The sequence below is a fragment of the Streptomyces sp. NBC_00873 genome, from assembly GCF_045207415.1.
GTDB lineage: Bacteria > Actinomycetota > Actinomycetes > Streptomycetales > Streptomycetaceae > Streptomyces.
Genome location: NZ_CP108803.1, coordinates 7,216,244 through 7,271,359, shown reverse-complemented (window position 1 = coordinate 7,271,359; position 55,116 = coordinate 7,216,244). Strand labels below are relative to the sequence as shown.

Sequence of the window (55,116 nt, the reverse complement as noted above, 5' to 3'; positions counted from 1 at the left end):
GGGGATCGCGGGCCACCCGCCACTCGGCCCCGGGTGCCGCCCCGTCATCCGCAGCGCCTCCACCCGCCCCCGCAACGCATCGATCTCCGCCGCAGTGATCAGCTCCGCCAGCCGGGTGACCAGCGCCGTCCCCGGGGCCAGCTCTTCCGCCAGCCGGTCCAGCGCATCGACGGCCTCGGCCGTCAGCGGTTCCCCCGCCCACCCCCACAGCAGCGTCCGCAGCTTGCCGTCCGCATTGAACGTCACTCCGTGGTCGATCCCGTACAGCCGGCCGTCCGGCGCCGGCAGCAGGTGCCCGCCCTTCCGGTCGGCGTTGTTGATCACCGCGTCGAGGACCGCCAGCCGCCGCAGCCGCGGATCGTCCGCGTGCACCAGCAGCGCCGTCCTCCCCTCGCCCACCTCGGCCTGGGCGACGGCTTTCCACCCGTCCGCCGGCTCCTCGTCCTCGACGAGCGCCAGCAGCGGAGGCTCACCGTCCGCGGATGCCTCCGAGGGCGCCTCGATCCACAGCTGGCACATCCCCTCCCCGTACGGTCCGTCCCGCAGCACAGTCGGCGGCACCAGCCCCCACCCCGTCACCTCGGAGATCTCGTACGCGGCGACCTCACGCCCGGCGAGCGTGCCGTCGGGGAAGTCCCACAGCGGCTGTTCCCCGGCGACGGGCTTGTACACGCAGGTGCGCTCCTCGCCCTCGTACGCGACCGTGCAGTAGAGCACCGCATTGGACGCGTCACGGATCTGACCGCGGACGGTGAGCTGTCCCTCGGTGAGCAGGGTGATCAGCCGGGTGTCCGTCAGGCTCCCCGTCGGTATCCGTTCTGGCGCGGGCATACGTGTCCTTCCGGGTCGAGCGGCAGGCTGCACAGCGGGCACGGCGGACGGCCGGCGTTCACGACGTCCAGGGCGCGCTTGGCGAACGCGCGCGCCTGCCCGCCGCTGAGCCGGACCCGGAGCATCGGCGGACCGTTCTCCTCGTCCTGCAGCATCCGTTCCTCGGCCTCCGCGAGATCGTCGTCGGAGTCCGCGTCCAGCTCGACCAGGGCCTGCGCCTCGACGATCATGCGCTGTTCCTCGCCGTCCCAGGCGAGAGCCATCGTCCCGACCCGGAACTCCTCCTCGACGGGCACGTCGAGCGGCGCGGTGTCGGTGACGTCCATCGGGGCCACTGCGGGCACCGGCGAGTTCCCACCGGTCCTCCGCACGACCTCGTCGAGCAGTTCGTCCATCCGCTCGGCGAGCGCGGCGACCTGGGTCTTCTCCAGGGCCACGCTGGTGACACGTCCGCCTGAGGAAGCCTGCAGGAAGAACGTACGGCGTCCAGGCAGCCCGACCGTACCGGCCACGAAACGGTCCGGGGGGTCGTAGAGGAACACCTGACGGGACACGTCCTGTCTCCCTTGAGAATTGACGGCAAATGAGGGGCGGCCGGGTTCCGGGAGAGTCCCGGAGGGAAGGGCGCCTACGGCGCGTCCACCCTACTGCGCGGAGCGATCACGGCGCCCCAGCGCCGCCGCCGACCACCGCATCCGTACCTGCTTCCGTATCCGTGGGTGCGCCGGCGCTCTCCTCGCGCGGCTCCAGCGACGCGAAGTCCCCGGTGTCGCCGAGCCGCAGCAGGAAGGGCCGCAGCCGCGTGTAGCGGATCGCGGTGACCGAGCAGGGTTCGGCCTGGATCCGCTGGAAGAGGTCGAGATGCATCCCGAGCGCGTCGGCGACGACGGACTTGATGATGTCGCCGTGCGAGCACATCACGTACACCGCGCCGTCACCGTGCTCGGCCTCGATCCGGGCGTTCCACTCCCGTACGGCATCGACGGCGCGCGCCTGCATCGACCGCATCGACTCACCGCCGGGAAAGGCCGCGGCCGAGGGGTGCTGCTGCACGACGGACATCAGCGGCTCGTCGGTGAGTTCCGCGAGTTTGCGCCCCGCCCAGTCGCCGTAGTCGCATTCGCTGATCCGCTCCTCGGTGTGCAGCGGCAGCCCCGGCCGGGCGTCGAGCAGCGGCTGCAGAGTCTCCCGGCAGCGCTGCAGCGGGCTGCTGACGGCGGCGGCGAGGGGCAGGGAGGCGAGCCGTTCGACGAGCGCGGCGGCCTGCGCGACGCCGCGCTCGTCGAGCGCGACACCGGGGGTCCGGCCGGCGAGCACCCCGGCCGTGTTGGCAGTGGAGCGTCCGTGGCGTACGAGGATCAGGGTGGGCATACGGGCCAGCGTAGGCCGATGTCCCTCAGGAGGTGCGTCGGGGACCGGAGCAGGGAAGAATGCGCGCCGTGATTGTGGACTGCGCGATTTATCGGGATGGGCGTCGTACCGACGGGCCTGCCGACTTCTCCGATGCCCTCGACGAGGCACGGGCCACCGGGGACGCCTTTCTCTGGATCGGGCTGCACGAGCCCACGGAGAAGGAGTTCGACCTCGTCAGCAGCGAGTTCGGGCTGCATCCACTGGCCGTGGAGGACGCGCTGAGCGCGCATCAGCGGCCGAAGTTGGAGGTGTACGACGACTCCCTCTTCGTGGTCATCAAGCCGGTGGTGTACGAACCCGAGGGCGACACGGTCACCACCGACGAGCTGATGATCTTCATAGGCGACTCGTTCGTCGTGACGGTCCGGCACGGGGAGGGCGCGCCGCTCGCCGAGGTACGCCGCCGGCTGGAGGCCGATCCCGAGGTGCTCAAGCACGGCCCCACGTCGGTCCTGTACGCGGTCAGCGACGCCGTCGTCGACCACTACATCGATGTGGCCGCGGAACTCCAGGTCGACCTGGAGGAACTGGAGACCGAGGTGTTCGCACCGAGCAGCACCATCGACACCAAGAACACCGCATCGCGCATCTACACCTTCAAGCGGCAGGTGCTGGAGTTCCGCCGGGCCAGCGGCCCGCTGAACGCGCCCATGCTCCGGCTGGCAGGCGCCACTGTGCCGTTCGTCGACGAGCACTCGCAGCCGTTCTTCCGGGACGTGAGCGACCATCTGACGCGCGCCAACGAACACGTGGAGGGGCTGGACCGGCTGCTCACCGACATCCTCTCCGCGCATCTGGCGCAGACAGGGCTGCGGCAGAACGACGACATGCGGAAGATCTCGGCGTGGGCGGCCATGGCGGCCGTACCGACGATGGTGGCGGGGATCTACGGCATGAACTTCGAGCACATGCCGGAACTGCACTGGGTGTGGACCTACCCGACGGTGATCGGGCTGATGGGCTGCGCGGTGTTCGGCCTGTACCGCCTGTTCAAGCGCCACGGCTGGCTCTGACGACAGGCTGCCCGTCGAAGGCGCGGCTCAGAGGCTGTCGTCGGGCTACCTCTGATCGGGCGGTCGTGCCCTGGCACGCACGCTTCCCGAGCCCGGCAGCCTCTCAGAGCCTGTCGGGTGACCTCTGATCGGGCGGCCACGCCCGATCAGAGGTCACCCGACAGGCTCTCAGGCGTACTCGGGCGCCGGTACCGCCGGACCGCCCAGCGCGTCGCGCCGCTCAGGCAGTTCCAGGCTGACCATGCGCCGCCAGCCGACGAGCCGTTCGTACGCGTAGACGCCGTGGATCCCCGCGGCAAGCAACGCCGCCCTGGCCCTGGACCAGCCCAGGATGCGGCCCATGTGGGCCATGACGGCGAGGCTGACATCGCGGTACACCCGGATCTCGGCAAGGGCGCACTCGCGCAGGATGCGCTGGATCGTCCGGCCGTGTCCGGCGAGGGCGAGGCGGAGCAGCTCTTCATGGCAGTACGCCAGGTGGTTGTCCTCGTCGTTCGAGATCATCTTCACCGCGCGGCCCACGTCGGGGTGGTCGGCGAAATACTTGTGGAGCGTCTCCATCTGTTCGGAGGCGCGCTGCTCGGTGACCCGGCTGTGCGCCAGATACGTGACGATGTCGAGCTCGGAGAGCGGCTCGTCACGTTTCAGCTGCTCGTGGGCGAGGCCGATGCCGTGCTTCTCCAGCAGCATCGTGTAGTCCGTCTCGTGCGGCACCTCGGCCGGCCGCAGCCCGCGCTTCTTCAGCAGGGCGTGGAAGATCCGGCCGTGCTTGTCCTCGTCGGCGCCATGCCGGACGATTTTGGGAACGAGGGCGCGCTGGCTCTCGGGGGCCAGGGCCGCGATACGGCCGTTCTCCCAGCCTCCCTGACTCTCGCCACCTGCGGCGATCGAACAGAAGAGCCGGAACGACTCGTCGTTGTCGAGAATCTCCTGGAACAGGTTCTTTGCCGAGAGCATCGCTGGCGCCTCCGTACCGGTGTCCGCAGAAGGAAATTCAAATGCGGCACGGGAAAGTAGGCAACAGGAGGCATGTCCGGCAGGGCCGAACGGGTGCCGCGTAACCGATGGGGGCCGGGCGCGTTGTGTTGCGTAACGGCCGTGGCGGGGAGGACCCCCGAGCCCCCACCACGGCCGTAGTGCTGCCCGCGGACGGTTACGCCAGGCCGGACCGCTCCAGCGCGTCCGTACCGGCGCGCAGCGCGGCGATCCGCTCCTCGCGGGTGAAACCGGCCGGAGCGAGGGTCAGCGTCGTGACACCGGCGGCGGCGTAGGCCTGCATGCGCTCCGCGATGCGCTCGACCGAACCGAGCAGCGTGGTCTGGTCGATCAGCTGGTGCGGTACGGCGGCGGCGGCGCCAGCCTTGTCACCGGACAGGTATGTGTCCTGGATCTCGGCGGCTTCCTTCTCGTATCCCATGCGCTGGGCGAGCTGGTTGTAGAAGTTCTGCTTGCGGCTGCCCATGCCGCCGACGTACAGCGCGGTGTAGGGGCGGAACATGTCGGCGAGTCCATTGATGTCGTCACCGATGGCGAGCGGCAGTGTCGGGCAGACGTCGAAGCCGTCCATGGTCTTCCCGGCCTTCTCGCGGCCCGCCCGCAGGTACTTCACCGCAGTGTCCTCGAGATGGTCGGCGGACGGGAAGATCAGCAGCGCGCCGTCGGCGATCTCGCCGGTCTGCTCCAGGTTCTTCGGGCCGATGGCGGCGATATAGAGCGGAATGTGCTCGCGCTGCGGGTGGACGGTGAGCTTGATGGGCTTGCCGGGACCGTCCGGCAGCGGAAGCGTCCAGTGCTCGCCCTCGTACGAGAGCCGCTCGCGGGACATCGCCCGGCGGACGATCTCCACGTACTCCCGGGTGCGGGCCAGCGGCTTGTCGAACTTGACGCCGTACCAGCCCTCGGAGACCTGCGGTCCCGACACGCCGAGGCCGAGACGGAACCGGCCGCCGGAGAGCGAGTCGAGGGTGGCGGCGGTCATCGCCGTCATGGCGGGCTGGCGGGCCGGGATCTGCATGATCGCGGAGCCGACGTCGATGGACTCGGTCTGGGCGGCGACCCAGGTGAGCACGGTCGGCGCGTCGGAGCCGTACGCCTCGGCCGCCCAGCAGACGTCGTAGCCGAGCCGGTCGGCCTCCTGGGCGACGGCGAGGTTGTCGCCGTCCATTCCCGCGCCCCAGTAGCCGAGATTGATTCCGAGCCGCATAGCCGCTCCCCTTACTGATCAGTAACGTCCCTGTGGTCCGGACTCTAGCGCGCACCACCCGGATCCGGCAGGGGCGCCTTGACCCCGGGTTGTCCACAGGCTTCCTCCCCGTGGGGCTCTGGCCAGTAATCTCAGCGCCCATGGAGCAGAGGCATCTCGGCCGCACCGGCCTTCGAGTGTCCCGGATCGGGCTCGGCACCCTCACCTGGGGCCGGGACACCGACGAGCACGACGCTGCCGAACAGCTGAGGGCCTTCTGGGAGGCGGGCGGCACGCTGGTCGACACAGCCGATGTGTACGGCGGCGGGGACGCCGAATACCTGCTGGGGCGGCTCGTCGAGGGCCTGGTGCCGCGGCGCGATCTGGTCATCGCGACGAAGGCGGGCAGCGTGGCCGACCCGTACCGCCGCTTCGACGGCTCGCGTGGTCATCTGCTGGCCGCACTGGACGCCTCGCTGGAACGGCTCGGTACGGACTACGTGGATCTGTGGCAGCTCCACGCCTTCGACCCGGTGACTCCGCTGGAGGAGACCCTTCAGACGCTGGAGCTGGCGGTGTCCACCGGGCGCGCACGGTACGCGGGGGTGTCGAACTTCTGCGGCTGGCAGCTCGCCAAGGCGGCGACCTGGCAGCTCGCCTCGCCCGGGGCGCGCACCCGGCTGGCCAGTACGCAGATGGAGTACTCACTGCTGCAGCGGGGCGTGGAGCGCGAGGTGCTGCCCGCGGCACTCGATCTGGGCGTGGGGCTGCTGCCGTCGTCGCCCCTGGGCCGCGGGGTGCTGACCGGCAAGTACCGCACGGGCACCCCGGCCGACTCGCGCGGCGCCTCCGAACTGCTGGCGCCGTTCGTCGAGCCGTATCTCGACGACCCGGCGAGCCGCATCGTGGACGCGGTGGCGACGGCGGCCGACGGGCTGGCAACAACAGCGCTGCAGGTGGCTCTCGCCTGGGTGCGGGACCGTCCCGGAGTGGTGGCCCCGATTGTCGGCGCGCGCAACGCGCAGCAGCTCACGGAGGCATTGTCAGTGGAGGCGCTTAGTCTTCCTGACGAGATCTGCCAGGCGCTCGACGATGTGTCGGCGCCCGTGCACCGCTATCCCGACCAGGACTGGAGCACGCTGTGACTGCGCTTCCCCGGGGGGAATCCCCCGGCCCCTCGGCCGCCGACGACACCGACGTCGTCGGCTCCGCTGCCGCCGTACCCGCCCCGTCCGCCGAGGACGTGGCCGAGGACGTGGGGGCCGACGAGAGCGAGGCGGAGGAGAGGGACGGGACAGCGGAGCCGGCTGCTCCGGAGGGAGCCGACAAGACGGATGCGGTCGGCGCGACGGACGCCGGCACGACGCCCGCTGCCGCCGCGCTCTCGGAGGCCGAGGCCGAGCTGGCCGCCCAGCGGGAGCTGCGGGAGCGGATCGAGAAGCGCAAGGCCGAGAAGGAGGGCCCGATCGCTGCGGGCGCCAAGCTGAGCGGGCAGGCGGCCGATCTGCTGGCGGCGGTGCGTGCCGTGGAGAGCGGCGAGAAGCCCGGCGCCGCGTTCTTCGACTCGCCCGCACCGGCACCGCACCGCGCCGCTCCCGCGCCCCCGCCGGTACGCCCCCGGGAACCCGAGCCGGTGTTCGCACCGCAGGGCGCCTCTCCGGAGGCCGTGGCAGCGGTGACGGCCGTCCTGACGGAGGGCGGGGCACCCGAATCCCTGGCGGTACCGGCGGCGGACACGCTCGGCGCGCAGGCGGCCGACGTGCTGCGCGCGGACCCGTGGCAGCTGCTGGCCGTACCCACCGTCCGGCCCGAGCAGGCGGACGGCTTCGCAAGGACCCTGCTGGGCGCCGCGTGCGGTCCGGACGACGAGCGACGGACGGCGGCGCTGATCGGCTGGCTGCTGGAGCGCGCCGCACTGCAGGGCCACACCGCGCTGGACACGTCGGCGGTGCGTGCCGCGCTCGCCGAGCGTGCGGTGACCGACCCGGATGCGGCCGTGCAGCACGCCGTCGCCGAGGGCGTCGTGCTGGTCTTCCAGGACGGTCCGGACGACCAGGAAGCGGACGGGGATGCAGAGCCCGGGGACGAGGCGTCGGACGGGGCCGGGCAGGAGCCGGCCCAGGTGCTGCTCGGTCTCGAGCGGTACGCGCTGGCCGAGGAGAGCCTCGCCGACGGTCTGGCCCGGCTGGTCAACGCCTGCGAGAAGGACGCCGACTGGTCGGAGGCGGCCACGGCCGCCGGTTCCCAGTCGGCGGCCGAGCTGATCCGTGCGGTCGCGGCCGGTGGCCTGGTCGCGCACACGGGCGGCGACGCGGCGCGGGCGGAACCCGCCGCGCTGATCGTCGCAGCCCGCGCCCTCGGGTTGCGGGCCCTCGGCGCCACCCACAGCGTGGACGGCAGACGGCGGCTGGCCGAGGCGCTCGACGAGCCGTCGGCGGCCGTTACCCTCGCCGGGCTGCTCTCCGGCGCGGAGGGCCCCGGCCGGGACGCGGACGGGGCGATCGCCGTCGATCTGCTGGTCGTGCTGGACGCCCCGCAGCTGGACGTGGAGAGCGCCGCGATTCTGGTGGAGTCCCTCCCCGACGGCGCCCGACTGGTGCTCAGCGGCGACCCGGGGGTGCTGGGCTCGGCGGGTGCGGGGCGGGTGTTCGCGGACGTCCTGGCCGCCCGCGCGTGCCCGCAGGTCGTATCCCGTACGCCGGATCCCGGTCCGATCGGCGAGCTGGTCTCCGGGATCGGAATCGGCGAGCTGAACCAGGTGGCGGCCCCCGGCAAGGAGGTGGTGATCGTCCCCGTGCAGGACGCCGGCGAGGCGGTGCACCGCACCGTGCAACTGGTCGCCGACTCGGTGCCGCGTGCGATCGGCGTCCCGTCGGCCGGCACCCAGGTGATCACCGTCGGGCACGGCGGCTCGGCGGGCACCCGCGCACTGAACGCGGCACTCAAGCAGCGTCTCAACCCCGGTCCCGGTCGGTTCGGCGGCTTCGACCCGGGGGACCGGGTCGTACACGTCCCGACGCCCGGCAGGACCGTGCCCGGGACGGTCGTCTCGGCCGACGCCGAGGGACTGCATCTGGACTGTGCGGGCACGCCGGTCGTCGTACCGCAGGAGCGGGTGGAGTCGTCCGTGCGCCACGGCTGGGCCCTCAGCGCCCACCAGGCGGCCGGGATGCGCTGGCCCGCGGTCGTCGTCGTGCTGCCCGGTGACGCAGCTCAGGGGCTGAGCCGGGCCTGGGTGTACACCGCGTTCAGCCGTGGCGAGCGGCATCTCTCCGTGGTGCACGGGGTGGATCAGGCGCTGCCGCGCGCGGTGGCCCTGCCTCCGTCCGAGGACCGCACGACCCGGCTGCGCACCCTGCTGGAGGCGCAGCAGACGGTCACCGCCTGACGGCCTCCCCCGCGACAGGGAGTGGGCTCCCTGTCGCGGGGGAGGCCGTCAGGTGTCCCGAAACCCTGACGGGACAACCCTTGGGTTCTGTCGTCGAACCGCCGTCGTCGCCCGAAGGGCGGACGCGCGGCGTCCGGTGCGTCGCCGGTGCCCTGGGCGGGGCACCGGCGACGACTGTTTGTCACCGACAGCACACGGTCAGGAGCTGTCGGTCGCCAGGTCGTCCAGTTCCTCGTCGAGTTCGTCCTCGTCGAAGACGGAACTGACGTCGAAGCGGCACACCACCAATTGAGGGTCGGCCTCGTCGAACGGGGCACTGAGCCACTCCCCCGGCTCGGGAAGCTCTTCCGCCGCGGCGACCCAGAGCGTGGAGTCGCCTTCCTCCAGGCCGAACTCCTGGTGCCGGGAGGCGATCTCGTCCGGTTCGTACTCACCGAAGAGCACGCCGAGCGCCGCATGGACACTGGCGCCGACCACGGCGCCGGTCCCGTTGGCGCGGCCGTCCGGGTCCGGGTTGGCAATCCGCTGTGCCTGGGCGAGCAGCCGGGGCGGCTCCACCACCGCATAGTCGCGGCGGATCAGCACGCTGAGCGCCTTCGGCTCCTCGGGACCGCCGTACGGCGGCAGGGAGTCGTCGGCGCCGGGGATCTCGAAGGGAGTGACCTCGTCATAGCGGTCGTAGAGGAGTTCGTCGTAGACCTCGGCCGCGGCGGCCAGTGCATTGAACGCCTCGTAGACGGCGGGGTCGTCGTCCCCGGACCGGCGCTCGACCGCCGCGAGGTGATGGTCGAGCGCGGCTTTGACCGCATCGGCGGCGGCGCGTACCTCGGCAGCGGTGGGCTGCGCAGCATCAGACATAGTACAGACGCTATCCGTACACGGCCTCTGCCCGCACAATAGATGCGATGCCGGAATACGAATTTGTCGATGTGTACGTACCGCGCGGGGTCTCCCGGAAGGAAACCGCCCGCCTGCTGACCGACCATGCCGAGTACGGGCACTGGGAGTTGGACCGATTGACGCTGCGTCGTGACGGCAGCCGCAGGGTGCGGCTGCGGCGGCGGATCATTCGCCAGCTACGCGCCACCTGGTGAGACGAGCGGGCCCCGCATCCGCGGGCCCGCTCGTCTTCGTCCGGCCTGTCCCGGTGCCGCAGCCCGTTGTTACGCGGCCATACGGGAGCGGCGGTACAGCACCGTACCCGCGCCCGCCAGCAGCAGACCCGCGCCCGCGGGGACCAGCAGGTCGAGCACGCCCGCTCCGGTGTGGGCGAGCTGCGGCTCGGGCGCGTTCGGCACGCCTCGCGGTCCGGGTACTTCGGGCTTCTCGGGGGTGAGCGGGGTGAGCGGGGTGACCGGGGTGACCGGAACGTCCACCGGGGGCGTGCTCACGTCGGCGTCGTTCTCGCACGTGTTGCCGGTTGCGTGGCTGAGCAGTCCGCCGATGGTGACACTGCCCCCGCAGGCGTTCACGGGGACGTCGACGGGGACCTGGATGGTGTTGCCCGAGAGAAAGCCGGCCGACCCGTTCGCGTACCCCTCGGCCGTGGCGCCGCTGAAGCTTTCGTTGCCTCCGGCCCGGTGCTTGCCCATTCCGGCGCGGTACTCGCGGGTCAGGTTGCCCATGTCGCGGCCGGCCGCTGCGTGGCGGCCCGATGCCTGCGCACCCGACGCCTGGGCGCCCGAGCCGTGCCGCCCCGCCGAGGCACTGTTTCCCGAACTGATTCCGCAAGCGTTTCCGGCCGCCGGATCGAGCAGTCCGACAACACTCACGGAGTTACCGCATACGTTGACCGGGACGTCGACCGGGATCTCCACCGAATTCCCCGACAGCACCCCCGGGGAATTCGACACGTCGCCGGCCGCTCCCGCGTCGGCGTGGGCGTATCCGCCACTCAGCGCGAGCACTCCGCCCGCTGCCGCCATGGTCATCAGGCCTTTACGCGTGACCTGTCGCATAGGTTTCCCTGCCTTCTACCTTCCGGAATACCCCCGGACGTGACCGTGCGGGGGTGGAGCGCCCAGCGGCCCCGGAGCGCATGGCGTGCGCTCCGGGGCCGACCGGGCTCAAACCCTTACGGGTTGACGCCCAACGTCAGGAGTTGGCGCAGTAGTTGCCGGAGGCGGGGTTCAGCAGCCCGACCACGGAGACCGTGTTGCCGCACAGGTTCACCGGCACGTGCACGGGAACCTGGATGGTGTTGCCCGAGACCACACCGGCGCTGCCGACCGCGGCACCCTGGGCGCCCGAGTCGGCGACGGCCATACCCGCACCCGCGAGCACCAGACCACCGGTGACTGCCGCAGCGGCGGCGATCTTCTTGATCATTATTCCTCCTAGTTGCCAATACGGTCCCAGCCGCGGACCGCATCACCTGTAACGAGGAATAAGTAGTCGGGCTACGAGGCGATGACCCCTTTCACTCGTTCCGGTCACGTACGTACACGCTGGCGATTACCGGCGGAACAGGGCGCGGTAATTCAGCAGTTGTCGATGAAACGGTCGAGCACCCGCGCACCGAACTGCAGGCCGTCGACCGGTACCCGCTCGTCGACACCGTGGAACATGCCCGCGAAATCGAGCTCCGGCGGCAGCTTCAGCGGGGCGAACCCGAAGCAGCGGATGCCGAGGTCGGCGAAGGACTTGGCATCCGTGCCGCCGGAGAGCATGTACGGGACGGCGCGGGCGATCGGGTCCTCCGCCTTCAGCGCGACCTGCATCGCGTCGACCAGGGAGCCGTCGAAGCCGGTCTCCAGCGCCTTGTCGCCGTGCACGTCCTCGCGCTTGACCCGCGGGCCGAGGATCCGGTCCAGGTCGGCCAGGAACTCGTCCTCGAAGCCGGGCAGGAAACGGCCGTCGACGTGGGCGACGGCCTGGCCGGGGATCACGTTCACCTTGTAGCCGGCGCTGAGCATGGTGGGGGCGGCGGAGTTGCGGAGGGTGGCGCCGATCATCTTGGCGATGCCGCCCAGCTTGGCGAGCGTGGCGTCCATGTCCTCCGGGTCGAGGGGGGTGCCGAGCGCGTCGGACAGTTCGTCGAGGAAGGACCGTACGGTCTTGGTGACCCTGACCGGCCACTTGTGCCGGCCGAGCCGCCCGACCGCCTCGCAGAGCTCGGTGATCGCGTTGTCGCCATTGGTCATCGAGCCGTGCCCGGCGGTGCCGTCCACGGTGAGCCGCATCCAGTGCATGCCCTTCTCGGCCGTCTCCACGAGATAGAGCCGCAGCTTCTCGTTGACCGTGAAGGAGAAGCCGCCGACCTCGCCGATCGCCTCGGTCACGCCGTCGAAGAGGTCCGGGTGCTTGTCGACGAGATACCGCGCACCGTACGTACCACCGGCCTCCTCGTCGGCGAGGAAGGCCAGCACGATGTCGCGCGGGGGCTTGCGGCCACTGCGCATCCGGTCACGGACGACCGCGAGGGTCATGGCGTCCATGTCCTTCATGTCGACGGCGCCGCGCCCCCATACACAACCGTCCGTGACCTCGCCCGAGAACGGGTGGTGCGTCCAGTCCTGGGCGTTGGCCGGGACGACGTCGGTGTGCCCGTGGATGAGCAGCGCGGGCCTGGACGGGTCCTCGCCCTCGATCCGGGCCACGGTCGAGGCACGGCCCTGGTGGGATTCGAAGATCTTCGGTTCGAGCCCGACCTCGGCGAGCTTCTCCGCGACGTACTCGGCGGCCGCCCGCTCACCCGGGCCGGAGTGGTCTCCGTAGTTGCTGGTGTCGATCCGGATCAGCTCACGACAGAGGTCCACGACCTCGTCCTCGCCGGAGAGGCCGCCGGCCTTGTTCGTCTCGCTCACGCTGCTTCCTTCCGCTGTCACCCTGGTGCTCCCTCACATCCTCCCGCGCCCGGCCCGCACGCCCAAGGGCGCCTGTCCCCCGTCACGCGCCGTTCACACGGCCAGTGGCGTGATCGAGCACCCCCGATTGTTTGCTATTGTTTTCCACGTCGGAGCGGGCACGGCCCGCCTGACAGACACCTTGTCCGGGTGGCGGAATGGCAGACGCGCTAGCTTGAGGTGCTAGTGCCCTTTATCGGGCGTGGGGGTTCAAGTCCCCCCTCGGACACCAGCAGAGACCCCAGTTGATCTGGGGTTTTTCTGTATCTCGGGCTATGGCATGGCCAACCGCGTGCCCAACAGCCGAGCGAATCCGCTGGTCGGACCAGGGACAGGCGGAGTCGGCCCGGCCTGGAGGCAGCCGGCCGGCGCGCTCCGTTCTGTCGTCGCCGTCCTTGGTCAGCTTCCGGGGCCGGTAGGTGTTGTCCTCTTCGACCACGACCCAGCCCAGTTCGGTGGTCCCTCATCCCAGGGAATGAGGGACCACCTCATCCCAGAGCCTCACTGCGCCGGATGCCGGTAGCGGCGTGGACCGTACACAGCGTCGTCCAGGGTCGGGTACTTCTGTTCCTGTGCACGGAGCACAGCCCTTCGGCAGGGCCGGACAGTGAGGCAGGCGCGGGGTGGGATCCTTTCAGTACTCCGCGGATCCGGCTAACCTGCCCCTCGCATGTGCTCTACGTGGGGGGAGGGTCACCATGCCCATCAGACCGCAGTACCGGCGGGTATCCGCCCTGCAGCGGCAGTTCTTCAACCGAGAGGGCCTGCTTTCAGCCTATGACGAGGAACTGAGAGCCGTGGGCGAGGGCCCTCGGATCCTGAACGTGGTCGGCGTCGGCGGTATCGGCAAGTCGCGGCTGCTCCAGGAGTTACGCAACCGCACCCCGGACAGCTGCCGCACCGCCCGGCTCGATCTGCAGCTGCCGACCATGCGGCAACAAGAGGACGCGCTCGCTGTGTTGCGCATGGAGTTCGGCGCGCAAGGTGTGCAGTTCGACCGGTTCGACATCGCCTACGCGGTGCTGTGGCAGCGGGTACATCCGCAGCTGCAGCTGAATCCGAAGAACACCCCCTTCGCCGAGGAGAGCGACATCCTCTCCAAGATCCTCGACGATGCGATGGGCCTGCCAGTCTTCGGCACGGCGGCCGGGCTGGTGCGGCTGACCGGACGCGCGATCAAGAACCGGCAGCGTCGCCAGCGGATTGAGGCCGATCCCACGCTGCATGAGCTCGACAGCCTGAGCAACGCCGAGCTGGGGCACGCGGTCTCGTACCTCTTCGCGGAAGAACTGCGGGCCTCGGCGGCGGCCCGGCCGTACGTCGTGTACGTGGACGCCTACGAGGCGCTCGTGCCCACCCCCCTGCCAGGTGGCCGCAGCTACGGATCCGACGCCTGGCTGCGCGACCTGCTGGGCCAGCTCCAGGGTGGCCTCACCGTTCTCGCCAGCCGCGAAGCGCTGCGGTGGGCGGCGTACGACCCCGAATGGGAGTCGGCGATCCGTCGGGCGGATGTCGACGGGCTGCCCATGTCGGCCAGGCTGGACCTGCTGGCTCAGGCCGGGATCACGGAGATTCCACGGCAGCGCTCGATTGCCGAGGCCAGCGAGGGCGTTCCCTTCTACCTGCACCTCGCGGTCGACACCCATCTACAGAACCCGGCCCGTCCGGAGCACGCGGGCACCTCTGAGGAGATCGTCCAGCGTTTCCTCCAGCACGTCGCCCCGGACGAGGTGCGGATCCTCGAGCTACTCAGTGTGGCCCGGACCTTCGACTTCGGTGTGTTCCAGGCCATCGGACGAGACTTCGACGTACCCGCCAACCTGTTGATCTGGGAGTCGCTCACCGCCTACTCGTTCGCCTATCCGCTGCCCGAGGGCTGGTACCGGCTGCACCAGCTCATGATCAGGGCGCTGCAGCGCCACCTCTCGCCCGCGGTCCAGAAGCATGTCCACAGCACGCTGCGGGCCCACTGGGAGACCTTGGCGGACCGGATCGAGCACGGGACGCGGCGCACTTCCGGCATGGCCCGTCTTTCACCGCTGCGCGAGGCGGTCTACCACGGACTGCACGCCGCGGACATCACTCCGGAGCAGATCCAGAGACACGCCGACCGCGCCGTCGGCCTGAGTGGCAGACAAGCCGTCGACGGTATGGTGAAGGACCTGCGTGATCATCTCGTGGCGCTGGGCGGAAGCCCGGCCGGCGGTGTGCACGACGAGACGGTCTCCGGCCTGCGCGACGCGGCGGACTGCCTCGACGCTGAGTCGAAACTGGAGCTCGGCGACACGGCCGGCGCGATCGACCTCACCCCGCGCCTGGATCTCCCCGTGCGTTCCCTCGTCTCCGCGCGGCTCGCCCTGGCCGGTGCCAACGCTCGGCGCATCGCCGGGGAGAGCGGCCTGGCTGCCTCGATCTTCGAACGCGTCTGGGGGGAACACGAGGGCGAGGCACGGTCGGCGGCCGGGTACTGCGTCGCCGACATCCGCATGTGGCAGGGCGATTTCAGCGGCGCGTTCGCGCTGGCCGAGGAGGTGCACGGGATCTGTTCGCCGCAGGGCAGGGTGATCCACGGCGATCTCAAGCGGCTGATGCACCTCGGTCACCGCTTTCTGATGGACTTCGACAACTCGGCGCGCCTCCTGATCGAGGCGGAGGCCGAGTACCGGGCGGCGAACGCGATCGTCGGCCTGGCCAACATCCGAACGAACTGGGCCGAGCTGTACGCCTTCACCGACCCGGCGGCGGCCGTCGACGCGGCCACCGCCGCCCTGGAGGTCCAACGCGACCTGGGCGCCCAGCACGAGATCGGCAAGGCCTACACGGCCATGGCCATGGCCCAGACCCGGCTGGGTCAGTACGACAGGGCCGCGTCCTCCTTCCTCAACGCCAACGCCGCCCTCGACCGGGCGGGCTACCGCTCGGGGCGGGCCCGGGCGGACATGTTCCGGGCGTTCCTGATGCTGCGGCAGGGAGACCAGCGGGCGGCAGGAGAGCTGCTCCTGCACGCCGCGAGGGAGTTCGAGGCGTGCCAGGTCTATCCTTCGCTGATCCTGGCGATTCATCGCGCCGCCGAGCGGATGGAACTGAGCCAACCTGAGCTGGTGGCCGCGGCGGACCGGGCGCGCCCCGCCCTACGGCCGCTCGGCTCACTGGACGACCTGCAGCGCCGCACGGACTCCGTCCTTTCGGTGTTTCTCGAGGAGACCGCGTGAACTGGTTGGAGCTCTACGAGCAGGCGCTGGAGTCGGGCGAGGCCGCGGCCGGCTACTACAACCGCAACGTGGGGGTGCGGACCTCCGAGGGGAAGGTCAACGTCCGCATTCCTCTCGCGGCCGCGGACACCATGGACGTACGGGTGTGGCACGAGGAGGACGTGCTGGCCTGTATCCGGCCGTACGTCAGCCAGGCGCCGGAACTGCGCCACGTCTCGCTGGATCCCCGCTTCCAGGTCCACCACTTCATCGAGGGGCGTGTACTCGACAGTTTTTCGCCCCGGGGCAGCGCCGTTCCCGCGCACGTGATCGGCGATGTTGTGGGCGTGATGGACCAACTGGCCCGCATTCCCCGCGAGAAGGCTCCGGCGCTGCCTGCCGACTGGCCGGACTCCGGCGACAGCGGCGGTTTCGGCCGGCGGCTCGCGGCGTTGACGCAGCAGGTCTACGACACCCACCAGGAGGAGTACGCCGCTGTCTTCGAGGATTTCGGCATCCCGGCCGAGCCGCTCGCGGTCCTGGAGCCGCTGTGGGACGGGCTGGCCCAACGGCCCTTCGCGGTCCTGCACTCCGATCTCCACCGCAAGAACATGATCGTCTCCGGCGGGCTGACCTGGTTCCTGGACTGGGAGCTGGCGCTGTGGGGCGATTCCCTGTACGAGATCGGCATCCATTTCCACAAGATGGACTACCCCGCGGAGCAGCGGGCCGAGGTCTTCCAACAATGGCGGGCCCGCCTTCCCGCGTCCTCCACGGTGGGGCCGGTGGCGGACCTCGACCTTTACCTGGCCCATGAGCGCATCAAGTCGGCGATCGTCGACACCGTCCGCTATTCGAAGCAGCTCGTCGGCGCCGACCGGTCCACGCGTGAGTTCCTCACAGGCCGTCTCGCGCGCAAACTCAACGTCGCCCGTGTTGTGTGGGGCTCAGCCCCGGACATGACCCGGGTGCGGGTTGCTCAAACCCTGGCGCCGTGGGTAGAGAGACAGCCATGGACGCCCTAGCTCTGTACGAAGAGGCTTGCGCGCACGAGAGCGCGCTGACCGGGTTCTACAACCGCAATGTCCGGGTGGAAGCGGACTCGGGGCCCGTACTGGTGCGGACCCCCGAGCCTGTTTCCGAGCCCATGGATCTCACGCTCTGGCCGGAGCCCGCCGTGCTCGAAGCGATCCGCCCGTACATCTCCCAGGCGCCGCGGCTGGTTCACGCCAGCGCGGACCCCGGATTCCAGATCCACGAGTTCATCGAGGGCCGCCGGGTCGACGAACTCGCGCCGGACGGCAAACCGCTGCCGGACGTGGTCTTCGACGGCGTCGAGCGATTCTTCGGCGAGATGCTGCGCGTTCCGTTCTCCGCACTCCCCGCGGTGCCTGACGACTGGCCCGGTGACGGTGACACGAAGGCGTTCGCACTGCGCCTGCTGGCCTTCGTCCGGGGGGTGCGCGCCCGCGCGGACGCGGCTCTGGACTCCTTGTACGAGGTGCTGGGCGTCCCGGCGGACCCCTGCGGCCCCCTGCTGGAGCGGGCGGTGCGAGAACTCACCGATCGACCCTTTCGGCTGCTGCACGCGGACATCCACCGCAAGAACATGATCCTCACCGACCGGGACGGGGTCGCCTTCCTCGACTGGGAGCTCGCCCTGTGGGGCGATCCGGTGTACGAACTGGCCGATCATCTGCACAAGACGTCGTACACGGCGGTGGACCGGCATAGACTCCTGGCGTGCTGGGAGCGGGCGGCTCCCGCCCAGTGCCGCACGGCCTGGCGGCCGGACCTCGAGTTCTATCTCGCCTACGAGGCGATGAAGTCCGCGGTGGCGGACACGGTCCGCTGGGGGCGTCGGATCGCTCAGGCGCCCGGGGCGCGTGAGCGCCGGGCTCTGGCGGAGGAGCTCCGGGCTAAGCTCGTCGCGGCAAGCCCGCACTGGGACGGTGGCCGGCCGCCCGCCGCACCGGAGATCGAGAGCGCCGCGGCATACTGGCTCGACTCGACGCGGGCCGCGGGTCCGGTGGTCGGGCGAGGGTGACCTGGCCGGGTGCGAGCGCACATTGGACCAGCCGAGAAGTACCAAGTTCTACGGCGCGGCGCTGTTCCTGGACAACCTGTACGTTGTCGACACCCCAGCTTCTTCCCGAGCATCGGCGCGGTGAATCCGTCCTTGACCGCCATCGCCAACGCCCTGCGGGTCGGCGACCATATCGTCGAACGGCTCCGTTGACGTGCGGCGGCGGACCTACAGGGTGTCGCCGGGTGCCCGGCCGGCCTGCGCACCGGGGGCCGCGGAGGGCACGGGCGCCGTCAGCCCCCGGTAGCGAAGCCGGGGAAGAGCGTCATCCCCCCGTCGACGTAGAGCGTGGTGCCCACGACGTAGTCGAGAAGGTCGGACGCCACCGCGACGACGGCGTTGGCGATGTCGTCCGGATCTCCGACCCGCCGGTACGGGATCAGCCGCAGGAGGTCGGCCTCCGCCTCGGGGGTGTTCCAGGCGTCCTTGTTGATGGGGGTGCGGATGGCGCCGGGTGCGATGGCGTTCACCCGGATCCGCTGCGGCGCCAGCTCCTGGGCGAGGGTCTGCATCAGCATGCCCACGCCGCCCTTGGAGGAGGCGTAGTTGACATGGCCCGCCCAGGGGATGATCTGGTGGACCGAGCTCATGCAAATGATCTTCCCGGCCGCCCGGGAGATCTCCGGGACGACACCGCGCCGCACGAACTCCTTGGTGGCCTCACGCGCGCAGAGGAACTGGCCGGTGAGGTTGACGTCGATGACCTTCTGCCACTGGGCGAGCGTCATGTCCACCGTCGGCGCATCCCGTTGGAGGCCTGCGTTGGCCACCATGATGTCGATGGTGCCGAGCTCCTCGACCATGCGGGCGACCATGTCGACGACCTGGTCCTCCTGCGACACGTCGGCCTCGTGGGCGTAGGCGCGGACCCCGAAGCCCTTGATCTCGTCCACGACCTTCTCGGCCTCGTCCGCGCCGGCCACGTAGTTGACGACGACATCCGCGCCGGCCCGTCCGAGCGCGATCGCGGTCGCCTTGCCGATGCCCGAATTCGCCCCGGTCACCAGCGCTTTCTGCCCCGCCACGAGTCGCGCGGACATGGCGCCCCGCGCCTCACCGGTACTTCCAGCCACCACGACTTCTCCTTCGGCACTCCGTGCGGCCCGTCGGTCGGCAGACAACGCCGCCGGGCGGGCCGTCGGGGGCCCGGCAGTCGCTTGGAGGAAGGGCGACGCAGTGCCACTGCGCCGGCCTCTCGGGAGCCGAAGGGCCGGAATCGGAAAGTGAGCCGCTTCGCGCCACACCTCCAAAGGAGGGGATCACCGAACCCGGCGGGCGGGCCGGACCGGCGCGCGGAACGGTCGCGGCCGGAAGGGAATCTCACGCGGCCGGGCCAGTGACGCCGCGACCGGCCCCGGCGCTCCGGCCGCATCGGTGGCGGCGGTCGGTCCGGGCCCGCCGCCCTCACTTGACGAGCTGGTAGATGCTGTTGGCGACCAGCCACAGCCCCAGCAGAAGTGACAGCGACACGATCGCCTGGTCCTGATGGCTGTCGAGCCAGCTGAGCAACCCTCGTAGCTTTACCTCTGCCGAAACGGGCGAAAAGGTGGTGTACAGCTCCATCGCCAGCAGGCTGGACGTGGCCAGCACACAGAACCCCGTGAGGGCCAGCGTGGACGCCACCGAGGAGAGATCCGCTCTCACTGCCGTGGCGGCTCCGGCACCGACCATGGCCCAGGGCTGCAGCAGGACCGCCAGTCCGGCCGCCGTCCATCCGGACGCGCGGTCCAGTCCCGCCATCCACTTGGGTGAGCGACGGGGGCGAGGCGGACTTCGCCGCTTGTGTTCGCCGTACGCGACGAGCCCCACGCCCAGGGCCAGCTTGGCCGCGAGCGCCGCCGTCGACGGAACACTCTGGCGCGCCGGGGGCGTGCCGCCGGTCAGAAGGATCACGGCAGAGATCACCAGCACGAGGCTGCCGAGCCACGACAGGATGAACGCCAGCCCCTTGCGTACACCTCTGTCGGCGGAGAGCAGCAGGATGAAGGCGCTGTTGTGAATGGGCCCGAGCGTGATGGCCGTGCCGATGAGGACGAGGTCAACGACCATCGCTGCCGGCCGCGTAGCCGGTCCCGTCCTGGGGCCCCTGGCCGCGCGGCTTTCCGAGGCCGTGGGTCTCGGGCCCGCCGGACAGCAGAGACCGCGTCTCGCCCCGGTTCTCGGACATCGCTGCCCTCCGTAGTGTCTGCCCACGGCCGGAGATCGGACCGCGCGGGCGCGGGCGCGGGTCGTGGTGGGGACGTCGATCGCACCGCATCTCGACTGTGTTGGCCGGACATCACCGCGTCAAGCCGGCCACGGCGCCGATGGGCCGAATGTGTTTCGGTGGGTTCCGCACGGCTGCCGACGCAGGTCCACCGGGACCGCGGGTCGTCGCCCGCTCGTTCCCGGTCCGGTGGCCGCCGGTCCGACACCGCCGGTGAGCTGCGCCGACGCTGTGACAGGATGACCGCCACCATGACCACCAGCACCGTCAGCAGCTGCCGCGCCCAGGGCGCCGACGCACCGGCCGGGACCTCGCGATGAGGGGCCGGGCGAAGCCTCCGTCGGCGCCCCTGCCGCAGCAGGACGGGATCGACCCGGTGCGGGTACGGCTCCCCGAGGATCCGGGCGGGGAGTGGGCGACGGTCCGTGACCATCTGCTGGCGCGGTTCGGCGGTGCGATCGGGGCGGACCGGGTGGACGCCATGCTCGCCGAGGGCAGGTTCGTCTCGGTGCAGGGGCCCGTGGCGTCCGACGAGCTGTACACGGCGGGCCGGTATCTCTGGTTCCACCGGGACTTCGCGCCGGAGGAGCCGGTGCCGTTCCCCGTCGGTGTCGTGTACCGAGACGCGCATCTCGTCGTCGCCGACAAGCCGCACTTCCTCGCCACGACACCGCGCGGCCGGCACATCACCGAGACAGCGGTGGCCCGGCTCCGCCGCGAGCTGGCTCTGCCGTCGTTGCAGCCCGCGCACCGGCTGGACCGGCTTACGGCGGGCCTGGTGCTCTTCGTCGTACGGCCCGAGGAGCGGGGCGCGTACCAGACGCTGTTCCGCGACAAGCGGGTGCGCAAGGAGTACGAGGCGGTGGCACCGTACGACCCGGCGCAGGCCTTCCCGCGCACCGTTCGCAGCCGGATCGTCAAGGAGCGCGGGGTGATCGCGGCCCGGGAGGAGCCGGGCGAGGCGAACAGCGAGAGCCGGATCGAGCTGCTGGAGCACCGGGCGGGGCTGGGCCGCTACCGGTTGCTGCCCGCCACCGGGCGCACCCACCAGCTGCGGGTCCATATGAACAGTCTCGGGCTGCCGCTCGTCCATGATCCGGTCTATCCGGTGGTCGAACCGGAGGGGGCGGCGGACGACTGGACGCGTCCGCTGCAACTCCTTGCCCGGGTACTTGAGTTCACCGATCCGGTCACGGGCCGGCCGCGCCGCTTCGAGAGCGGGCTGCGGCTCTCCGCGTGGCCGGACCGGTGATCCCCTGACGTCAGTGCCCGCGGGCGATCCACTCGTCGAGGTGCGGCGCCTCGGCGCCGATCGTGGTGGAGTCGCCGTGTCCGGTACGGACGGTGGTGTCCGCCGGCAGTGCGAGCAGCCGGTCCCTGATCGACGCGACGATCGTCGGGAAGTGGGAGAACGACCGCCCGGTGGCGCCGGGCCCGCCCTGGAAGAGCGTGTCCCCCGTGAAGACGGTGGACAGCTCGGGGGCGTACAGGCAGACCGCTCCCGGGGCATGACCGGGCGTGTGGAGGACCTGGAGCATGGTCCCGGCGATCTGCAGTTCCTGGCCCTCCGCCAGTTCGGCGTCGGGCGTGCGGTCCGGGTGGGTCTGCTTCCACAGCGGCAGGTCGTCGGGGTGCAGCAGGATCGGCGCACCCGTGGCGTCGGCGAGGGCCGGGGCCGCGTCGATGTGGTCGTTGTGGGCGTGCGTGCAGACGATGGCACGCAACGTGCGGCCGCCGAGCGCGTCCTCGATGGCGACCGGATCATGGGCGGCGTCGATGACGATCGCCTCGGTGTCGTCGCCGATGATCCAGACGTTGTTGTCGACGTCCCACTCGCCGCCGTCGAGGGCGAAGGTGCCGGAGGTGACGAGGTGGTCGATGTGGGCCGTCATCAGAACACCACCACCGAGCGCAGCACGTCGCCGTCGTGCATCCGGGTGAATGCCTGTTCGACGTCGCCGAGCCCGATGGTCTCCGTGACGAACGCACCGAGGTCGATCCGGCCCTGCTGGTGCAGGTCGATGAGCATCGGGAAGTCGCGCGAGGGGAGGCAGTCGCCGTACCAGGACGACTTGAGCGAGCCGCCGCGGCCGAACACGTCGATCAGCGGCAGTTCGAGCTGCATCTCCGGGGTGGGGACGCCGACCAGGACGACCGTGCCGGCAAGGTCGCGGGCGTAGAACGCCTGCTTGTACGTCTCCGGGCGGCCGACCGCCTCGATGACGACATCGGCGCCGTTGCCGCCGGTCAGGGCGCGGATCGCCTCGACCGGGTCGGCGGTGCGGGAGTTGACGGTGTGCGTGGCACCCATCTTCTTCGCCGTCTCCAGCTTGCGGTCGTCGATGTCCACCGCGATGATCCTCGCGGCGCCGGCCAGCCGGGCGCCCATGACGGCCGCGTCGCCGACACCGCCGCAGCCGATGACGGCGACCGAGTCGCCACGGCCGACCTCGCCGGTGTTGATCGCGGCCCCGATGCCCGCCATGACGCCGCAGCCGAGCAGCCCGGCGGCGGCCGGGGAGACCTCGGGGTCGACCTTGGTGCACTGGCCCGCGGCGACCAGGGTCTTCTCCGCGAACGCTCCGATACCGAGCGCGGGTGACAACTCGGTGCCGTCCAGCAGCGTCATCTTCTGCTTGGCGTTGTGGGTGTTGAAGCAGTACCAGGGGCGGCCGCGCCGACACGCCCGGCACTGCCCGCAGACCGCACGCCAGTTGAGGATGACGAAGTCGCCGGGCTCGACGTCCGTAACCCCCTCGCCGACGGACTCCACGATGCCCGCGGCCTCGTGGCCGAGGAGGAACGGGAAGTCGTCGTTGATGCCACCCTGCTTGTAGTGCAGGTCGGTGTGACAGACGCCGCACGTCTGGATCTTCACCACGGCCTCACCGGGACCGGGGTCCGGGATCACGATCGTCTCGACCCGTACCGGCTCGTTCTTTCCCGGTGCGATGACCCCTTGCACCTGCTGCGCCATACCGTGGTCTCCCTTGTCGTGACGGTCCCGGCTTCTCTGATGTTCGACCGACATCCGAAGATCGAACACGAACAACCGTACGCGGTCGTGGGTGTCCCGGCAGCGGCGGCACGGTGGCGCGCGGGAGGCGGCCCCCACCGGAGGCTCCGCGGGGGCCGCCTGCCGGCGGGTCAGGCCTCCAGGTCGTGGACCCGGCGCCCGCCGACGTACGTCTGGAGGACGCGGGTGGCGCCGATCTCCTCGGGCGGGCCCGCGTACGGGTCGCGGTCCAGGACCGCCAGGTCGGCGAGGGCCCCAGCGCAACCGACGATGGCGTCCTGCCACGCGGTGATCCCGTACGAGTGGAGCAGGCGCTGGGCACGGAGCAGGGCGGCGAGCCGGTCGGCGGGGGTGGAGCGCGGGGTGTGGCGGGCGACCAGGTCCATGGCGCCCTCCTGGAGGAGTCCGGTGGGCTCGCCCCGGTCGTCGCGCTCGATGCGGCCGTCGGCGGGGTCCGGGGTGTCCCGGGTGATGCCGGCGAGCGTCAGGGCGCAGGTGTTGACCCAGGCGCCGTGGTGGTCGCAGTTGACCAGGAAGACGGGCCGGTCGGGTACGACGGTGTCGAGCAGGTCCCTGGTCGGGCTGCCGCCGTCGAAGGCATCCATGGACCAGCCGCCGCCGGTGATCCACTCCTGGTCGGGGTGGCTGTCGGCGTACGCCCGCACGGCGGCGAGCGTGTCCGTCGCCGTACGGGCGTCCGTGAGGTTGCACTGGGCGAGTTCGAGACCGGCTGCGACGGGGTGGACGTGCGCGTCCTGGAAGCCGGGGACGAGCAGCCGGCCGGCGAGGTCGACGACTTCGGTTCCGGGGCCGATCAGTTCGCGCACCTCGTCGTGGCCGACGGCGGTGATGCGGTCGCCGGTGACGGCGACGGTGGTGGCGCGGCTGCGTGCGGCGTCCATGGTGAGGACCGGGCCGCCGGTGAGGACGAGATCGGCGGGGGCATGGTGCATGGGTTGTTCCGTTTCGGCAAGGGCCGCGCGGGGCGCGAGGGTGTCAGGAGTACGGGGGGTCAGACCGCTTCGGCGACTGCCGGTTCGGCGACTGCCGGTTCGAAGGCGGCGAGGGAGCGGCCGGTGGTGAAGTACGGGGACTTCCTTACCCACTTGGCCCAGGCCGCCGCACCCACACCGGTCAGCAGCATGACCGCCGGGCAGAACAGCATGAACCAGCCGTTGTCCGGGCTGATCTCGAAGTGGTCGGCGGAGGTGTAGAAGGACCAGCAGAGGTAGCCGCCGAGGCCGAGCAGCGCGGCGGCACTGAGCACCGGGATCACCACGGCCCGCAGGGCCTCGGACCGGCTCTCGCGCAGCGCCCCGCGGAAGCGGGCGGCGGCGGCCAGCGCGGTGAGCGCGTAGTAGAGCGAGACGACGACGCCGATCGCGTTGACGGAGGCCATGATGAGGTCGCCGACCTTCGGAATGACCAGGGACAGGACGGCGATGGCGGCGGCGACACAGCCGATCACGACCGTTCCGGCTGCCGGTGTGCCGTACCGCGGGCTGACCTTGGTCCAGAGCGGGCCGAGCGTACGGTCCCGGCTCATCGCGAACATGCCGCGCACGGTCGGGATCACACCGGACTGGAGGGAGGCCACGGCGGAGAAGGTGAGAGCGATCAGCGGGAGCGCGGCGAGGGGCTGGTGGGCAAGCCGGTCGCCGAAGTACGTGAGCCCCTGGGCACCGTGACCGGTCAACTCGTCCAGCGAGAGGACACGCTGGAAGGCGAAGGAGCCCAGGAGGAAGAGGCCGAGCATGGTGACCAGAGTGATGAGTCCGGCCCTGGAGGCGTCCTGCGGGTCGCGGACCTCCTCGTTGACGCTGAACGACGACTCGAACCCCCAGTAGCAGAAGACCGAGAGGAGAAGCCCCTGGACGAGCTGCTGTCCGGAGGGGATGGTGAACGGGTTGATCCAGTCCAGGCTGAACGGGTGCGGGCCGACGGCCAGTCCGTATCCGCAGAACCCGAGCAGCACGGCGTACTCGAAGACGAGGAGGTACTTCTGCAGGTTGGCGGCGGACCGGGTGCCGATGATCGCGGTGACGGTGACGACGACGAGGACGACGATGCCGAGGACGGTCGACTGGGCGGTGGAGTCCGGGTCGAGGCGGAGCCCGGCGAGGCGGTGCAGCCCGCCCTCGCCCGCGAGTTGGAGCAGTGCGGAGCCGGTGACGGTCGTGGTGTACGAGAGGAAGACGACCGTGGAGACGATGCCGATCCAGCCGACGAGGAAGCCGAGCCAGGGGCTCAGGGAGCGGCCGACCCAGACATAGCCGCTGCCCATGTTGGGCTCGACCCGGTTGAGCCGGGAGTAGGCGCTCGCGATACCGAGGACGGGCAGGAAGCCCAGCAGCATGATGATCGGCAGGTGCAGGCCGACGGCGCCCGCGGTGACGCCCAGGCCGATGCCGATGCTGGTGGTCGCGGCGGTGGAGGAGGCGGCGATGGCGAATCCGTCGACGACGCCGAGGCTCTTCTTGAGGGTCGTGGCCGCTGGTGGGTCGCTGCCGTAGGGGGTGGGTGAGGCCGTCACGGTGACTCCTTCGCCGAGGGGCGCTTTTCGGCCCCGATGGCGGCACATCGAACTCCTCGGGGGTTCCGCGCGTCAACGCCGTTGTCATAAGGTGCCCGCATGAGCGCGAGCGAGCGGGTGGTGCCGGAGAGTGCGCGGCGCCGCAGGCGCCCCACCAAACAGGGCACGGTGCTGTCGGAGCAGCTGATCATCAAGACGGTGCTGCGGCTGATCGGCGAGCACGGGGCGGCGGCGCTCACCGTGCGCCGGCTGGGCGCGGCGCTGGGCTGCGACCCGAGCGCGGTCTACCGGTACTTCCGGGACACGGACGAGCTGCTGCTGGCGGTGGCCGACGAACTGATCGGCCGTACCCTGCGCGACTGGCGGGCCACCGGGGACTGGCGGGCCGACCTGCGTGACCTGGGGCTTCGCATGCACGCCAACTATCTGGCGCATCCGCAGGCGGCGATGCTGACGTGTGCGCGGGTCACCGGTCGTACGCACGAGATCCAGGCCGTGGAGACCATCCTCGGGATTCTGCGCGGGGCGGGATTCCCGGACGGGGAGGCGGCGCGGATCTACCACGTGTTCGTGGACCAGACGCTGTCGTTCGCCGCGCTGGACGCGTCGACGCTGGTGCTGTCGGAGCGGGCCCGCGCGCTGGAGGTCCAGGCGTGGCAGGAGACGTACGCACGACTGCCGGCCGCCGAGCATCCGAACATCGCGGCGATCGCGCCTGTCCTGGTGGCGGAGATGGACCGGAGCGGGTATGCGGCGGCACTGGAGATGGTGCTCGCTGCAGCCGCCGGCCGGCTGCAGCATGTGAAGTCCGGGCACTGACCGACGCGTCCGGGCCCTGCCCTCCGAATCCGGGCCCCGACCCGCGGTTCCGGGGTGGGTTCCCGCAAGGCGCGGCAGCCTCTCAGGGGGCGAGCACGTCCAGTTCGTGCAGGGCGCCCACCGCGATCTCCTTCGTCAGCCGCTCCGCCTCCGCCACGTGGCCCTCCCGCACCGCTTCCGCGAGCCGTACGTGGAGCGTGACCGCCGCCGGGTCCGGGTCCTCGAACATCACCTGGTGATGGGTGCGTCCCGCCAGCACCTCTGCGACGACGTCCCCGAGCCGCGCGAACATCTCGTTGCCGGATGCGTTGAGCACGATCCGGTGGAACGCGATGTCGTGCTCCAGGTATCCCTCCAGCTGCTGGCCGCGTGAGGTCGCGACCATGCCGAGGGCGCATTCGGTGAGGGCGGCGCACTGTTCCGGCGTCGCGTGCCGGGCGGCGAGTCCGGCCGCGACCGGTTCGATCGCCGAGCGCAGGACGGTCAGGGAGCGCAGCTGGCGCGGCCGGTCGGTGCCGGCCAGTCGCCACCGGATGACCTGCGGATCGTAGACGTTCCACGCCTCGGTCGGCTGTACGGTCACGCCGACCCGGCGCCGGGACTCGACCAGGTGCATGGATTCGAGGACGCGGACCACTTCGCGTACGACCGTGCGCGAGACGTCGAAGCGCTGGGCCAGCTCGTCGGTGCGCAGCACCCGGCCCGGCGGGCAGTCCCCCGCGGCGATCTCCAGACCCAGGGTGTCCAGCACGTGTGTATGCAGCCCAGGGCCCTGTGTGGTCATGGGCAAAGCCTACGGGGCGCGTACGGCGAACAAAAAGTATGACTTTTAAATCACAACGTCTTGAATAAGTCCTACGTATGGGTTTCAGTAGCGCGACGGACCGGTGTCGAGGACGACATCGACGGAGACAGCGAGGCACCACCAATGAGCACCACCCATGTAGTCGTGGTGATGGGCGTAGCAGGGACCGGCAAGACCACGATCGGTCCCCTGCTCGCGGCCGAACTCGGCGTTCCGTACGCCGAGGGCGACGACTTCCATCCCGCGGCGAACATCGCCAAGATGTCGGCCGGCATCCCACTGGACGACTCCGACCGGTGGCCCTGGCTCGATGCGATCGGGCAGTGGGCGCACAACCGGGCCGGACTCGGCGGCGTCGTCAGCAGCTCGGCGCTCAAGCGGTCCTACCGCGACCGGCTGCGCGCCAAGGCCCCCGGAGCCGTCTTCCTCCACCTGACCGGCGACCGGGCCCTCATCGAGGAGCGCATGGCGGACCGTAAGGGCCACTTCATGCCGACCGCGCTGCTCGACTCGCAGTTCGCCACCCTGCAGCCGCTGCAGGAGGACGAGGCCGGCGTCTCCGTCGATGTGTCCGGCACCCCCGAAGAAATCACCCAGCGAGCCGTCGCCGCGCTGCGCCGGCTCGAAGACTAAGGATCCCCACCGTGACCAGTCTCAGCGTCGAGATGTTGGCAGCGGACGCCGTCGAACCGATCACTTCGGCAGGCAACGCGCAGTTGGGCATTGCCGTCCTGGCCGGCATCGCCGTCATCGTTCTGCTGATCACCAAGTTCAAGTTGCACGCGTTCCTCGCGCTGACCATCGGCTCGCTGGCCCTCGGCTCCTTCGCCGGTGCCGCGCCTGCCAAGACGATCGCCAGCTTCACCGCCGGTCTCGGCTCGACCGTCGCGGGCGTCGGTGTCCTGATCGCGCTCGGCGCCATCCTGGGCAAGCTGCTCGCCGACTCCGGCGGCGCGGACCAGATCGTCGACACGATTCTCGCGAAGGCGAGCGGGCGCGCCATGCCGTGGGCGATGGTCCTCATCGCCTCGATCATCGGTCTGCCGCTCTTCTTCGAGGTCGGCATCGTGCTGCTGATCCCGGTCGTGCTGCTCGTCGCCAAGCGCGGCAACTACTCCCTGATGCGGATCGGTATCCCGGCGCTGGCCGGTCTCTCCGTGATGCACGGGCTGATCCCCCCGCACCCCGGCCCGCTGGTGGCGATCGACGCCCTCGGCGCCAACCTCGGTGTCACGCTGGCGCTCGGTGTCCTGGTCGCCATCCCGACCGTGATCATCGCGGGCCCCGTCTTCTCCCGTTACGCCGCCCGCTGGGTGGACATCGAGGCGCCCGAGAAGATGATCCCGCAGCGTCCGTCGGAGGACCTGGAGCGTCGCCCCAGCTTCGGCGCCACGCTGGCGACCATCCTGCTGCCCGTCGTGCTGATGCTGGCCAAGGCCCTCGTCGACATCGTCGTGGACAACCCGGAGAACCACGTCCAGCGGGTCACCGATGTGATCGGCTCGCCGCTGATCGCGCTCCTCGCGGCCGTCATAGTCGGGATGTTCACGCTGGGCCGGGCGGCCGGTTTCAGCAAGGGCCGGCTCTCCGTCACCGTCGAGAAGTCCCTCGCCCCGATCGCGGGCGTGCTGCTGATCGTCGGTGCGGGCGGTGGCTTCAAGCAGACCCTCATCGATGCCGGTGTGGGCCAGATGATCCTTGACTTCTCCAAGGACTGGTCGATCCCGGCGCTGCTGCTGGGCTGGCTGATCGCCGTCGCGATCCGGCTCGCGACCGGCTCGGCGACCGTGGCCACGATCTCGGCGGCCGGTCTGGTCGCCCCGCTCGCCGCCGACATGTCGACGTCGCACGCGGCGCTGCTGGTCCTCGCCGTCGGTGCGGGCTCGCTCTTCTTCAGCCACGTCAACGACGCCGGTTTCTGGCTGGTGAAGGAGTACTTCGGGATGAGCGTCGGCCAGACGGTGAAGACCTGGTCGGTGATGGAGACCATCATCTCCGTGGTCTCGCTCGGCTTCATCCTGCTGCTGTCGCTGGTCCTCTGACGCAGGTCCGGCGCGCCGTCCCGCGGCTCGACGGACCGTCCTTCCGGCCCCTCGGGGGATTCCCCCCACAGCGGGTGTTCGGCCCGCGCCCCATGGCGCTCGACCGACCCGGTGCGCATGCCACGGCGTGCCTCCGGGGCGGTCGAGCGCCATTGCCATGTGCCCGGCCGGCACGATCCCCATGGCCAGCGCGAGCCAGTCGTGGACGAACGTGGCGCCGGTGCGCCACCGCGGCCGCGTGTCACCAGGGGCCGCGGGTGTCCGTCACACTTCGGTGAGGCGACGGGCCTCAGTGGTGGGCCGCACCGCTCTCCGCCGCCTTCTCCAACTGGAACGCCTCGTTGCCCAGGCCGATCCTGGCGTGCACCGCCGGCTTCGTCGAGCGCAGCACCGCCCCGTACACCAGGCCGATGACGAGCGAGGCGACGACGACTCCGGGCAGCAGCCAGTTGAGCACCGAGCCGGGACCGGATCCGACGAGTACGTCGAAGTCCCGGACCGTGAAGACGGCGATGGCCACCAGCGCCGCACCGGCCAGACCGGAGGCGACCAGCCGCCACAGCTGCGCCCGGCCGGCGCCGCGCTTGACGAAGAAGGCGATCACGGCGAAGGAGGCGGCGGCCATCAGCACGATGACGCCGAGCGCGCCGACGTTGCCCATCCAGGTGAACAGGTGCAGCACCGGGGCGGTCGGGTCGCCGACCGGCTTGTCGTCCGTGAACGCGAAGGCCAGCACGATGACCAGGGAGACGACGGACTGGAGCAGCGAGCCGGTGGCCGGGGCACCGCTGGACTTGTTGGTCCGGCCGAACGCGGCGGGCAGCAGGTTCTCACGGCCCATCGCGAACGCGTACCGGGCGACGACGTTGTGGAAGCTGAGCAGCGCCGCGAACATGCCGGTGACGAAGAGGACGTGCAGCACGTCGGTGAAGGTGGTGCCGAGCCGGTCCTCGGTGAGACCGAACAGCATCCCGGGGCCCTCCTTCACCGAGGTGTCGGCGATGAAGCCGGGGCCCGCGGCGACGGTCAGCGCCCAGGAGCTGATCGCGAGGAACAGGGCGGCGTAGCCAACGGCGAGGAACATCACCCGCGAGACAACGATCTGCGGGCGGCTGGTCTCCTCGGCGTACACCGGCGCCTGCTCGAACCCGACGAACGCGGCGATGCAGAAGCAGAGCGCGGTGCCGAGTCCTGCGCCGGTGAGGGTGTCGGGGTTGAAGGCGTGCAGCGACAGGCCCTCCGGTCCCGGCTTGGAAACGGCGGCGATGTCGAAGATCACGACGAGGGCGCACTCGACGACCAGCAGCACGCCGAGGACCTTGGCGTTGAGGTCGATCTTCAGCCAGCCGAGCACACCGACGATCACGACGGCGACAACTGCCGGAATCCACCAGGCGAGTTCGATCTCCAGATAGGTGGCGAACAGGCCGGAGACCTCGAAGCCGAGGATGCCGTAGACGCCGACCTGCATGGCGCTGTACGCGACCAGCGCGACGAGTGACGCACCGGCGCCCGCGGTCGGGCCGAGTCCCCGGGCGATGTACGCGTAGAAGGCACCGGCGTTGTGGACGTGCCGGCTCATCTCCGCGTAACCGACGCTGAACAGCATCAGGACGATGCCGAGGATGACGTACAGCAGCGGCTGGCCGACGATGCCCATCACGCCGAAGACGGTGGGCATCACCCCGGCGACGACCATCAGAGGGGCGCTGGCGGCGAGGACCGAGAGAAGCAGTCCCGGGGTGCCGAGCCGGTCCGCACGCAGGGCCCGCTCCTCACCCTTGTAGGTGCTGATGCCGCCCGTATCGCTCGTCACACCGGTGGTTCCGGTCTCGCTCGTTCTTGAACTGCCCGTCGACATGGCGGGGGTGGTCCCTTCGTTGAGAAGAAATGCGGGGAGGTGCACAACGGGGGTGGTGGCGGCGGGCGGTCAAGGAGTTCCGAGTGCGGCGCCGCGTGCCGTGAGGAAGGTCCGGTACGGGTCCCGGCCGGAGTACGACCAGGGCGCGGGCGTGGCATGGGGGCCGATGCGCTGGAAGAGGGCGGCGGCCTCCGCGGACCGGCCCTCGCACACCTTCGCGTGGGCCAGGAAGTTGAGGTCGGCACGGTTGCGCGGATGGTCCTCGCGCTCCCACTCCAGCCACCAGTCGAAGGCGGCCTTCATCACCTGCCGGGCCCGCCGCCCCGACCAGTGCCCGGAGCCCACCGGGTCGTCGGACTCGCCGCCGGCGGTGACCAGGACGCGGTAACGCTCGGCGTGGGCGACGACCGGGAGGACGGCGAGCGGCGAGTCGGCGGGGGCCTGTTCGGCGGCCCAGGCGGCGAAGTCGTAGACCTCGTGCAGCGGGTCCCGGCCACTGTCGGGATGGTTCTCGGCGAGCAGGGCCGTCATCAGATGGTGCGCGTGGTGGTGGTCGGGGTGGCGGAGGCGCACTTCGTCGAAGTACTTCCCCGCCTCCTTCTGGGGGCCGTGGCCACGGGCCAGCATCAGCTGCCCCAGCCAGGGCGTGGGATCGTCGGGGGCCAGCCCGGCGGCGCGCAGACAGGCGTCGCGGGCCGCTTCGGGGGTGTCCTTGCCGTGCAGGGCGCGGACCACGGTGGCGCAGGCCAGCAGGGTCGCGGCATCGGCGCTCTCGGGTTCGGCAAGCAGCCAGTCCTGGGCCCATCCGGCGGCGGACGGGGTCTCGGCGAGAGAGACGACGCGGTGGCCGCGGCGGTCCCAGTCATGGCCGGTGGCGACCAGCAGGGAGCGGGCCCTGGTCCACCGCCCCTGGGTGAACTGTCCTCGTACGTCGATGAGTTCGGTGTCGTCGAGTGCCGTGTCGAAGGGGTGGCCGGAGCGCCCGCCCCATCTTCGGGAGCGGCCCAGGGGAGGCGGGGGCGGCGACACCGCTGGCTTCCTTTACGACACGGGTACAAGCACAGTACGGGCCTGGCGCAAACACGTACGAGGCAGGTACAGACATTTCGAACGTGCCACAGCAAAGCGGCAGGCGGGGCTCCACGTCAAGAGCTGAATCGATCAACTGCGCTTATTTTCAGCTGGGTTGGCTGGAACTCAGACCTTCATCTCCTCTCCCGCGGGAGGTGCCGGGACATGTGAGACTTGCGCCATGTCGAACCGTGAAGCTCTCAAACCGTTCCTTCTCGCCTTCCCCGGGCCGCTGCGCGATCAGCTGGTGGGGGCGGTACTCGCCGGCGTGAAGGTGTCGACGACGGGACTGCTCGCGGAGTACGCGGCGGAGCAGGAGGAGCTGCCCGCGGTGGGCGAACGGTCGGCGCTGATCGATTCGGACGGCCGGGAGATCGCGGTCGTCGAGGTGACGGAGGTACGGGTCCTGCGGCTCGGCGACGTCGGCCTCCAGCATGTGCTCGACGAGGGCGAGGGCGACACGTCGGTGGCGCAGTGGCGCGCGGGCCACGAGCGGTTCTGGCACGGGGAGGAGATGCGGGAGGCGCTCGGCGACCCGGAGTTCACGGTCGACGACGACACGCTGATCGTCGCCGAACGGTTCCGGGTCGCCGAGTTGCTCGACCCCGTCGTCGGGGGGTGACGCGTCTGCGGCTACGCGCCGACCGCCGCCGCCGCGGCGCGGCCCGCCACCCGCCCGGAGAAGATGCAGCCGCCGAGGAACGTCCCTTCGAGCGAGCGGTAGCCGTGCATCCCTCCGCCGCCGAATCCGGCCGCCTCCCCCGCCGCGTACACACCGGCGAGCGGCGTGCCGTCCTCGGTCAGCACCCGCGACGAGAGGTCCGTCTCCAGTCCGCCGAGCGACTTACGGGTGAGGATGTTCAGCCGCACGGCGACCAGCGGGCCGGCCTTCGGGTCGAGGATGCGGTGCGGCGCCGCCGTACGGATCAGCCGGTCGCCCAGATAGGCGCGCGCCCCGCGGACCGCCGTGATCTGGAGATCCTTGGTGAACGGGTTGGCGATCTCGCGGTCCCGGGCGGTGATCTCGCGGCGCAGCGCGTCCGCGTCGATCAGCTGCTCGCCGGTGAGCGCGTTCATGCCGCGGACCAGCGCGTCGAGGTCCTTCTCGACGACGAAGTCCACGCCGTTGTCCATGAACGCCTTGACCGGGCCCGGCACGTCGGCGCGCGCCCGGCCGATCACGTCACGGACCGACTTCCCGGTCAGGTCGGGGTTCTGCTCGGAGCCGGAGAGCGCGAACTCCTTCCCGATGATCTTCTGGTCGAGAACGAACCAGGTGTAGTCGTGGCCGGACTTCATGATGTGTTCGAGGGTGCCGAGCGTGTCGAAGCCCGGGAAGAGCGGGACCGGCAGCCGCTTGCCGCGGGCGTCCAGCCAGAGCGAGGAGGGGCCCGGCAGGATCCGGATGCCGTGCTCGGCCCAGATCGGGTTCCAGTTCTCGATGCCCTCGGTGTAATGCCACATCCGGTCACGGTTGATGTGGTGGGCACCCGCCTCCTCGGTGATCCCGAGCATCAGCCCGTCGACATGGGCGGGCACCCCGGAGAGCATCTTCGCGGGCGGGGTGCCGAGCCGCTCGGGCCACTGGGCGCGGACGAGGTCATGGTTGCCGCCGATGCCGCCGGAGGTGACGATCACCGCCTGCGCCTTCAGCTCGAAGGTACCGGTCGTCTCGCGGCTGCTCGCGGTGCCGCGTTCGGCGCCGCTCGGTTCGAGGACTTCGCCGGTCACGGTGTCGACAGCGCCCGCGGTGCGGCCGAGACCGGTGACCCGGTGGCGGAACCTCGGCCGGACGAGCCCCTTGGCGACGCCCTCGCGGACCCGGCGTTCGAACGGAGCGACGACGCCGGGGCCAGTGCCCCAGGTGATGTGGAAACGGGGTACGGAGTTGCCGTGGCCGGTCGCGTCGTAACCGCCACGTTCGGCCCAGCCGACGACGGGGAAGATCCGCAGCCCCTGGGCGTGCAGCCAGGACCGCTTCTCCCCTGCCGCGAAATCGACGTACGCCTCGGCCCACTTCCGTGGCCAGTGGTCCTCCTTGCGGTCGAACCCCGCCGTACCGAGCCAGTCCTGAAGGGCCAGCTCCTGGCTGTCCTTGATCCGCATGCGGCGCTGCTCGGGCGAGTCGACGAGGAAGAGACCGCCGAAGGACCAGTGCGCCTGACCGCCGATCGACTGCTCGGGCTCCTGGTCGAGCAGGATCACCGTGCGGCCCGCGTCGACGAGCTCGGCAGTGGCCACGAGACCCGCGAGTCCTGACCCGATCACGATCACATCAGCGTCGTACGCCATGGGTTCCATCCTTGTCGGGGCGGGCCGGAGCGAGCCGGAAGTGAGACCGGCCGGCAATTGGGGGCGGCGTCACGGGGCTGGGGCACGCACCCCCCAATTGCCGGTCGGTCTCACTCGTGCGTCAGATCTTGGGCACCGGCTGGTGCGGCGTCAACCGCCCGGTCGGCGGCGCTCCGGCCGCACCCCAGCCACCGAGGCGCTATCGTCGAAACAAATCACCCTTCCCTGGCCGGACTTGAGGAAGAGAAGCGTGTCGGTGCTGGTCCTCGTACTCGCCGTGAGCGCCGCCTGCTGTCTGGGATTCGGCTTTGTCCTGCAGCAGGCGGCTGCCGAGCACGCCCCGAGGAGCGACTTCCTCTCCCCCCGGCTGCTGCTCGACCTGATGCGGGTGCCGAGCTGGCTGGCCGGGATCGGACTGATGGTCTGCGGCATGGCGCTGGGGGCGCTGGCCCTGGGCAAGGGCGAGGTGTCCGTCGTCGAGCCGCTGCTGGCGACCAATCTGCTCTTCGCGATGGCTCTGTCGCGCCATCGCACCGGGCAGCGGCTGGGGCGGCAGGGCTGGGCGGGGCTCTGGCTGCTGGCCGGCGGAGTCACCGCTTTCCTGCTGGGAGGCCGGCCGCAGGGTGGCGAGGTGGTCACGAACGAGCTGCGGCACTGGCTGGTGATCGGCGTGGTCGTGGGCATCGCCATGGTGCTGACCACGTTCGCGAAGCGCTCGCGGCACGGAGCGGCCCCCGCTCTGCTCGCGGTGGCGGCCGGGCTGCTGTACGGCCTCCAGGACGCGCTGACTCGGGTGAGCGGACAGCGGCTGTCGGACGGGGGGTGGACGGCACTGATAACGGGCTGGCAGCCGTACGCGGTGGTGGTATTGGGCGTGACGGGTCTGGTCCTGGTGCAGAGCGCCTTCGAGACAGGGCCGCTACGCACGTCGCTGCCCGCGCTGACCGCCGCCCAGCCGCTGGCCGGGATCGCCTGCGGGGTCGGGTTCCTCGGCGACCAGCTGCGCACCGACGCAGCCGCACTGGCCTGGCAGGCGACGGGTCTGACGGCGATCGTCGTCGGGATCATGCTGCTGGGGCTGCATCCGGCGATGCCGGAGGGGCGCGGCCACCATCACCGCAGGCGCAGCCTCCAGCCGTACTGACGGGCAGCTGGGCGGCCGACTCCGCGTGTGTTCCCTCACAGTCGGGGCGGTGCACCTGGTTTATTAATAATGGCCAGCATTACAGTGTTGGGCATGGCGAGAACATCAGGGCCCGAGACCCGGGACCGACTGATTCGCGCGGCCGAGGAGATCTTCGCCGCCCAGGGCACCGACGGCGCCCAGCTGCGGGACATCGTCCGGCTGGCCGGGCAGAGCAACCCCTCCGCGGTGCAGTACCACTTCGGCTCCCGGGCGGGGCTGCTCGACGCCGTGATGGCCGGACGACAGGCCCGTACCGAACGGGTGATCGCACCGCTCCTCGACGCGCTCGACACCACGGACGGAACGGGCGAGGAAGGACCAGGCGTACGGGAGCTGCTCGCTGCTCTCGTGACAGCCGAGTCGAGCCTGCTGGCCGACGACCGCGGCCGTCGCTGCCTGCGCATCTCGGCCCAGCTCAGTCGTGAGACCGGGCTGCGCACCGGCACCCTGCACCCCGCGCTGGACGGCACCGCCTACGGGTGGGCCATCGGCCGCATGGCGGACTGCCTGACCGGGCTGCCCGGTCCCCTGCGGCTGGAGCGGCTCGATCTGGCGCTCACCCTGATCGGTGCGGCGTTCGCCGACCGCGCCCGCCAGTACCTCGACGGCGTCGAACCCCTGACCGGCGAGGAGCTCTTCCGCGCCGATCTTGTCGCGACGACGACCGCTTTTCTGCACGCACCCGTGCCCCGTACCGCATGAAGGACATCATCATGACCGACCTCCACCGGCTCAGCGACAAGACCGTCGTCATCACCGGCGGCGCCCGCGGTCTCGGCGCCGAGACCGCCCGGCGGGCCATCGTCGGCGGCGCCCGCGTCGTGATCACCGACGTACTCGACGAAGAGGGCACGGCGACCGCCGCCGAGCTGGGCGCGAACGCCCGCTTCCTGCACCACGACGTGACGTCCGAGAAGGACTGGCAGCGGGTCGCCGAGTTCGCCCTCGCCGAGTTCGGCCGGATCGACGGGCTGGTCAACAACGCCGGTGTGTCGACCGGTCAGCCGCTGGAGACCGAGACGGTCGAGCACTTCCGCAAGGTCATCGACATCAACCTGACCGCCGTCTTCATCGGCATGAAGACCGTCATCCCGGTGATGAAGGAAAACGGTGGCGGCTCGATCGTCAACATATCCTCGGCCGCCGGACTGATGGGCCTCGCACTGACCTCCAGTTACGGCGCGTCCAAGTGGGGCGTCCGCGGGCTCACGAAGGTCGGGGCGGTGGAGCTGGGCACGGCGAAGGTGCGGGTGAACTCCGTCCACCCGGGCATGGTCCACACGCCGATGACCGCGTCGGTCGGCATCCAGCAGGGCGAGGGCAACTACCCGAACACCCCGATGGGCCGGGTCGGTGAGCCGTCCGAGATCGCCCAGGCCGTGACCTTCCTGCTCTCGGACGCCGCCTCCTACATCACCGGCGCCGAGCTCGCGGTGGACGGTGGCTGGACCACCGGTCCGACCGTGAAGTACGTCATGGGTCAGTGATCCCCGGCCGGGTTCCGGACTCCGACCTGAGGTTGGATGGGCGGCATGACTGCTGCTGACGAGATCCTGGACATCGTCGACGAGAACGACGAGGTCGTGGGGCAGGCCCCGCGCGGTGAGGCGACCGCGCGGGGCCTGCGCCATCGCTGCGTCTTCATCGAGGCCCGGGACACCGAGGGCCGTCTCTTCGTGCACCGCAGGACCGCGACCAAGCTGGTCTTTCCCTCGCACTACGACATGTTCGTCGGCGGGGTGGTCGGCGCGGGCGAGTCGTACGACGAGGCGGCGCTGCGGGAGGCCGAGGAGGAGCTCGGGGTCTCCGGACTCCCCCGCCCCGAACCGCTCTTCAAGTTCCTCTACACGGGCGGAAAGCACACCTGGTGGTCGTACGTCTACCAGGTGCGGTGCGAGCTTCCGGTGAACCCGCAGGTGGAGGAGGTCGCCTGGCACACCTTCCTCACCGATGGCGAACTGGCGGAGCGGCTCGGCGACTGGGAGTGGGTGCCGGACGGTCTGGAGACGTACCACCGGTTGCGGGAGTACCGGGCAGGCCACGCCCCGACGGGCAGCCGGCGACAAAGCGATCGATAAGGTTCGGGCGTGAACGAATTCGTACAAGGTGTGAAGCTGTGGTTTGCGCCGCAGCGGATCCGTGAAGAGGGCGACACCCCCGACTACCGCTTCTCGCTCGCCAACGAGCGCACCTTCCTCGCCTGGATCCGGACGGCTCTTGCGCTCATCGGCGGCGGTTTCGCCGTCGACCAGTTCCTGCCGGAACTGGCCTGGGGGGTCAGGGCGGGGCTGGCGCTCGCGCTCCTCGCCGCCGGTGTGCTCTGTTCCCTGCGGGCGGTCAACCACTGGGTGCGGTGCGAGCAGGCGATGCGGCGCGGCGAGGACCTGCCGGTCTCCCGGTTCCCGACGCTGCTCGGTGTCGCTGTCGCCGTCGTCGCCGTCGTGATGGTGGTGGTGGTCCTCTTCGGCTGGGAGGGCAGGTGACCGCCGGGGAGCGGGACCCCGGACTCCAGCCCGAGCGGACCCGGCTGGCGTGGCGGCGCACCACCCTGTCCTGCACGGTGGTGGCACTGCTGGCGGGCAAGGCGGCGCTGCACGGCGGTGCCACCCCGGCCGGGATCGTCGCCGTGTCGCTGAGCATGCTGGCCTGGCTTGCGTTTCTGCAGGTGGCGCACCGGCGGGTGCTCGGGATGGGAACCGCGCGACCTCAGCCACTGGCACCGCGCGGCGCCCTGACGGCGGCGGCGTGCACGATCGCGCTCGCGGTGTTCGCCGCGGCGGTGATCTTCTGAGGGGTGCGCCGGTCAGTTGTCCCAGGGGACGGTGACGACGATCTTTCCGCGGGTGCGCCCCTCCTCGTTGAGCCGCTGGGCGTCGGCGGCCTGCTCCAGCGGGAAGACCCGGTCGACATGGACCGAGACGATGCCCTGCTCGGCCAGTCCCGCGAGCTGGGTGAGATCCGCCTCGTCGGGCCGTACGAAGGCGTAGCGCCCGCCGTACGAGAAGACCTCACCGTCCGCGATGGACGCCAGCCGGCCCCCGGGTTTCATTACCTCCGCGGAGACGCGGAGGGCCTCGCCGCCCACGGTGTCGAAGGCGGCGTCGACCCCGCCGGGGGCCAGGGCCCGGATCCGGTCGGCGAGCCCTTCGCCGTACTCCACCGGTTCGCCGCCGAGCTGCCGGATGTGCTCGTGGTTGCGTTCGCTGGCGGTGCCGATGACGCGGGCGCCCGCATGCCGGGCGAGCTGGACGGCCAGTGAGCCCACGCCGCCGGCGGCCGCGTGGACCAGCACGGTGTCGCCGTCCTGGATCCGCAGCGTGCGGTGCAGCACCTGGTACGCGGTGAGGCCGGCCAGCGGCAGCCCCGCCGCGGCCTCGAAGCTCAGGCTCAGCGGTTTGCGGGCGAGGGTGCGCACGGGGGCGGCGACGTACTCGGCGAAGGTGCCACGGGACAGGAAGTCCTCCCGCACATAGCCGATGACCTCGTCGCCGACGGCGAACTCGTCGACGGCGATTCCGGGCTGCACGACGACTCCGGAGACGTCCCAGCCGGGGATCACCGGAAAGACGGCCTCCAGTCCGGACCGGAGGTGGCCCTCCCTTGCCTTCCAGTCGACCGGGTTGACGGCCGCGGCCCGCACCTTCACCAGAACGCTGTCCGGGCCGACCTTGGGGTCGGGTCGCTCGCCGTACTCCAGGACGTCGGCACCGCCGTACCTGCTGTAGCTGATCGCCTTCATCATCCGACCATCCGGGCTGCTCAGGCCGCCCGCAACTCGGACGGTGGCCGCTTCACGGGGCGGCAGGAGCGTCGGCGGGCCGCGGCCGGGTCGACGGGCCGCGGCCCAGTCGTCCTGTTCGCCGCCCACGGGGTGGGCGGCCCAGCGACAGAAGAGGTACGCGCTGTATTCGACGCTGTCGCGGACCTTGCCGCCGAGCAACGCGCGCCAGGGTCCTGACCCGCTCGGCACGGAAGTCCACGCATCGGATTCCGGGAGTTCACTGGACGACATACCGACTGGTCGGCATCATGAGCATCGACGTCTTTTCACCCCGGAGGTGCGCACGATGAGCTCAGTCCATCCGCCAGGTCTCGACCTGGACCGGCTCCGCGGACATCTCGACCGCGAGCGGCCGGGTCTGGTGAACGGACCGCTCGAAGCCCGGCTCGTCGAGGGCGGCCGCTCCAACCTGACGTACGTCGTCACGGACGGCACCGGCCACTGGGTCGTCCGCCGGCCTCCGCTCGGCCATGTCCTCGCCACCGCGCACGACATGAAGCGTGAGCATCGGGTCATCAGCGCGCTGCACCCGACGGCCGTGCCGGTGCCGGAGCCGCTGCTGTTCTGCGAGGACGACTCCGTCATCGGGTCGCCCTTCTACGTCATGGAGTACGTCGAGGGGACCCCGTACCGCACCGCCGAGCAGCTCGCCCCGCTCGGTGCCGGGCGCACCCGTGAAGTCGTCCTGGGCCTGGTCGACACGCTGGTGGAACTGCACGCCGTGGACCCGGAGTCGGTGGGGCTCGGCGACTTCGGGCGCCCCGAGGGGTTCCTCGACCGGCAGCTGCGCCGCTGGGGCAAGCAGCTGGACGCCTCCCGCAACCGCGAACTGCCCGGTATCGACGAGCTGCACGCTGCGCTCGGGCGCGATCTGCCCGTCTCCCCCGCGCCCACTGTCATCCACGGCGACTACCGCCTGGACAACGCGCTGATCGGCTCCGGCGACCGGATCAAGGCCGTCCTCGACTGGGAGATGTCGACGCTCGGCGACCCGCTGACCGACCTCGGTCTGCTGGTCATGTACAGCTCCGACCTGGGTCTGCCCAAGTCCCCGGTCTCGACCACCAGCGGAGCGGCCGGCCACCCCACGCCCGCCGAACTCATCGAGCGCTACGCGGCCCGCTCCGGCCGGGACACCTCCGCCATCTCCTGGTACACGGCGTTCGCGTGGTTCAAGCTCGCCGTGATCCTGGAGGGCATCCACTACCGCTACACCCTCGGCCAGACCGTCGGTGCCGGCTTCGACCGCATCGGCGATCTCGTCCCCGTCTTCATCGAGCACGGCCTCATGACCCTCCAGGAAGGCTGATCACCCCATGGACTTCGCATTCGACGCCCGTACGGAAGAGCTGCGCACCAAGCTGCTCACCTTCATGGACGAGCACGTGTACCCGGCCGAGACGATCGCGCACGAGCAGCGGGCACTGCTCGCCTCCCCGTGGGACACCCCGCAGATCGTCGAGGACCTCAAGGCCGAGGCGCGCAGGCAGGGCCTGTGGAACCTCTTCCTGCCCGACGCGGAGTACGGTGCCGGGCTGACCAACCTCCAGTACGCACCGCTCGCCGAAATCACCGGCCGTTCCCCGCAGTTGGCGCCGACCGCGCTCAACTGCGCGGCGCCGGACACGGGCAACATGGAGGTGCTCTTCCAGTTCGCCACGGACGAGCAGAAGAAGCAGTGGCTGGAGCCGCTGCTCGCCGGGGAGATCCGGTCGGCGTTCGCCATGACGGAGCCCGAGGTGGCCTCGTCGGACGCGACCAATATCGAGACCCGGATCACGCGGGACGAAGGGGGCACCTCCCGCTCGAGCGAAGCCGAGGGTGGGGGAGACTACGTCATCAACGGCCGCAAGTGGTACATCTCCGGGGCGATGAACCCGGACTGCCAGATCTTCATCGTGATGGGCAAGACAGCGACTGCCGATGGCCCTGACGGCGCCGACATCCGCCGCCAGCAGTCGATGATCCTCGTCCCGCGCGACACGCCCGGTCTCGAAGTGCGGCGCGCCATGCAGGTGTACGGGTACGAGGACCATTACCACGGCGGTCACGCGGAGGTCGTGTTCACCGATGTGCGGGTGCCCGCGACGAACCTGATCGGCGAAGAGGGCGGCGGCTTCGGCATCGCGCAGGCGCGCCTGGGTCCCGGCCGGATCCACCACTGCATGCGGCTGATCGGGATGGCCGAGCGGGCCATCGAGCTGATGTGCGAGCGGGCGGTGTCCCGTACGGCCTTCGGCAAGCCGCTCGCGCAGCAGGGCGTCGTGCAGAACTGGATCGCGGACGCGCGGGTCACGGTGGAGCAGCTGCGGCTGCTGGTGCTGAAGACGGCATGGCTGATGGACACGGTGGGCAACCGGGGGGCGCACACGGAGATCCAGGCCATCAAGATCGCCACCCCGCGTGCGGTGGTCGACATCCTCGACCGGGCGGTGCAGCTGCACGGCGCGGGCGGCGTGAGCCAGGACTTCCCGCTGGCGGAACTGTGGGCGGGGGCGCGGACGCTGCGGCTGGCGGACGGCCCGGACGAGGTGCATCAGCGGTCGCTGGCGAGGCGCGAGATCAAGCGGTACGTGTAGCGGGGCGGCACGGGCTGCAGCCGCGCCATGTCCTCCGAAGCCGGACGGGCTGAGAATCCGCCCGTCCGGCCGCATCGGCACCGCGAACGAGCGCCCGCGGGCGGTGACCGCGGAGCCTCGGACCGCACTCGGGAACCCGGAGCCGGCCGGACGGATGCCGCTCCCCCGCCTCTGGTCCGACGTCAGGGGCGCAGCGCGCGCAGCAGCAGATCCGCCAAGTGGTCCGCGACCTCCTGCCGGCTCAGCGGACCGTCCGGGCGGTACCACGTCGACAGGTGGTGCACCGATCCGAAGTGGTAGTCCACCACCAGATCCGCCGGCGTCGCCGTGGAGAACACCCCGCTCCGCTGCCCCTCCTCCACCAGCGCCCGGAACCGCTCGTGGTAGCGGCGCCGCTCCATCCGTACCTGCTTGTTCTTCTCCGGGCTCAGATGGTGCATCGAGCGGAAGAAGATCGCCGCGTCGTCGAGGTTCTCGATCGTCGTGACGACCACGTCCGCCGCCGCGTCCCGCAGCCGCTGCTCGACCGGCGCCTCCGCGTCCGCGAACGCGTCGAGGCGTTCCTGCTGGAGCCGCAGCACCCGGGAGTAGACCTCCTGGAGGAGATCCTCCTTGGAGCCGAAGTAGTGGTAGAGCGCGCCCTTCGTGACGCCCGCCGCCTCGACGATCTCCTGGACCGACGTCCGGTCGTAGCCCTGCTCGGCGAAGAGCCGGGTGGCGGCGGCCAGCAGCCGCTGAGGGACGGGGGCGTCGTTCCCGTCCGCCGTTCTGGCCATGGCCGCCACCTGCCTTTCCGTAGTGAAGTCGTACACGTTCCACTGCTGGGAACGCAGTTCCCGCCTGAGGATCTTCCCACTTGCCGTCTTGGGAAGTTCGGTCAGGATCTGGACCTCGCGCGGGTACTTGTACGCGGCGAGCCGCTCCTCGCAGTACGCACCCGGTTCGTCGGGGCGGCGGGGCTCACCGGGGCACGCCGGGCCTCGCTCAGCAGAGAGATCCAGGGCTTCGCGCGTAGACGGACCCGGTGGGTGCGTCGGTGTCGGACCCGGTCATGCGCCGGTCTCCTCCCACTTCTGCTGAAGGTGGTTCATCTTGCTGAGCCAGTGGTCGGTGTCCTTGGTTCGGGCCCGGTAGTACCCGGCGACCTCGGGATGCGGCAGGACGAGGAAGCGGTCCTCGGCCATGGCGTCGAAGAGGGCGTCGGCGACATCCTCCGGCTCGATGGCGCTGGGGGCGAGGACCAGCTCGCCGGCCGAACCGGCGGCGGTAAGCATGTCCGTACGTACGCCCTGCGGGCAGATCGCGTGGACCTTGATGCCCCGGTGGCGGTAGGTCAGCGAGAGCCATTCGGCGAAGGCGACGGCGCCGTGCTTGGTGACACTGTACGGCGCGGCGCCGATCATCGTCAGCAGTCCGGCGGCGGACGCGGTGGTGACGAACCGGCCGCTGCCGCGCTCCAGCCAGTCCGGGAGCAGCGCCCTGGCCGCGCGGACATGGGACATCACATTGACGTCCCAGGCCGCGGCCCAGACCTCCTCGTCGGCGAAGACGTCACCGGGCGAGGCGAGACCGGCGTTGGCGCAGTAGATGTCGACGGTGCCGTCCAGTGCGTCCCGGGCGGCGTCCACGATCTGCGAGGCGTCTCCGGCGACGGCGGCGCCGCCGATCTCCTCGGCGAGCGTCTTGATGCGGCTCTCGTCGAGGTCGTTGACGACAACCCTGGCGCCTTCCGCGGCGAACCTGCGGGCCAGAGCGCCGCCGATGCCGCCCCCGGCCCCCGTCACCACTACGCCCGCGCCCTGCACCGTACTCATCGGGTCCCGCCTCTCTCAGCCGACTTCTCCAGCAGACTAACCAGTCGGTATGTCCTCGGGGAAGGGTCTTGCCGGGAGCTTGTCGCCACTCCTGTCACACCGCTCTCGTCCGCCTCGTTCCATCCGGCCCTATGTGCGCGCTAGCGTGCGTGACCATGACAGTCGGAGCGATCATGGAGGTAGCCGAATGAGCCTGTCCAGACGTGGTTTGCTTGCCGCCGGTGGTGCAGTGGGAGCCCTCGCGGCGACGGCTGCCGGAACCGGGAGCGCGGCCGCGGGCCCCCTCCCCGGCACGGGGCAGGGCTCCGGGCGCAATCGGGTCCGTACCGGCTTCGACCGGCTGGCGGCGGACGGCTACGCGCTGCTGAAGGGGCAGAAGGCCGGAATCGTCACCAACCCGACCGGGATCACGTCCGACGTGCGCCACATCGTCGATGTGATGCACCCGGACAAGCGCGTGAACCTGGTCGCGGTCTTCGGGCCCGAGCACGGCTTCCGCGGCACGGCACAGGCGGGCGGCTCGGAGGGGCGGTACGACGACCCGGCGACCGGACTCCCCGTCTACGACACCTATCTCAAGAGCGGACAGCCGCTCGCCGATGTCTTCACCGCGTCCGGCGTGGACACCGTCGTCTTCGACATCCAGGACGCGGGCGCCCGCTTCTACACGTACATCTGGACGCTCTACGACTGCATGGAGGCGGCGGCGCTCGCCGGCAAGCGGTTCGTCGTCCTGGACCGGCCGAACCCGGTGACCGGGCGGGCCGCGCTGGGGCCTGTCCTCGACCCGGCGTTCTCGACCTTCGTGGGGCGCCGGGAGATCGCGCAGGCCCACGGCATGACGGTCACCGAGCTGGCACTGCTCTTCAACGCGGAGTTCCTGGCCGCGCGGCCGGTCGAGCTGGACATCGTGACGATGTCGGGATGGCGGCGCGCGGACTTCTTCGACGGAACCGGTCTGCCGTGGGTACCGCCGAGCCCCAACATGCCGACGCCCGACACGGCGCTGGTGTACTCGGGCACCTGCCTGTTCGAGGGTACGAACCTCTCCGAGGGGCGGGGGACGACCCGGCCGTTCGAACTCCTCGGCGCCGAGGGGATCGACCACCGGTGGGCAGCGGCCGCGAACGCCCTCGACCTGCCCGGAGTCGCTTTCCGCGAGGCGTACTTCGCCCCGACGTTCTCCAAGTTCCAGGGGAAGACGGTCGGCGGGGTGCAGCTGCATGTCCAGGACCGGGAGGCGTTCGATCCGGTGCGCACGGGGATCGCGCTGCTGGTGACGGCGAAGCGGACGTGGAGCGGGTTCGCCTGGCGCCCGGACAACTGGATCGACAAGCTCACCGGAAATACGCGGGTCCGCACGATGATCGATGCGGGAGCGGACACGGATGAGGTGGTCGGGGCGTGGGAGGCGGATCTCGCCGCGTTCCGGGCGGTGCGGAAGAAGTACCTGCAGTACCGGTGAGGTGAGCCGGGCGGGCCCGGGAGTTCGGGCCCGCCCGGCGAACCGGTTCCGTCCTCGAACGCCGGACGGGCTGGAATGTGTGCCCTACCGGTCTCCTTGCGCTGCTGGGGTTCCGCCGCCGCGGCGCCGGACTGCGGCGAGGCCGCGAGCAGGGTGGTGCCGAGTGCGAGAACCGCCGCAGCGGTGGCGGCTCTGAACCTGACGATGCGTGGGGGGATGCGTGCTCCTCCGAGACACCGACGCACCGGAGGTTACTGGCGATACGACCCGCCGACAAAGTGAACAACAGTCACTTTTCCGGAATCACCACATGACGCCGCGTCAACGTCGCGTCCGAGCACCATCCGACGTGCGGCGTCTCAGCCGATGGAGCCGAAACGGGCACTCGTACGTCCATACCTTGACGCCTAAGTACGAGCGACGGAGGTGGCAGTGCGATGGCCGGTTTCCGGAGTCTTGCGAGACAGGTCCGCGATCCGCGGGGCGACCTGGCGCTGCGGCGGTACTCGCTGCGCAAATGCCTGGAGAGGTTCGCCCCCTACGGCCACCGGGCGACCTGGGACCACTTGTGCACCCGGCACACGATGGAGCCGGAGGACCGGTCCCCCGACCCCGTGCGGCTGGTGCACGCACTGGAGGAACTGGAGGCGGCGCGGGCCGTCTGGCTCCGGTACGAGGCCGGGTTCGCCGAGCGCCGCAAGCGGGAGAAGCGCGAGGGGCTGCGCCGGCCGGGCGCGTTCGACGACTGGCAACGGCGCATCTGGGGCGGGAACGGGGTGGCGCGCTGCGAGGATCCGGCGGTCCACCCGTCCGCGCCGCTCCCCGAGGTGCTGGGCCGACTGGTCTCGGCCCTCGAGTCGCAGCCCGGCGCGGCGTGCCCGGTGTGCGCGGAGACCAAAATCGCCTGGCGTCAGGACCTCGACTGCGAGCCGTGGTCGGGCCCGGTCTGCACGGGCTGCGGAATCGTGGTCCCGCGGCCCGTACTGACACCGGGGGCACTGGCGAGAGCACGGCGGATCCGGCCGAGGGACCTGGCTTCGGCGGCATGAGGGGCTCGGGGGCGACGGAACGGCGACGCGCCCCCGGCCCTGCGGACGCTTCCTACGGACAGGCCGCCGAGCGGCGCTCCGGCATCAGGCGCGAACCGCTGATCGTGTCGCCGGAGATGTCGTTCGGGTTGGAGAGCACACACGTCTCCAGCGACAGGCAGCCGCAGCCGATGCAGTCGGTCAGATGGTCGCGCAGCCGTCCCAGCTGCTTGATCCGTTCGTCCAGTTCGGAGCGCCACGCCTCGGACAGCCGCGCCCAGTCGTCGCGGTTCGGGGTGCGCTCCTCAGGAAGTTCGGCCAGCGCGTCCCGGATCGTGGCCAGCGGTATGCCGACCCGCTGCGCCGCACGGACGAAGGCGACCCTGCGCAGTGCGTCCCTGCTGTAGCGCCGCTGGTTGCCGCTGGTGCGGCGGCTGCTGATCAGGCCCTTCGCCTCATAGAAGTGCAGGGCCGAAACGGCGGCGCCGCTGCGCGCGGAGAGCTGGCCGACCGTGAGTTCATGGAGTGTCTGTGGGATCTGGGGCACCCCTCCAACCCTACGTGCCCGCCTCCGCGCCGGTCCGTCGTTGACAGGAACGCACCCGCCCAACCATGCTGAGCAAGCGCTTAGACAGGCGATGGATGACGACGGACGGCCGAGAGCGGGAAGGCAGGACCAGGGACATGGCAGAGCCGAGGATCTTCACGTCCGCGCAGGAGCTGCGCGACGGGGTGGGCGAGCAGCTGGGTCACAGCGAGTGGCTGGAGATCGACCAGAAGAGGGTCGACCTGTTCGCCGAGGCGACCGGGGACCACCAGTGGATCCATGTCGACCCGGTGCGGGCCGCGGCCGGTCCGTTCGGCACGACGATCGCGCACGGCTATCTGACGCTCTCACTGCTCCCGGCGCTGGTCCCGCAGGTCATGCGGGTCGAGGGCATGAAGATGGGCATCAACTACGGGACCAACAAGGTCCGTTTCCCGTCCACCGTGCCGGTGGGCTCCCGGCTGCGCGCGACGGCCGTCCTCAAGGACGTCGAGGAGGCGGGCGGAGGCGTCCAGGTCACCGCCCTCGTCACGGTCGAGCGCGAGGGCGGCGACAAGCCGGTCTGTGTCGCCGAGTCGGTGTCGCGCTACTACTTCTGAGATGCCCTGGGGCGGCACCCCCAGCTGGCACACGAGGACAGCTGCGGCACCTCGCCGCGCTGCCGGAACACCCGAATGCGCCCCGCGCGAGGACGCCCCTCCGCCTCGCGATGCACCGCATCCGACGCGTCGGGAGCCCACTCCCTATCGTGGGGCAGGCCGTGAGCGCTGGGCCGCGACCATGCGCAGGACGAGGTCGGCGTAGAGATCGCCGACCTCGTCCGGCGTACGGCTCCCCTGCGCGCTGAACCAGCGCGCCACGTCGATGCAGAGCGAGAGCACGGCGAGCGTGGTCCCCGGGATGTCGGGGACATCGAACTCCCCCGCCTGCACACCCTCGCTGATGATCCGGCGGATCACCGCATCGCTCTTCCTGCGCAGGGCGACGATCTCGGTGCGGTGTTCCCCCGCCAGGGCGTCGAGTTCGTACTGGACCACGCGGGCGGTGGTGTGCTGCTCGGCATGCCAGCGGACGAAGGACCGTACGGCGTCCGCGAGCCGCTCGGACGCCGTGCCGTCACTGTCGGCGGCCGTCTCCAGGAGCAGCAGGGCGCGGTCGTGACCGATCCTGCTGATCCGGTGGAGCAGCTCTTCCTTCGTCTTGTAGTGGATGTAGAGCGCGGCGGGACTCATCCCGGCGCGGCCCGCGATGTCACGGGTGGTGGTCGCGTGGTACCCGCGCTCGGCGAAGGCGTCGACGGCCGCGACGAGGAGCCGCCTGGCCGCCTCGGGCGTCACCTCGCCCCACGGCGAGCTCTCGCCGCCGGTCTCCTCCGCCGCGCTCATCGTCACCGACCCCTTCCCTTCAGCAGGACGAACACCATACCCCGAACCTGAGCAAGCGCTTAGGGGTCCGGCGGACAAGGCCGACCGGCAATTGAGGGGGTGGAATGAAGGAGCGGGGCTGGGGTGCGTGCATCGCAAGGCGGAGGATTGAGCCATGGCGAATGGGGCCTCCCCTGCTCGAGCGAAGCCGAGAGCTCGGGGAACATGGTGATGGACGACAACGCCGCGAGGTGCGTGCCCCAGCCCTGTGACGCCGCCCGCCAATTGCCGGCCGGCCCAAGATCGTCAGAGCTTCTGGAAGGGGTCGTGCTCCGCGAGGATCTTCTCCAGCCGGGCCTGGTCGACCCGGCTGATGATCTGCCCCGCCTCCTGCCGGTCACGGATGACCTTGGCGAGGGTGAAGCAGGACGTGACGAGGTACAGGACGCCGACGGCGAGGAAGCCCCGCACCCAGGCGTTCGCGTCGAGGAAGTAGATGCCGAGGGTCACCGCGCCCATCGCCACCCCGAAAGATGCGACGGCCTGACCGTAGAAGGCCGCGGTGCTCTGCTGCTTGACCGATGTCGTCTCACTCATGGGGGACAGCATCGGCCGCTGCGGCGCCCGCCACATCCGCCCCCGTACTCAGTCCCGTACTCAGACCGACCGAGCGGGACGGCTCAGGGCCAGGGCGGACATGGCGATCGAGAAGCCCTGCCCTCGGGCCCCAGGAGCACGGTGGCGGGGACGCGGACGCCCTCCAGGGCCATCCTTCGGTACTCCCACTTTTAAACTCCCACTTTTAATTAGCACTGCTAGTTTTCCGTTCGCAGGCTCTACCATGTGCGGCATGGCCCGACCGCGCAAGCCCCTCCTCAGCAGAGACCGCATCGTCGAGGCGGCGAGCGCCCTGGTGGACTCCGAGGGACTCGAAGCCGTCTCCACCCGTCGGCTCGCGGCCGAACTCGGGGTCAGCGGGCCCTCGCTCTACAACCACTTCCGAAACAAGGACGAGATCCTGAACGCGGTCGCGGACTCCGTCTCCGCGCAGGTCGACCTGTCGATGTTCGACGAGGACGACCGCCGCGACTGGCGCGCAGCCCTGCACGACTGGGCGGTCTCCTATCGTGCGGCGCTCGCCGCGCACCCGCACATCGTCCCGGTGCTGGCCCAGGGCCCCGGCCGCCGTCCGGCCGGACTGCGGGTCGCCGACGCGGCCTTCGGCGGCATGGTCCGAGCGGGCTGGCCGCCCGCCCAGGCCACGTACATCGGCGCACTGATGCGGTACTTCGTCACGGGCTCGGCACTGGGCTCGTTCGCACGCGGCTTCGTGGACGACGAGACGGCGTACGACCCCGCCGACTACCCGCACCTCGGCCAGGCCCATCTGCTGGCCGACCGCCGCCAGAAGGTCGACGAGGGCGCGTTCGAGACCGGACTGCGGGCGATCCTCGACGGTCTCGCCCTGCAGTACGGGCAGCGGGCGCCCGCGGCCACGGTTCGGCCCGCGCCGAAGCGTTCCTGACGCATGCTGGGTCCATGGCACCCATGGCACCCCACGACCCGGCCGCGCCCCGCCTCGCCGCCTTCGCCGCGCTCCTCGCCGACGAGACGCGCGCCTCGTTCTGTCTGGCCCTGCTCGACGGGCGTGCCTGGACCGCGGGTGAACTGGCGCGGTACGCGTCGGTCGCGCCGTCGACCGCCAGCGAACACCTGGGGAAGCTCATCGCGGGCGGGCTCCTGACCGAGGAGCGGCAGGGCCGCCACCGCTATCTGCGGCTCGCCGACGAACGGACCGCCCACCTCGTCGAGGACCTCGCAGCCCAGGCCGCGCCCGGCGACGAGGAACGGCCGCGAACCCTGCGGGCGGCGAGCACCAGCAGCGCACTGGCCCGCGGACGCACCTGCTACGACCATCTCGCGGGCCGGATCGGCATCGCCATCGCGGACGCGATGACCGCACGGGGACTGCTGCGGCAGGACACCGGCTTCGCACTCACCGACGCGGGCCTGGGCTGGTTCGGGGAGCTGGGCATCGGGCTGGACACCGGGACCCGGCGTCCGCTCGTACGCGGCTGCCTGGACTGGACGGAGCGCCGGCAGCACCTGGCGGGGACCGCGGGCGCCGCGCTGTGCAGGCACGCCCTGGACACCGGGTGGTGCGTACGGATCGGCTCCGGGCGGGCCGTGAAGGCGACTGCGGACGGGGAGCGGGCGCTGCACGAGCTCCTCGGGATCGAGCCGGAAACAATTCGGTGAGGACCGAACCGTTCCCCGCTTACAGTCGCACCCATGACGACACCCATACCGGCCTCCTCGGCGACGGCCACCCTGCCCGCAAGCCGTGACTGGCGAGCGATTGCCGCGGCGTGCACGAGCGTGGTCCTGTGGGCCTCCGCCTTTGTCTCCATCCGCAGCGCGGGCGACGCGTACTCCCCCGGGGCGCTCGCCCTCGGCCGGCTGCTCGCGGGCTCGCTGATGCTCGGCTCGATCCTTCTCGTACGCCGCGAGGGGCTGCCGTCCAGGGGTGCCTGGCCGGGCATCCTCGCGTCCGGGCTGCTCTGGTTCGGGCTCTACATGGTGGTTCTCAACTGGGGCGAGCAGCAGGTCGACGCGGGCACGGCCGCCATGGTCGTGAACATCGGCCCGATCCTGATCGCGCTGCTCGGTGCCCGGCTGCTCGGCGAGGGGCTGCCGCGCATGCTGGTAATGGGCATGGCCGTGTCGTTCGCCGGTGCCGTCGTGGTCGGTCTCTCCATGTCGGGGCACGGTGGTTCGTCGGTGCTCGGGGTGGCGCTCTGCCTGGTCGCGGCGGTGGCGTACGCGGCTGGGGTGGTCACCCAGAAGCCCGCGCTGCGGCACGGCTCGGCCCTGCAGGTCACCACATACAGCTGCCTGATCGGTACGGTCGCCTGTCTGCCGTTCTCCGGTGTGCTGGTCTCCGAGGCGGCCGACGCACCGCTCTCCGCGACCCTGAACATGGTCTACCTGGGCATCTTCCCGACCGCCCTCGCCTTCACCACCTGGGCCTACGCCCTCGCGCGCACCACCGCCGGAAAGATGGGCGCCACCACCTATGCGGTGCCCGCACTGGTGGTGCTGATGTCATGGCTGCTGCTGGACGAGGTGCCCGCGCTGCTCACCGTCGGCGGCGGCCTGCTCTGTCTTGCCGGGGTGGCGGTCTCCCGCATGCGTCCGCAGACTGGACGGACGCAAAACAGTCCGGCACAGCCGGTGGAGGGACGCCGAGATGACGCGGAGCGCCAGGAAACCGGCCGGCCCCGGGAAGAAGCGGACGAAGCAGTCGGGCACAGCTGACGAGAAGCAGGCCGCCCTCGCCCGGGCGGCCCGCCACGGCGGCGCCGAGCTCGACGGCTTCGACGTGATCGACAGCGGGGACGACGACCCGGTCCTGGTGCCCCCGGAGGGCCGGGCCCGCGACGCCTGGCGCGAGGACTCCCGTACGGCAGAAAGCTCGGCCGCAAGGCGTACGAGAAGACCAAGCGCGCCCTGCAGATCGAACTGCTCAAGCTGCAGCACTGGGTCAAGGAGCGCGACGAAAGGCTCGTCATCCTCTTCGAGGGACGGGACGCGGCGGGCAAGGGCGGCACGATCAAGCGCTTCACCGAGCATCTCAACCCCCGTGGTGCGCGTGTCGTCGCCCTGGAGAAGCCCACTGAGCGGGAGCGCACCCAGTGGTACTTCCAGCGGTACACGGCGCATCTGCCGAGCGCCGGGGAGATCGTGCTCTTCGACCGGTCCTGGTACAACCGGGCGGGTGTGGAGCGGGTCATGGGGTTCTGCACGACCCGCGAGTACCTCGAATTCATGCACCAGGCACCGGGCTTCGAGCGGATGCTCGCCCGGGACGGCATCCACCTGGTGAAGTTCTGGTTCTCCGTCTCCCGCAATGAGCAGCGCAACCGCTTCATGATCCGCCAGATCGATCCGGTGCGGCAGTGGAAGCTGAGCCCGGTCGACCTCGCCTCGCTCGACAAGTGGGACGCGTACACGGAGGCCAAGGAACTGATGCTGTTCCACACGGACACGGCGGACGCGCCCTGGACCGTGGTGAAGAGCAACGACAAGAAGCGGGCCCGGCTGGAGGCGATCCGGCATGTGCTGGACCGCTTCGACTACCAGGACAAGAACGCGGACCTGGTCGGTGAGCCGGACCCGCTGATCGTGGGCCCGGCCTCCCGGCTCTTCGAGGAAGGCGAGATGAAAGCCCGCCTCCTCACGACGAGCCGGTCGAAGGCCGAGCCCACGCCGGAGGAGCCGGCCTGAGGGCTGTCCCACGACAGGAAGTGGGCTCCCCATCGTGGGGAAGGCCATCAGAACACCACGAGCGCGCGACCGCCCTTGCCCGCGATCATGGTGTCGAAGGCCGCCGGGATGCCGTCCAGCGCGATCCGTTCGGTGACCATCGTGGAGAGGTCGAACCTGCCCGCCCGGATGTGCTCGGCGAGGACCGGCAGGTCGCGGGCCGGGTCGCTGTTCCCGTACACGCAGCCCGTCAGGGAACGCCCCCAATGGAAGATCTCCAGGGCGTTGAAGGTCACCTGCTGGTCCTTGCCGCCGATACCGACGACCGTGGTGCGGCCGCCGCGGCGGGTGGAGTCCCAGGCGCCGCGGATGGTGGCGGGCCGGCCGACGCACTCGACGGCGACGTCCGCGCCCTGTCCGTCGGTGAGCTTACGGATCTCGCGCGGAGTGGTGTCGGAGGCGATGACGTAGTCGGTGGCGCCCGCCGCGCGGGCGAGCTTTTCCTTCTCCGGGGAGACATCCACGGCGATGATCTTCGAGGCTCCGGCGATCCGGGCAGACTGGAGCACGGCGAGACCGACGCCGCCGATGCCGAACACGACGACCGTCTCGCCGGCCCGGACCCGGGCGGAGTGGTGGACGGCGCCGTATCCGGTGAGGACCGCGCAGCCGAGCAGGGCGGCGTCGGTCAGCGGGATGCCCTCCGGGGCGGGAAGCACACAGTTCGCGGCGACGACCGTCTCCTGGGCGAACGCCGCGACGTTCAGGCCGGGGTGGAGTTCGGTGCCGTCGGCGGTACGGGCGTGGATGTTGCCCGCACCCGTCAGGGCGTTGGCGCAGAGCCAGACCTCGCCGATTCCGCAGTGGTGGCAGCTGCCGCAGGACGGCGCCCAGTTGAGCACGACGCCGTCGCCGGGCGCGACATGCGTGACGCCCTCGCCGACGGAGAGAACGGTGCCCGCTCCCTCATGGCCGAGGACGGCGGGGACGGGCACCCGCATGGTGCCGTTGGACAGGGACAGATCGGAGTGGCAGACCCCGGCCGCGGCGAGACGGATCCTCACCTGCCCGGGGCCGGGCTCCGGGAGTTCGATGTCGGTGACCTCCAGGGGGGCTCCGACGGCGGACAGTACGGCGGCGCGGACCACAGACCGGCTCCTTGCTGATCGGGGGTGCATCGGCGGGTTGTTCAGAACTGGAGGGACTTGGTCTGGAGGTACTCGCCGAGGCCGTGCGAACCGAGCTCACGGCCGACGCCGGACTGCTTGTAGCCGCCGAACGGCGCGAGCGGGTTGAACCGGCCGCCGTTGATGTCGACCTGCCCGGTGTCCATCCGGCGGGCGAAGGCGACGGCCTCCGCGTCGTCGGCGGCCCAGACGGCGCCCGCGAGCCCGTACACGGTGCCGTTGGCGATCCGGAGGGCGTCGTCCTCGTCCTCGTACTTCAGGATCGAGATGACCGGGCCGAAGATCTCCTCCTGGGCGATGGTCATCTCCGGGGTGACATCGGCGAACACGGTGGGGCTGACGTAGTACCCCGTCGCGAGCGGCGCCTCCGGGCCGCCGGCGACGACGCGGGCGCCCTCCTCGATGCCCTTCTCGATGTAACCGCGCACCCGGGCCTGCTGCTTCGCGTTGACGACGGGACCGACCCGCTCCCCCGGCACGTACTTGGCGACGGCCGCGGCGGCGAGGGCGACGGCCTCCTCGTACCGCTCGCCGTCGACGAGCATCCGGGTCCAGGCGCTGCACGTCTGGCCGGAGTTGGACATCACGTTGGCGACACCGACGTTGACGGCCTTGGCGAGATCGGCGGAGGGCAGGATGACATTGGCGGACTTTCCGCCGAGCTCCAGCGCGACCCGCTTGACCGCGCCGCCGGCGGTGGCGCCGATCTGCTTGCCCACGGCGGTGGAACCGGTGAAGGAGACCAGGTCGACGTCCTCGTGCGCGGCGAGGGCCTGTCCGGCGACCGGGCCGAGACCGGTGACCAGGTTGAAGACACCGGCGGGCAGGCCGGCCTCTTCGGTGGCCTCGGCGAAGAGCTGCGCGGTCAGCGGGGTGTCCTCGGCGGGCTTGAGGACGATCGTGCAGCCTGCGGCGAGTGCGGGAGCCACCTTGGCGACGATCTGGTGCAGCGGGTAGTTCCACGGAGTGATCGCCCCGACGACGCCGACGGGCTCCAGCAGCACGGTGGAATTGCCGTGCTTCTCCTCGAAGGCGTACGAGGCGGCCAGTTCGGCGTAGGACCCGGCGACCAGGATCGGCACGCCCGCGTGCACCATCTGCGACAGCTGGAGGGGCGCGCCCAGTTCCGCGGTGACCGTGGCCGCGATCTCGTCCTGACGGGCCACCAGGACGTCGCGCAGGGCGGCGATCCGTGCGGCACGCTCGGCCGGCGGGGTGGCGGCCCAGCCGGGGAACGCGGCGCGGGCGGCCCGTACCGCAGCGTCGACGTCCTCGGCCGTGCCGGCCGGGACATGGGCGATGACC

At 70.6% G+C, this 55,116-nt stretch carries 53 protein-coding genes, 1 tRNA gene and 4 pseudogenes (2 of these 58 only partly in view); 29 read left to right on the top strand and 29 right to left on the bottom strand.

Annotated features, from left to right (window positions below; genetic code table 11):
* The 3 genes from OH809_RS33565 to OH809_RS33555 all read right to left on the bottom strand — a co-directional run.
* Window positions 1–831, bottom strand: partial view of an SCO1664 family protein gene (locus tag OH809_RS33565; RefSeq protein ID WP_406417894.1) — the 5' portion only. It extends 15 nt beyond the left edge of the window; the window shows 831 of its 846 coding nt (coding positions 1–831); the start codon lies at window positions 829–831; its stop codon lies off the left edge, out of view.
* On the bottom strand, window positions 795–1,385 hold the full coding sequence (locus OH809_RS33560; RefSeq protein WP_406417896.1) for a DUF3090 domain-containing protein: 591 nt from the start codon (window positions 1,383–1,385) through the stop codon (window positions 795–797). Before OH809_RS33560 ends, OH809_RS33565 begins: the two co-directional genes overlap by 37 nt.
* A 106-nt stretch (window positions 1,386–1,491) precedes the next feature.
* Entirely contained in the window at window positions 1,492–2,202 is a 711-nt protein-coding gene (locus OH809_RS33555) for a histidine phosphatase family protein (RefSeq protein ID WP_406417898.1), read from the bottom strand.
* Window positions 2,203–2,261: 59 nt separating this feature from the next.
* Here OH809_RS33555 and corA point away from each other — a divergent pair, with 59 nt between their 5' ends.
* Window positions 2,262–3,257, top strand: a complete 996-nt coding sequence (gene corA, locus OH809_RS33550) for a magnesium/cobalt transporter CorA (RefSeq protein WP_406417900.1) — start codon at window positions 2,262–2,264, stop codon at window positions 3,255–3,257.
* Between the two features lie 168 nt (window positions 3,258–3,425).
* On the opposite strand, the gene OH809_RS33545 is transcribed toward corA, so the two are convergent.
* Together OH809_RS33545 and OH809_RS33540 are read right to left on the bottom strand one after the other, a co-directional pair.
* Window positions 3,426–4,214: a ferritin-like domain-containing protein gene (locus OH809_RS33545; protein WP_406417902.1), complete on the bottom strand. Its 789-nt coding sequence runs from the start codon at window positions 4,212–4,214 to the stop codon at window positions 3,426–3,428.
* A gap of 196 nt (window positions 4,215–4,410) precedes the next feature.
* Window positions 4,411–5,460, bottom strand: coding sequence for an LLM class F420-dependent oxidoreductase (locus OH809_RS33540; RefSeq protein WP_406417904.1), 1,050 nt, complete (start codon window positions 5,458–5,460; stop codon window positions 4,411–4,413).
* 140 nt (window positions 5,461–5,600) lie between these two features.
* Between OH809_RS33540 and OH809_RS33535 the strand changes: the two genes are divergently transcribed.
* Window positions 5,601–6,584: an aldo/keto reductase gene (locus OH809_RS33535; RefSeq protein ID WP_406417905.1), complete on the top strand. Its 984-nt coding sequence runs from the start codon at window positions 5,601–5,603 to the stop codon at window positions 6,582–6,584.
* Window positions 6,581–8,827, top strand: coding sequence for a helix-hairpin-helix domain-containing protein (locus OH809_RS33530; protein ID WP_406417907.1), 2,247 nt, complete (start codon window positions 6,581–6,583; stop codon window positions 8,825–8,827). Before OH809_RS33535 ends, OH809_RS33530 begins: the two co-directional genes overlap by 4 nt.
* A 198-nt stretch (window positions 8,828–9,025) precedes the next feature.
* Here the strand turns inward: OH809_RS33530 and OH809_RS33525 are convergent, their stop codons facing one another.
* Window positions 9,026–9,685: a hypothetical protein gene (locus OH809_RS33525; RefSeq protein ID WP_406417909.1), complete on the bottom strand. Its 660-nt coding sequence runs from the start codon at window positions 9,683–9,685 to the stop codon at window positions 9,026–9,028.
* 47 nt (window positions 9,686–9,732) lie between these two features.
* Here OH809_RS33525 and OH809_RS33520 point away from each other — a divergent pair, with 47 nt between their 5' ends.
* Window positions 9,733–9,921, top strand: a complete 189-nt coding sequence (locus tag OH809_RS33520; protein ID WP_030918345.1) for a DUF5703 family protein — start codon at window positions 9,733–9,735, stop codon at window positions 9,919–9,921.
* Window positions 9,922–9,990: 69 nt separating this feature from the next.
* On the opposite strand, the gene OH809_RS33515 is transcribed toward OH809_RS33520, so the two are convergent.
* The 3 genes from OH809_RS33515 to OH809_RS33505 all read right to left on the bottom strand — a co-directional run bounded on the left by OH809_RS33515 (window position 9,991) and on the right by OH809_RS33505 (window position 12,633).
* Window positions 9,991–10,785 carry a chaplin gene (locus tag OH809_RS33515; RefSeq protein ID WP_406417911.1) on the bottom strand — a complete coding sequence of 265 codons (795 nt, stop codon included), beginning with the start codon at window positions 10,783–10,785 and terminating at the stop codon, window positions 9,991–9,993.
* 136 nt (window positions 10,786–10,921) lie between these two features.
* A complete protein-coding gene (locus OH809_RS33510) occupies window positions 10,922–11,155 on the bottom strand; it encodes a chaplin (protein ID WP_359109951.1) in 234 nt (77 codons plus the stop codon).
* Between the two features lie 152 nt (window positions 11,156–11,307).
* Window positions 11,308–12,633 carry a M20/M25/M40 family metallo-hydrolase gene (locus OH809_RS33505; protein ID WP_406417914.1) on the bottom strand — a complete coding sequence of 442 codons (1,326 nt, stop codon included), beginning with the start codon at window positions 12,631–12,633 and terminating at the stop codon, window positions 11,308–11,310.
* A 183-nt stretch (window positions 12,634–12,816) separates the two neighbouring features.
* Here OH809_RS33505 and OH809_RS33500 point away from each other — a divergent pair.
* The 5 genes and pseudogenes from OH809_RS33500 to OH809_RS33480 form a co-directional block, all read left to right on the top strand.
* A tRNA-Leu gene (locus OH809_RS33500) sits at window positions 12,817–12,904 on the top strand.
* A 466-nt stretch (window positions 12,905–13,370) separates the two neighbouring features.
* Window positions 13,371–15,884: a hypothetical protein gene (locus OH809_RS33495; RefSeq protein WP_406417916.1), complete on the top strand. Its 2,514-nt coding sequence runs from the start codon at window positions 13,371–13,373 to the stop codon at window positions 15,882–15,884.
* Window positions 15,881–16,888: a phosphotransferase family protein gene (locus OH809_RS33490; protein WP_406417918.1), complete on the top strand. Its 1,008-nt coding sequence runs from the start codon at window positions 15,881–15,883 to the stop codon at window positions 16,886–16,888. Before OH809_RS33495 ends, OH809_RS33490 begins: the two co-directional genes overlap by 4 nt.
* Window positions 16,858–17,910, top strand: a complete 1,053-nt coding sequence (locus OH809_RS33485) for a phosphotransferase (protein WP_406417920.1) — start codon at window positions 16,858–16,860, stop codon at window positions 17,908–17,910. Before OH809_RS33490 ends, OH809_RS33485 begins: the two co-directional genes overlap by 31 nt.
* A gap of 67 nt (window positions 17,911–17,977) precedes the next feature.
* A pseudogene (locus OH809_RS33480) lies at window positions 17,978–18,102 on the top strand (GMC oxidoreductase); the annotation flags it as partial.
* Between the two features lie 80 nt (window positions 18,103–18,182).
* Here OH809_RS33480 and OH809_RS33475 read toward each other — a convergent pair.
* The 3 genes from OH809_RS33475 to OH809_RS33465 all read right to left on the bottom strand — a co-directional run bounded on the left by OH809_RS33475 (window position 18,183) and on the right by OH809_RS33465 (window position 20,116).
* The gene (locus OH809_RS33475) at window positions 18,183–18,989 is read right to left on the bottom strand and encodes an SDR family oxidoreductase (protein ID WP_406424829.1); all 807 of its coding nucleotides are present in this window, start codon (window positions 18,987–18,989) and stop codon (window positions 18,183–18,185) included.
* Between the two features lie 364 nt (window positions 18,990–19,353).
* Entirely contained in the window at window positions 19,354–19,998 is a 645-nt protein-coding gene (locus tag OH809_RS33470; protein ID WP_406417922.1) for a GAP family protein, read from the bottom strand.
* Window positions 19,988–20,116, bottom strand: coding sequence for a hypothetical protein (locus OH809_RS33465; protein ID WP_406417924.1), 129 nt, complete (start codon window positions 20,114–20,116; stop codon window positions 19,988–19,990). The genes OH809_RS33470 and OH809_RS33465 overlap by 11 nt, the downstream gene beginning before the upstream one ends.
* Window positions 20,117–20,471: 355 nt before the next feature.
* Between OH809_RS33465 and OH809_RS33460 the strand changes: the two genes are divergently transcribed.
* Window positions 20,472–21,407, top strand: a complete 936-nt coding sequence (locus OH809_RS33460) for a pseudouridine synthase (protein WP_406417926.1) — start codon at window positions 20,472–20,474, stop codon at window positions 21,405–21,407.
* 10 nt (window positions 21,408–21,417) lie between these two features.
* Here the strand turns inward: OH809_RS33460 and OH809_RS33455 are convergent, their stop codons facing one another.
* The 4 genes and pseudogenes from OH809_RS33455 to OH809_RS33440 all read right to left on the bottom strand — a co-directional run bounded on the left by OH809_RS33455 (window position 21,418) and on the right by OH809_RS33440 (window position 25,704).
* Window positions 21,418–22,047 carry an MBL fold metallo-hydrolase gene (locus OH809_RS33455; protein ID WP_406515996.1) on the bottom strand — a complete coding sequence of 210 codons (630 nt, stop codon included), beginning with the start codon at window positions 22,045–22,047 and terminating at the stop codon, window positions 21,418–21,420.
* On the bottom strand, window positions 22,047–23,132 hold the full coding sequence (locus OH809_RS33450) for an S-(hydroxymethyl)mycothiol dehydrogenase (protein WP_406417930.1): 1,086 nt from the start codon (window positions 23,130–23,132) through the stop codon (window positions 22,047–22,049). The genes OH809_RS33455 and OH809_RS33450 overlap by 1 nt, the downstream gene beginning before the upstream one ends.
* 281 nt (window positions 23,133–23,413) lie before the next feature.
* Window positions 23,414–24,124: pseudogene (locus OH809_RS33445) on the bottom strand (amidohydrolase); the annotation flags it as partial.
* 59 nt (window positions 24,125–24,183) lie between these two features.
* Complete coding sequence (locus OH809_RS33440) at window positions 24,184–25,704, bottom strand: APC family permease (RefSeq protein ID WP_406417932.1); 1,521 nt, start codon at window positions 25,702–25,704, stop codon at window positions 24,184–24,186.
* Window positions 25,705–25,803: 99 nt separating this feature from the next.
* Here OH809_RS33440 and OH809_RS33435 point away from each other — a divergent pair, with 99 nt between their 5' ends.
* A complete protein-coding gene (locus OH809_RS33435) occupies window positions 25,804–26,523 on the top strand; it encodes a TetR/AcrR family transcriptional regulator (RefSeq protein ID WP_406417934.1) in 720 nt (239 codons plus the stop codon).
* Window positions 26,524–26,605: 82 nt separating this feature from the next.
* Here the strand turns inward: OH809_RS33435 and OH809_RS33430 are convergent, their stop codons facing one another.
* Window positions 26,606–27,307, bottom strand: a complete 702-nt coding sequence (locus OH809_RS33430) for a FadR/GntR family transcriptional regulator (RefSeq protein WP_406417936.1) — start codon at window positions 27,305–27,307, stop codon at window positions 26,606–26,608.
* 144 nt (window positions 27,308–27,451) lie between these two features.
* Between OH809_RS33430 and OH809_RS33425 the strand changes: the two genes are divergently transcribed.
* Entirely contained in the window at window positions 27,452–27,961 is a 510-nt protein-coding gene (locus tag OH809_RS33425) for a gluconokinase (protein ID WP_406417938.1), read from the top strand.
* 11 nt (window positions 27,962–27,972) lie between these two features.
* Window positions 27,973–29,370, top strand: coding sequence for a gluconate:H+ symporter (locus tag OH809_RS33420; protein WP_406417940.1), 1,398 nt, complete (start codon window positions 27,973–27,975; stop codon window positions 29,368–29,370).
* Window positions 29,371–29,435: 65 nt separating this feature from the next.
* On the opposite strand, the pseudogene OH809_RS33415 reads toward OH809_RS33420, so the two are convergent.
* From OH809_RS33415 to OH809_RS33405, 3 genes and pseudogenes are all read right to left on the bottom strand, one after another.
* A pseudogene (locus OH809_RS33415) lies at window positions 29,436–29,598 on the bottom strand (formate dehydrogenase); the annotation flags it as partial.
* Between the two features lie 61 nt (window positions 29,599–29,659).
* Entirely contained in the window at window positions 29,660–31,231 is a 1,572-nt protein-coding gene (locus OH809_RS33410; protein WP_406417942.1) for an APC family permease, read from the bottom strand.
* Window positions 31,232–31,300: 69 nt separating this feature from the next.
* Window positions 31,301–32,260 carry a hypothetical protein gene (locus OH809_RS33405; RefSeq protein ID WP_406417944.1) on the bottom strand — a complete coding sequence of 320 codons (960 nt, stop codon included), beginning with the start codon at window positions 32,258–32,260 and terminating at the stop codon, window positions 31,301–31,303.
* A 223-nt stretch (window positions 32,261–32,483) separates the two neighbouring features.
* On the opposite strand from OH809_RS33405, the gene OH809_RS33400 reads away from it, so the two are divergent.
* Entirely contained in the window at window positions 32,484–32,924 is a 441-nt protein-coding gene (locus tag OH809_RS33400) for an ASCH domain-containing protein (protein ID WP_406417946.1), read from the top strand.
* A gap of 11 nt (window positions 32,925–32,935) precedes the next feature.
* On the opposite strand, the gene OH809_RS33395 is transcribed toward OH809_RS33400, so the two are convergent.
* Window positions 32,936–34,594: an FAD-binding dehydrogenase gene (locus OH809_RS33395; RefSeq protein ID WP_406417948.1), complete on the bottom strand. Its 1,659-nt coding sequence runs from the start codon at window positions 34,592–34,594 to the stop codon at window positions 32,936–32,938.
* 250 nt (window positions 34,595–34,844) lie between these two features.
* On the opposite strand from OH809_RS33395, the gene OH809_RS33390 reads away from it, so the two are divergent.
* From OH809_RS33390 to OH809_RS33365, 6 genes are all read left to right on the top strand, one after another.
* Window positions 34,845–35,738 (top strand): DMT family transporter, encoded by an 894-nt coding sequence (locus tag OH809_RS33390; protein WP_406417950.1) that lies wholly within the window; start codon window positions 34,845–34,847, stop codon window positions 35,736–35,738.
* Between the two features lie 93 nt (window positions 35,739–35,831).
* Window positions 35,832–36,482: a TetR/AcrR family transcriptional regulator gene (locus OH809_RS33385; RefSeq protein ID WP_406417952.1), complete on the top strand. Its 651-nt coding sequence runs from the start codon at window positions 35,832–35,834 to the stop codon at window positions 36,480–36,482.
* Window positions 36,483–36,493: 11 nt separating this feature from the next.
* Complete coding sequence (locus OH809_RS33380; RefSeq protein WP_406417954.1) at window positions 36,494–37,267, top strand: glucose 1-dehydrogenase; 774 nt, start codon at window positions 36,494–36,496, stop codon at window positions 37,265–37,267.
* Window positions 37,268–37,312: 45 nt separating this feature from the next.
* Window positions 37,313–37,858 (top strand): NUDIX domain-containing protein, encoded by a 546-nt coding sequence (locus tag OH809_RS33375; protein ID WP_406417956.1) that lies wholly within the window; start codon window positions 37,313–37,315, stop codon window positions 37,856–37,858.
* 9 nt (window positions 37,859–37,867) lie between these two features.
* Entirely contained in the window at window positions 37,868–38,263 is a 396-nt protein-coding gene (locus OH809_RS33370; RefSeq protein ID WP_406417958.1) for a YidH family protein, read from the top strand.
* Window positions 38,260–38,571 (top strand): DUF202 domain-containing protein, encoded by a 312-nt coding sequence (locus OH809_RS33365; protein WP_406417960.1) that lies wholly within the window; start codon window positions 38,260–38,262, stop codon window positions 38,569–38,571. The genes OH809_RS33370 and OH809_RS33365 overlap by 4 nt, the downstream gene beginning before the upstream one ends.
* Before the next feature lie 12 nt (window positions 38,572–38,583).
* On the opposite strand, the gene OH809_RS33360 is transcribed toward OH809_RS33365, so the two are convergent.
* On the bottom strand, window positions 38,584–39,519 hold the full coding sequence (locus tag OH809_RS33360; RefSeq protein WP_406424831.1) for an NADP-dependent oxidoreductase: 936 nt from the start codon (window positions 39,517–39,519) through the stop codon (window positions 38,584–38,586).
* Window positions 39,520–39,847: 328 nt separating this feature from the next.
* Here OH809_RS33360 and OH809_RS33355 point away from each other — a divergent pair, with 328 nt between their 5' ends.
* Together OH809_RS33355 and OH809_RS33350 are read left to right on the top strand one after the other, a co-directional pair.
* Window positions 39,848–40,870: a phosphotransferase family protein gene (locus OH809_RS33355; protein WP_406417962.1), complete on the top strand. Its 1,023-nt coding sequence runs from the start codon at window positions 39,848–39,850 to the stop codon at window positions 40,868–40,870.
* A gap of 7 nt (window positions 40,871–40,877) precedes the next feature.
* Window positions 40,878–42,140, top strand: a complete 1,263-nt coding sequence (locus OH809_RS33350) for an acyl-CoA dehydrogenase family protein (protein ID WP_406417964.1) — start codon at window positions 40,878–40,880, stop codon at window positions 42,138–42,140.
* Between the two features lie 182 nt (window positions 42,141–42,322).
* Here OH809_RS33350 and OH809_RS33345 read toward each other — a convergent pair whose 3' ends face one another.
* Window positions 42,323–42,916 carry a TetR/AcrR family transcriptional regulator gene (locus OH809_RS33345; protein ID WP_406417966.1) on the bottom strand — a complete coding sequence of 198 codons (594 nt, stop codon included), beginning with the start codon at window positions 42,914–42,916 and terminating at the stop codon, window positions 42,323–42,325.
* Between the two features lie 273 nt (window positions 42,917–43,189).
* Window positions 43,190–43,954 carry an SDR family oxidoreductase gene (locus OH809_RS33340; RefSeq protein WP_406417968.1) on the bottom strand — a complete coding sequence of 255 codons (765 nt, stop codon included), beginning with the start codon at window positions 43,952–43,954 and terminating at the stop codon, window positions 43,190–43,192.
* Window positions 43,955–44,141: 187 nt separating this feature from the next.
* On the opposite strand from OH809_RS33340, the gene OH809_RS33335 reads away from it, so the two are divergent.
* Window positions 44,142–45,419, top strand: coding sequence for an exo-beta-N-acetylmuramidase NamZ domain-containing protein (locus OH809_RS33335; RefSeq protein WP_406417970.1), 1,278 nt, complete (start codon window positions 44,142–44,144; stop codon window positions 45,417–45,419).
* 437 nt (window positions 45,420–45,856) lie between these two features.
* A complete protein-coding gene (locus tag OH809_RS33330) occupies window positions 45,857–46,468 on the top strand; it encodes a hypothetical protein (RefSeq protein ID WP_406417972.1) in 612 nt (203 codons plus the stop codon).
* 52 nt (window positions 46,469–46,520) lie between these two features.
* Here the strand turns inward: OH809_RS33330 and soxR are convergent, their stop codons facing one another.
* Window positions 46,521–46,994: a redox-sensitive transcriptional activator SoxR gene (gene soxR / locus OH809_RS33325; RefSeq protein ID WP_406417974.1), complete on the bottom strand. Its 474-nt coding sequence runs from the start codon at window positions 46,992–46,994 to the stop codon at window positions 46,521–46,523.
* A 137-nt stretch (window positions 46,995–47,131) separates the two neighbouring features.
* Here soxR and OH809_RS33320 point away from each other — a divergent pair, with 137 nt between their 5' ends.
* Window positions 47,132–47,593 (top strand): MaoC family dehydratase, encoded by a 462-nt coding sequence (locus OH809_RS33320; protein ID WP_406417976.1) that lies wholly within the window; start codon window positions 47,132–47,134, stop codon window positions 47,591–47,593.
* 144 nt (window positions 47,594–47,737) lie between these two features.
* Here the strand turns inward: OH809_RS33320 and OH809_RS33315 are convergent, their stop codons facing one another.
* Both OH809_RS33315 and OH809_RS33310 read right to left on the bottom strand, forming a co-directional pair.
* Window positions 47,738–48,379 carry a TetR/AcrR family transcriptional regulator gene (locus OH809_RS33315; RefSeq protein ID WP_406417978.1) on the bottom strand — a complete coding sequence of 214 codons (642 nt, stop codon included), beginning with the start codon at window positions 48,377–48,379 and terminating at the stop codon, window positions 47,738–47,740.
* A gap of 285 nt (window positions 48,380–48,664) precedes the next feature.
* Complete coding sequence (locus OH809_RS33310; RefSeq protein WP_345513546.1) at window positions 48,665–48,955, bottom strand: YiaA/YiaB family inner membrane protein; 291 nt, start codon at window positions 48,953–48,955, stop codon at window positions 48,665–48,667.
* Between the two features lie 253 nt (window positions 48,956–49,208).
* Here OH809_RS33310 and OH809_RS33305 point away from each other — a divergent pair, with 253 nt between their 5' ends.
* The 4 genes and pseudogenes from OH809_RS33305 to ppk2 all read left to right on the top strand — a co-directional run bounded on the left by OH809_RS33305 (window position 49,209) and on the right by ppk2 (window position 52,645).
* On the top strand, window positions 49,209–49,883 hold the full coding sequence (locus tag OH809_RS33305) for a TetR/AcrR family transcriptional regulator (RefSeq protein ID WP_406417980.1): 675 nt from the start codon (window positions 49,209–49,211) through the stop codon (window positions 49,881–49,883).
* Window positions 49,884–49,897: 14 nt separating this feature from the next.
* Entirely contained in the window at window positions 49,898–50,617 is a 720-nt protein-coding gene (locus OH809_RS33300) for an ArsR/SmtB family transcription factor (protein WP_406417983.1), read from the top strand.
* Window positions 50,618–50,650: 33 nt separating this feature from the next.
* The gene (locus OH809_RS33295) at window positions 50,651–51,676 is read left to right on the top strand and encodes a DMT family transporter (RefSeq protein WP_406417985.1); all 1,026 of its coding nucleotides are present in this window, start codon (window positions 50,651–50,653) and stop codon (window positions 51,674–51,676) included.
* Window positions 51,609–52,645: pseudogene (gene ppk2 / locus OH809_RS33290) on the top strand (polyphosphate kinase 2). The gene OH809_RS33295 and the pseudogene ppk2 overlap by 68 nt, the downstream one beginning before the upstream one ends.
* Window positions 52,646–52,692: 47 nt before the next feature.
* Here ppk2 and OH809_RS33285 read toward each other — a convergent pair.
* Together OH809_RS33285 and OH809_RS33280 are read right to left on the bottom strand one after the other, a co-directional pair.
* On the bottom strand, window positions 52,693–53,772 hold the full coding sequence (locus OH809_RS33285) for a Zn-dependent alcohol dehydrogenase (protein ID WP_406417987.1): 1,080 nt from the start codon (window positions 53,770–53,772) through the stop codon (window positions 52,693–52,695).
* Between the two features lie 41 nt (window positions 53,773–53,813).
* A protein-coding gene (locus OH809_RS33280; RefSeq protein ID WP_406417989.1) for an aldehyde dehydrogenase family protein crosses the window boundary here: on the bottom strand, window positions 53,814–55,116 show its 3' portion. Its footprint extends 92 nt past the window's final position; the window shows 1,303 of its 1,395 coding nt (coding positions 93–1,395); its start codon lies off the right edge, out of view; the stop codon is at window positions 53,814–53,816.

What these genes read in the sequence shown, in the direction of transcription:
- OH809_RS33555 (WP_406417898.1), bottom strand. Translation starts at nt 2,202, where the DNA reads ATGCCCACCCTGATCCTCGTACGCCACGGACGCTCCACTGCCAACACG.
- corA (WP_406417900.1), top strand. Translation starts at nt 2,262, where the DNA reads ATGCGCGCCGTGATTGTGGACTGCGCGATTTATCGGGATGGGCGTCGT.
- OH809_RS33545 (WP_406417902.1), bottom strand. Translation starts at nt 4,214, where the DNA reads ATGCTCTCGGCAAAGAACCTGTTCCAGGAGATTCTCGACAACGACGAG.
- OH809_RS33540 (WP_406417904.1), bottom strand. Translation starts at nt 5,460, where the DNA reads ATGCGGCTCGGAATCAATCTCGGCTACTGGGGCGCGGGAATGGACGGC.
- OH809_RS33535 (WP_406417905.1), top strand. Translation starts at nt 5,601, where the DNA reads ATGGAGCAGAGGCATCTCGGCCGCACCGGCCTTCGAGTGTCCCGGATC.
- OH809_RS33525 (WP_406417909.1), bottom strand. Translation starts at nt 9,685, where the DNA reads ATGTCTGATGCTGCGCAGCCCACCGCTGCCGAGGTACGCGCCGCCGCC.
- OH809_RS33520 (WP_030918345.1), top strand. Translation starts at nt 9,733, where the DNA reads ATGCCGGAATACGAATTTGTCGATGTGTACGTACCGCGCGGGGTCTCC.
- OH809_RS33515 (WP_406417911.1), bottom strand. Translation starts at nt 10,785, where the DNA reads ATGCGACAGGTCACGCGTAAAGGCCTGATGACCATGGCGGCAGCGGGC.
- OH809_RS33510 (WP_359109951.1), bottom strand. Translation starts at nt 11,155, where the DNA reads ATGATCAAGAAGATCGCCGCCGCTGCGGCAGTCACCGGTGGTCTGGTG.
- OH809_RS33495 (WP_406417916.1), top strand. Translation starts at nt 13,371, where the DNA reads ATGCCCATCAGACCGCAGTACCGGCGGGTATCCGCCCTGCAGCGGCAG.
- OH809_RS33475 (WP_406424829.1), bottom strand. Translation starts at nt 18,989, where the DNA reads ATGTCCGCGCGACTCGTGGCGGGGCAGAAAGCGCTGGTGACCGGGGCG.
- OH809_RS33470 (WP_406417922.1), bottom strand. Translation starts at nt 19,998, where the DNA reads ATGGTCGTTGACCTCGTCCTCATCGGCACGGCCATCACGCTCGGGCCC.
- OH809_RS33465 (WP_406417924.1), bottom strand. Translation starts at nt 20,116, where the DNA reads ATGTCCGAGAACCGGGGCGAGACGCGGTCTCTGCTGTCCGGCGGGCCC.
- OH809_RS33460 (WP_406417926.1), top strand. Translation starts at nt 20,472, where the DNA reads ATGAGGGGCCGGGCGAAGCCTCCGTCGGCGCCCCTGCCGCAGCAGGAC.
- OH809_RS33455 (WP_406515996.1), bottom strand. Translation starts at nt 22,047, where the DNA reads ATGACGGCCCACATCGACCACCTCGTCACCTCCGGCACCTTCGCCCTC.
- OH809_RS33450 (WP_406417930.1), bottom strand. Translation starts at nt 23,132, where the DNA reads ATGGCGCAGCAGGTGCAAGGGGTCATCGCACCGGGAAAGAACGAGCCG.
- OH809_RS33435 (WP_406417934.1), top strand. Translation starts at nt 25,804, where the DNA reads ATGAGCGCGAGCGAGCGGGTGGTGCCGGAGAGTGCGCGGCGCCGCAGG.
- OH809_RS33430 (WP_406417936.1), bottom strand. Translation starts at nt 27,307, where the DNA reads ATGACCACACAGGGCCCTGGGCTGCATACACACGTGCTGGACACCCTG.
- OH809_RS33425 (WP_406417938.1), top strand. Translation starts at nt 27,452, where the DNA reads ATGAGCACCACCCATGTAGTCGTGGTGATGGGCGTAGCAGGGACCGGC.
- OH809_RS33410 (WP_406417942.1), bottom strand. Translation starts at nt 31,231, where the DNA reads ATGTCGACGGGCAGTTCAAGAACGAGCGAGACCGGAACCACCGGTGTG.
- OH809_RS33400 (WP_406417946.1), top strand. Translation starts at nt 32,484, where the DNA reads ATGTCGAACCGTGAAGCTCTCAAACCGTTCCTTCTCGCCTTCCCCGGG.
- OH809_RS33395 (WP_406417948.1), bottom strand. Translation starts at nt 34,594, where the DNA reads ATGGCGTACGACGCTGATGTGATCGTGATCGGGTCAGGACTCGCGGGT.
- OH809_RS33385 (WP_406417952.1), top strand. Translation starts at nt 35,832, where the DNA reads ATGGCGAGAACATCAGGGCCCGAGACCCGGGACCGACTGATTCGCGCG.
- OH809_RS33380 (WP_406417954.1), top strand. Translation starts at nt 36,494, where the DNA reads ATGACCGACCTCCACCGGCTCAGCGACAAGACCGTCGTCATCACCGGC.
- OH809_RS33375 (WP_406417956.1), top strand. Translation starts at nt 37,313, where the DNA reads ATGACTGCTGCTGACGAGATCCTGGACATCGTCGACGAGAACGACGAG.
- OH809_RS33360 (WP_406424831.1), bottom strand. Translation starts at nt 39,519, where the DNA reads ATGAAGGCGATCAGCTACAGCAGGTACGGCGGTGCCGACGTCCTGGAG.
- OH809_RS33355 (WP_406417962.1), top strand. Translation starts at nt 39,848, where the DNA reads ATGAGCTCAGTCCATCCGCCAGGTCTCGACCTGGACCGGCTCCGCGGA.
- OH809_RS33350 (WP_406417964.1), top strand. Translation starts at nt 40,878, where the DNA reads ATGGACTTCGCATTCGACGCCCGTACGGAAGAGCTGCGCACCAAGCTG.
- OH809_RS33345 (WP_406417966.1), bottom strand. Translation starts at nt 42,916, where the DNA reads ATGGCCAGAACGGCGGACGGGAACGACGCCCCCGTCCCTCAGCGGCTG.
- OH809_RS33340 (WP_406417968.1), bottom strand. Translation starts at nt 43,954, where the DNA reads ATGAGTACGGTGCAGGGCGCGGGCGTAGTGGTGACGGGGGCCGGGGGC.
- OH809_RS33335 (WP_406417970.1), top strand. Translation starts at nt 44,142, where the DNA reads ATGAGCCTGTCCAGACGTGGTTTGCTTGCCGCCGGTGGTGCAGTGGGA.
- OH809_RS33330 (WP_406417972.1), top strand. Translation starts at nt 45,857, where the DNA reads ATGGCCGGTTTCCGGAGTCTTGCGAGACAGGTCCGCGATCCGCGGGGC.
- OH809_RS33320 (WP_406417976.1), top strand. Translation starts at nt 47,132, where the DNA reads ATGGCAGAGCCGAGGATCTTCACGTCCGCGCAGGAGCTGCGCGACGGG.
- OH809_RS33315 (WP_406417978.1), bottom strand. Translation starts at nt 48,379, where the DNA reads ATGAGCGCGGCGGAGGAGACCGGCGGCGAGAGCTCGCCGTGGGGCGAG.
- OH809_RS33310 (WP_345513546.1), bottom strand. Translation starts at nt 48,955, where the DNA reads ATGAGTGAGACGACATCGGTCAAGCAGCAGAGCACCGCGGCCTTCTAC.
- OH809_RS33305 (WP_406417980.1), top strand. Translation starts at nt 49,209, where the DNA reads ATGGCCCGACCGCGCAAGCCCCTCCTCAGCAGAGACCGCATCGTCGAG.
- OH809_RS33300 (WP_406417983.1), top strand. Translation starts at nt 49,898, where the DNA reads ATGGCACCCATGGCACCCCACGACCCGGCCGCGCCCCGCCTCGCCGCC.
- OH809_RS33295 (WP_406417985.1), top strand. Translation starts at nt 50,651, where the DNA reads ATGACGACACCCATACCGGCCTCCTCGGCGACGGCCACCCTGCCCGCA.